The 47,216-nt window shown below is 70.3% G+C and carries 41 protein-coding genes, 1 pseudogene and 5 riboswitches (1 of these 47 only partly in view); of the genes and pseudogenes, 24 read left to right on the plus strand and 18 right to left on the minus strand.

Annotated features, from left to right (window positions below):
- The 5 genes from aceA to folP form a co-directional block, all read left to right on the plus strand.
- Window positions 1-893 carry the 3' portion of an isocitrate lyase gene (aceA, locus tag AB0D74_RS41270; RefSeq protein ID WP_362598978.1) on the plus strand. The gene continues 391 nt to the left of window position 1, outside the view, so 893 of the gene's 1,284 nt are visible here — the last part of the coding sequence; the start codon falls outside the window, past its left edge; the stop codon is at window positions 891-893.
- A 120-nt stretch (window positions 894-1,013) separates the two neighbouring features.
- The gene (gene aceB / locus AB0D74_RS41275; protein ID WP_362598980.1) at window positions 1,014-2,612 is read left to right on the plus strand and encodes a malate synthase A; all 1,599 of its coding nucleotides are present in this window, start codon (window positions 1,014-1,016) and stop codon (window positions 2,610-2,612) included.
- On the plus strand, window positions 2,609-3,478 hold the full coding sequence (locus tag AB0D74_RS41280; protein WP_362598982.1) for a 3-hydroxybutyryl-CoA dehydrogenase: 870 nt from the start codon (window positions 2,609-2,611) through the stop codon (window positions 3,476-3,478). The genes aceB and AB0D74_RS41280 overlap by 4 nt, the downstream gene beginning before the upstream one ends.
- 201 nt (window positions 3,479-3,679) lie before the next feature.
- Window positions 3,680-3,904, plus strand: a riboswitch (cobalamin riboswitch).
- 316 nt (window positions 3,905-4,220) lie between these two features.
- Window positions 4,221-5,135 carry a methylenetetrahydrofolate reductase [NAD(P)H] gene (gene metF, locus AB0D74_RS41285; protein ID WP_362598984.1) on the plus strand — a complete coding sequence of 305 codons (915 nt, stop codon included), beginning with the start codon at window positions 4,221-4,223 and terminating at the stop codon, window positions 5,133-5,135.
- Window positions 5,128-5,979, plus strand: a complete 852-nt coding sequence (gene folP / locus AB0D74_RS41290; protein ID WP_362598985.1) for a dihydropteroate synthase — start codon at window positions 5,128-5,130, stop codon at window positions 5,977-5,979. The genes metF and folP overlap by 8 nt, the downstream gene beginning before the upstream one ends.
- 29 nt (window positions 5,980-6,008) lie before the next feature.
- Here folP and AB0D74_RS41295 read toward each other — a convergent pair whose 3' ends face one another.
- Genes AB0D74_RS41295 through AB0D74_RS41305 form a run of 3 tightly spaced genes read right to left on the minus strand, consistent with a single transcriptional unit; the run spans window position 6,009 to window position 9,615 of the window.
- Window positions 6,009-7,145 carry a bifunctional 2-methylcitrate synthase/citrate synthase gene (locus AB0D74_RS41295; RefSeq protein WP_362598987.1) on the minus strand — a complete coding sequence of 379 codons (1,137 nt, stop codon included), beginning with the start codon at window positions 7,143-7,145 and terminating at the stop codon, window positions 6,009-6,011.
- A 47-nt stretch (window positions 7,146-7,192) separates the two neighbouring features.
- Window positions 7,193-8,101 carry a methylisocitrate lyase gene (gene prpB / locus AB0D74_RS41300; RefSeq protein WP_362598989.1) on the minus strand — a complete coding sequence of 303 codons (909 nt, stop codon included), beginning with the start codon at window positions 8,099-8,101 and terminating at the stop codon, window positions 7,193-7,195.
- Window positions 8,101-9,615 carry an MmgE/PrpD family protein gene (locus AB0D74_RS41305; RefSeq protein ID WP_362598990.1) on the minus strand — a complete coding sequence of 505 codons (1,515 nt, stop codon included), beginning with the start codon at window positions 9,613-9,615 and terminating at the stop codon, window positions 8,101-8,103. The genes prpB and AB0D74_RS41305 overlap by 1 nt, the downstream gene beginning before the upstream one ends.
- Before the next feature lie 193 nt (window positions 9,616-9,808).
- Between AB0D74_RS41305 and AB0D74_RS41310 the strand changes: the two genes are divergently transcribed.
- Window positions 9,809-11,242 (plus strand): short-chain fatty acyl-CoA regulator family protein, encoded by a 1,434-nt coding sequence (locus AB0D74_RS41310; protein ID WP_362598992.1) that lies wholly within the window; start codon window positions 9,809-9,811, stop codon window positions 11,240-11,242.
- 96 nt (window positions 11,243-11,338) lie between these two features.
- Here AB0D74_RS41310 and AB0D74_RS41315 read toward each other — a convergent pair whose 3' ends face one another.
- Window positions 11,339-12,211 (minus strand): CbtA family protein, encoded by an 873-nt coding sequence (locus tag AB0D74_RS41315; RefSeq protein ID WP_362598994.1) that lies wholly within the window; start codon window positions 12,209-12,211, stop codon window positions 11,339-11,341.
- Between the two features lie 26 nt (window positions 12,212-12,237).
- Window positions 12,238-12,453 (minus strand): CbtB-domain containing protein, encoded by a 216-nt coding sequence (locus tag AB0D74_RS41320; RefSeq protein WP_362598995.1) that lies wholly within the window; start codon window positions 12,451-12,453, stop codon window positions 12,238-12,240.
- A gap of 38 nt (window positions 12,454-12,491) precedes the next feature.
- A riboswitch (cobalamin riboswitch) is annotated at window positions 12,492-12,627 on the minus strand.
- Between the two features lie 203 nt (window positions 12,628-12,830).
- Here AB0D74_RS41320 and AB0D74_RS41325 point away from each other — a divergent pair.
- On the plus strand, window positions 12,831-13,235 hold the full coding sequence (locus AB0D74_RS41325) for a hypothetical protein (protein ID WP_362598997.1): 405 nt from the start codon (window positions 12,831-12,833) through the stop codon (window positions 13,233-13,235).
- A 53-nt stretch (window positions 13,236-13,288) separates the two neighbouring features.
- Here the strand turns inward: AB0D74_RS41325 and AB0D74_RS41330 are convergent, their stop codons facing one another.
- From AB0D74_RS41330 to AB0D74_RS41340, 3 genes and pseudogenes are all read right to left on the minus strand, one after another.
- On the minus strand, window positions 13,289-14,068 hold the full coding sequence (locus AB0D74_RS41330) for an enoyl-CoA hydratase (protein WP_362598999.1): 780 nt from the start codon (window positions 14,066-14,068) through the stop codon (window positions 13,289-13,291).
- Entirely contained in the window at window positions 14,065-14,946 is an 882-nt protein-coding gene (gene mmsB, locus AB0D74_RS41335; protein WP_362599001.1) for a 3-hydroxyisobutyrate dehydrogenase, read from the minus strand. The genes AB0D74_RS41330 and mmsB overlap by 4 nt, the downstream gene beginning before the upstream one ends.
- Window positions 14,943-15,260: pseudogene (locus tag AB0D74_RS41340) on the minus strand (enoyl-CoA hydratase/isomerase family protein); the annotation flags it as partial. The gene mmsB and the pseudogene AB0D74_RS41340, both read right to left, overlap by 4 nt.
- On the opposite strand from AB0D74_RS41340, the gene AB0D74_RS41345 reads away from it, so the two are divergent.
- The 4 genes from AB0D74_RS41345 to AB0D74_RS41360 are packed head-to-tail and all read left to right on the plus strand — an operon-like array spanning window position 15,238 to window position 18,347.
- Window positions 15,238-15,714 carry a hypothetical protein gene (locus AB0D74_RS41345; protein WP_362599003.1) on the plus strand — a complete coding sequence of 159 codons (477 nt, stop codon included), beginning with the start codon at window positions 15,238-15,240 and terminating at the stop codon, window positions 15,712-15,714. The pseudogene AB0D74_RS41340 and the gene AB0D74_RS41345 overlap by 23 nt on opposite strands.
- Window positions 15,707-16,909 (plus strand): CoA transferase, encoded by a 1,203-nt coding sequence (locus AB0D74_RS41350; RefSeq protein WP_362599005.1) that lies wholly within the window; start codon window positions 15,707-15,709, stop codon window positions 16,907-16,909. Before AB0D74_RS41345 ends, AB0D74_RS41350 begins: the two co-directional genes overlap by 8 nt.
- Before the next feature lie 33 nt (window positions 16,910-16,942).
- On the plus strand, window positions 16,943-17,875 hold the full coding sequence (locus AB0D74_RS41355) for a CoA ester lyase (protein WP_362599007.1): 933 nt from the start codon (window positions 16,943-16,945) through the stop codon (window positions 17,873-17,875).
- Window positions 17,856-18,347 carry a flavin reductase family protein gene (locus tag AB0D74_RS41360; protein ID WP_362599009.1) on the plus strand — a complete coding sequence of 164 codons (492 nt, stop codon included), beginning with the start codon at window positions 17,856-17,858 and terminating at the stop codon, window positions 18,345-18,347. The genes AB0D74_RS41355 and AB0D74_RS41360 overlap by 20 nt, the downstream gene beginning before the upstream one ends.
- A gap of 2 nt (window positions 18,348-18,349) precedes the next feature.
- On the opposite strand, the gene AB0D74_RS41365 is transcribed toward AB0D74_RS41360, so the two are convergent.
- The 5 genes from AB0D74_RS41365 to AB0D74_RS41385 are packed head-to-tail and all read right to left on the minus strand — an operon-like array spanning window position 18,350 to window position 25,473.
- On the minus strand, window positions 18,350-19,156 hold the full coding sequence (locus AB0D74_RS41365) for an ECF transporter S component (protein ID WP_362599011.1): 807 nt from the start codon (window positions 19,154-19,156) through the stop codon (window positions 18,350-18,352).
- A complete protein-coding gene (locus AB0D74_RS41370; RefSeq protein ID WP_362599013.1) occupies window positions 19,153-20,763 on the minus strand; it encodes an ATP-binding cassette domain-containing protein in 1,611 nt (536 codons plus the stop codon). Before AB0D74_RS41370 ends, AB0D74_RS41365 begins: the two co-directional genes overlap by 4 nt.
- Entirely contained in the window at window positions 20,760-21,902 is a 1,143-nt protein-coding gene (locus AB0D74_RS41375) for an energy-coupling factor transporter transmembrane component T (protein WP_362599015.1), read from the minus strand. Before AB0D74_RS41375 ends, AB0D74_RS41370 begins: the two co-directional genes overlap by 4 nt.
- A 5-nt stretch (window positions 21,903-21,907) precedes the next feature.
- The gene (locus AB0D74_RS41380; protein ID WP_362599017.1) at window positions 21,908-22,795 is read right to left on the minus strand and encodes a hypothetical protein; all 888 of its coding nucleotides are present in this window, start codon (window positions 22,793-22,795) and stop codon (window positions 21,908-21,910) included.
- Between the two features lie 26 nt (window positions 22,796-22,821).
- Window positions 22,822-25,473, minus strand: a complete 2,652-nt coding sequence (locus tag AB0D74_RS41385; RefSeq protein WP_362599019.1) for a prenyltransferase/squalene oxidase repeat-containing protein — start codon at window positions 25,471-25,473, stop codon at window positions 22,822-22,824.
- A gap of 231 nt (window positions 25,474-25,704) precedes the next feature.
- Window positions 25,705-25,836, minus strand: a riboswitch (cobalamin riboswitch).
- 110 nt (window positions 25,837-25,946) lie between these two features.
- Window positions 25,947-26,022: riboswitch (cobalamin riboswitch) on the plus strand.
- 150 nt (window positions 26,023-26,172) lie between these two features.
- Here AB0D74_RS41385 and AB0D74_RS41390 point away from each other — a divergent pair.
- Window positions 26,173-27,570, plus strand: coding sequence for a hypothetical protein (locus tag AB0D74_RS41390; RefSeq protein ID WP_362599021.1), 1,398 nt, complete (start codon window positions 26,173-26,175; stop codon window positions 27,568-27,570).
- Window positions 27,571-27,599: 29 nt separating this feature from the next.
- Window positions 27,600-28,511: a cobalamin-binding protein gene (locus AB0D74_RS41395; protein ID WP_362599023.1), complete on the plus strand. Its 912-nt coding sequence runs from the start codon at window positions 27,600-27,602 to the stop codon at window positions 28,509-28,511.
- A gap of 10 nt (window positions 28,512-28,521) precedes the next feature.
- Here AB0D74_RS41395 and AB0D74_RS41400 read toward each other — a convergent pair whose 3' ends face one another.
- Window positions 28,522-29,019: a DUF4430 domain-containing protein gene (locus AB0D74_RS41400; protein WP_362599025.1), complete on the minus strand. Its 498-nt coding sequence runs from the start codon at window positions 29,017-29,019 to the stop codon at window positions 28,522-28,524.
- A 32-nt stretch (window positions 29,020-29,051) separates the two neighbouring features.
- Window positions 29,052-29,189: riboswitch (cobalamin riboswitch) on the minus strand.
- Window positions 29,190-29,952: 763 nt separating this feature from the next.
- Between AB0D74_RS41400 and AB0D74_RS41405 the strand changes: the two genes are divergently transcribed.
- The 3 genes from AB0D74_RS41405 to AB0D74_RS41415 are packed head-to-tail and all read left to right on the plus strand — an operon-like array spanning window position 29,953 to window position 33,395.
- A complete protein-coding gene (locus AB0D74_RS41405; protein ID WP_362599027.1) occupies window positions 29,953-31,236 on the plus strand; it encodes a DMT family transporter in 1,284 nt (427 codons plus the stop codon).
- Between the two features lie 31 nt (window positions 31,237-31,267).
- Complete coding sequence (locus AB0D74_RS41410) at window positions 31,268-32,893, plus strand: CocE/NonD family hydrolase (RefSeq protein ID WP_362599029.1); 1,626 nt, start codon at window positions 31,268-31,270, stop codon at window positions 32,891-32,893.
- Between the two features lie 46 nt (window positions 32,894-32,939).
- The gene (locus AB0D74_RS41415) at window positions 32,940-33,395 is read left to right on the plus strand and encodes a cupin domain-containing protein (RefSeq protein ID WP_362599054.1); all 456 of its coding nucleotides are present in this window, start codon (window positions 32,940-32,942) and stop codon (window positions 33,393-33,395) included.
- Window positions 33,396-33,495: 100 nt separating this feature from the next.
- Here the strand turns inward: AB0D74_RS41415 and AB0D74_RS41420 are convergent, their stop codons facing one another.
- On the minus strand, window positions 33,496-33,990 hold the full coding sequence (locus AB0D74_RS41420) for a MarR family transcriptional regulator (RefSeq protein ID WP_362599030.1): 495 nt from the start codon (window positions 33,988-33,990) through the stop codon (window positions 33,496-33,498).
- Between the two features lie 89 nt (window positions 33,991-34,079).
- Here AB0D74_RS41420 and AB0D74_RS41425 point away from each other — a divergent pair, with 89 nt between their 5' ends.
- From AB0D74_RS41425 to AB0D74_RS41440, 4 genes are all read left to right on the plus strand, one after another.
- Window positions 34,080-35,015 (plus strand): NADP-dependent oxidoreductase, encoded by a 936-nt coding sequence (locus AB0D74_RS41425; RefSeq protein WP_362599032.1) that lies wholly within the window; start codon window positions 34,080-34,082, stop codon window positions 35,013-35,015.
- Window positions 35,016-35,093: 78 nt separating this feature from the next.
- Window positions 35,094-35,525, plus strand: a complete 432-nt coding sequence (locus AB0D74_RS41430) for a nitroreductase family deazaflavin-dependent oxidoreductase (RefSeq protein WP_362599034.1) — start codon at window positions 35,094-35,096, stop codon at window positions 35,523-35,525.
- Window positions 35,526-35,627: 102 nt separating this feature from the next.
- A complete protein-coding gene (locus AB0D74_RS41435) occupies window positions 35,628-36,521 on the plus strand; it encodes an alpha/beta hydrolase (RefSeq protein ID WP_362599036.1) in 894 nt (297 codons plus the stop codon).
- 592 nt (window positions 36,522-37,113) lie between these two features.
- On the plus strand, window positions 37,114-37,629 hold the full coding sequence (locus AB0D74_RS41440; RefSeq protein WP_362599038.1) for an XRE family transcriptional regulator: 516 nt from the start codon (window positions 37,114-37,116) through the stop codon (window positions 37,627-37,629).
- A 718-nt stretch (window positions 37,630-38,347) separates the two neighbouring features.
- Here the strand turns inward: AB0D74_RS41440 and AB0D74_RS41445 are convergent.
- Window positions 38,348-39,118: a hypothetical protein gene (locus tag AB0D74_RS41445; protein WP_362599040.1), complete on the minus strand. Its 771-nt coding sequence runs from the start codon at window positions 39,116-39,118 to the stop codon at window positions 38,348-38,350.
- Between the two features lie 742 nt (window positions 39,119-39,860).
- Between AB0D74_RS41445 and AB0D74_RS41450 the strand changes: the two genes are divergently transcribed.
- Both AB0D74_RS41450 and AB0D74_RS41455 read left to right on the plus strand, forming a co-directional pair.
- Window positions 39,861-41,144, plus strand: coding sequence for an MFS transporter (locus AB0D74_RS41450; protein WP_362599041.1), 1,284 nt, complete (start codon window positions 39,861-39,863; stop codon window positions 41,142-41,144).
- Window positions 41,141-42,067: a hypothetical protein gene (locus AB0D74_RS41455; RefSeq protein WP_362599043.1), complete on the plus strand. Its 927-nt coding sequence runs from the start codon at window positions 41,141-41,143 to the stop codon at window positions 42,065-42,067. The genes AB0D74_RS41450 and AB0D74_RS41455 overlap by 4 nt, the downstream gene beginning before the upstream one ends.
- A gap of 307 nt (window positions 42,068-42,374) precedes the next feature.
- Here AB0D74_RS41455 and AB0D74_RS41460 read toward each other — a convergent pair whose 3' ends face one another.
- Window positions 42,375-43,394 (minus strand): hypothetical protein, encoded by a 1,020-nt coding sequence (locus AB0D74_RS41460; RefSeq protein WP_362599045.1) that lies wholly within the window; start codon window positions 43,392-43,394, stop codon window positions 42,375-42,377.
- Between the two features lie 920 nt (window positions 43,395-44,314).
- Entirely contained in the window at window positions 44,315-45,145 is an 831-nt protein-coding gene (locus tag AB0D74_RS41465; protein ID WP_362599047.1) for an alpha/beta hydrolase, read from the minus strand.
- A 544-nt stretch (window positions 45,146-45,689) separates the two neighbouring features.
- Between AB0D74_RS41465 and AB0D74_RS41470 the strand changes: the two genes are divergently transcribed.
- Both AB0D74_RS41470 and AB0D74_RS41475 read left to right on the plus strand, forming a co-directional pair.
- Window positions 45,690-46,346 carry a TetR/AcrR family transcriptional regulator gene (locus AB0D74_RS41470; protein ID WP_362599048.1) on the plus strand — a complete coding sequence of 219 codons (657 nt, stop codon included), beginning with the start codon at window positions 45,690-45,692 and terminating at the stop codon, window positions 46,344-46,346.
- Between the two features lie 514 nt (window positions 46,347-46,860).
- Window positions 46,861-47,216: response regulator (locus AB0D74_RS41475; RefSeq protein ID WP_362599050.1), on the plus strand; the 356-nt coding region annotated here is incomplete at its 3' end.

Here is a 47,216-nt window from a genome sequence, read left to right on the forward strand (position 1 = left end):
CCGACCAGATCGCCGTCAGCGAGGGCGACAGGTCCACGGACTGGCTCGCGCCGATCGTCGCCGACGCCGAGGCCGGTTTCGGCGGCCCGCTGAACGCCTTCGAGCTGACCAAGGCGATGATCGCGGCGGGCGCGGCCGGCATCCACTACGAGGACCAGCTGGCCTCCGAGAAGAAGTGCGGCCATCTCGGCGGCAAGGTCCTCGTCCCGACCTCGCAGCACATCCGCACCCTGAACGCGGCCCGGCTCGCCGCGGACATCGCCGACGTGCCGACCGTGATCATCGCCCGCACCGACGCGCTCGCCGCGAACCTGATCACCAGCGACGTCGACGAGCGCGACGCCGAGTTCGTGACCGGCGAGCGGACGGCGGAGGGCTTCTACCGGGTCCGCAACGGCATGGCTCCCGTGATCGCCCGTGGTCTGGCCTACGCGCCGTACGCGGACCTGATCTGGGTGGAGACCGGCACCCCGGACCTGGCGCAGGCCCGCGAGTTCGCCGAGGCGATCCACGCCCGGTACCCGGGCCAGATGCTGGCCTACAACTGCTCGCCGTCCTTCAACTGGAAGGCGGCCCTGGACGACGACCAGATCGCCAAGTTCCAGCGGGAGCTGGGGGCCATGGGCTACCGCTTCCAGTTCATCACCCTGGCCGGGTTCCACTCCCTCAACCACGGCATGTTCGACTTGGCCCGCGGTTACGCCGAGCACGGCATGACCGCGTATGTGGACCTCCAGGAGCGGGAGTTCGCGGCGCAGGCACAGGGGTTCACCGCGGTCAGGCACCAGCGCGAGGTCGGCACGGGGTACTTCGACCTGGTGTCCACCGCCGTCAACCCGACGTCCTCCACGACGGCGTTGGCCGGGTCCACGGAGGAAGAGCAGTTCCACTAGACCGGTTCGTCGGCTGCGGGTGCGTGGGGGCTGGTCGCGCCCACGCGGCGGAGCCGCACATCGATGCGGCCCCGCGCCCGTTTGGGGCGCGTCACCTCGTCCTCTGTCAGGAGAAGCCCGATGTCCACCGAAGTACTGACCCATCATGTCCGCGTCCTCGGCGCTCCGGGCCACCGGCACGACGAGATCCTCACCCCCGCCGCCCTGGACTTCGTCGGCCGACTCGCCGCCGAGTTCGGTGAGCGCCGTGACGGCCTGCTCAAGGAGCGTCGTCGGCAGGCGATCCGGCTCGCGGCCGGATCCCCGCTCGGCTTTCCCATGGTCACCGCCGCCGTCCGCGCCGATCCCGGCTGGCGGGTGGCGCCGCCGGCGCCCGGCCTCACCGATCGGCGCGTGGAGATCACCGGCCCACCGGACCGTCGTACGGCCGTCAACGCCCTCAACTCCGGTGCCGGCGTGTGGATGGCCGACTTCGAGGACGCCACCTCCCCCACCTGGGACAACGTCATCGGCGGCCAGCTCGTCCTGCTCGACGCCATCGAGCGCCGCATCGACTTCACCACCGAGGAGGGCAAGGAGTACCGGCTCCGCCCCGACGACGGGCTCGCCACCGTCGTCGTACGGCCGCGCGGCTGGCACCTCGACGAGGATCACCTGGAGTACGCGGGCCGGCCGGTGCCCGCGGCGCTCGTCGACTTCGGGCTCTACTTCTTCCACTGCGCCCAGCGGCAGATCGACGCCGGGTACGGCCCGTACTTCTACCTCCCCAAGCTGGAGAACAGGTACGAGGCCCGTCTCTGGAACGACATCTTCGTCACCGCCCAGGAGCTGCTCGGCATCCCACGGGGCACGGTCCGTGCGACCGTCCTCATCGAGACCGTCACCGCCGTCTTCGAGATGGAGGAGATCCTCCACGAACTGCGTGAGCACAGCGCGGGGTTGAACGCGGGCCGCTGGGACTACCTCTTCAGCCTCATCAAGACCTTCGGGCACCGCACGGACTTCCTCCTGCCCGACCGCGCCAAGGTCACGATGACCGCCCCGTTCATGCGGGCCTACACCGAACTCCTCGTCCGCACCTGCCACAAGCGCGGCGCCCACGCCATCGGAGGCATGGCCGCCCAGGTGCCCGCCAGGGACCCGGCCGCGAACGAGGCGGTCCTCGCCACCGTGCGGCTGGACAAGGAGCGTGAGGCGGAGGACGGGTTCGACGGCTCCTGGGTCGCCCATCCCGGTCTGGTCCGGGTCTGCCGGGAGGTCTTCGACGACGTCCTCGGCGACCGGCCCCACCAACTGGAGCGCACCCGGGACGACGTCGAGGTCGTCCCCGCCGACCTGCTGTCGGTGCGCCGCGCCGGCGGCCCGCCCACACCGGAGGGCGTCCGCACCAACATCGCGGTGGCGCTGGGCTACTTCGACGCCTGGCTGCGCGGACAGGGCGCGGTCGCCATCGACGGCCTGATGGAGGACGCGGCCACCGCCGAGATCGCCCGGGTGCAGATCTGGCAGTGGCTGCGGCACCGGGTCATCGACCGCGAGACGGTCCTGCGCGTCCTCGACGACGAGGCGGTCGCCCTCGCCGCCGTCCGGCCCTGGGCACCGGTCGACGAGGCCCGCGAGCTGTTCGAACGGACGGCGCTCGCCGCCGAGTTGCCGCTGTTCTTCACCCCGGACGCCTACTCCCGTCACCTCGTGCAGCGGACGGAGGCCCAGGGATGAGCGCGGCCATCGCACGCGTCGGTGTGGTCGGCGGCGGGCAGATGGGCGCGGGGATCGCGGAGGTGTGCGCGCGGGCCGGCCTGGACACCGTGGTCTGCGAGGCCGACGCCACCGCTGCCCGCGCCGCCCGGGAGCGGGTGGCCTCCTCCCTCGAACGCGCCGTCGAGCGCGGCAAGTTGGCACCCACCGTCGCCCAGGACGCCATGGCCCGCCTCGTGTTCACCGGTGAGCTCGACGCGCTGGCCGACCGGCAGCTGGTCATCGAGGCCGTCGTCGAGAACGCCGACGCGAAGACGGAGATCTTCGCCGCCCTCGACAAGATCGTCGAGGACCCGAACGCGATCCTGGCCACCAACACCTCCTCCCTGCCGGTCATGCGGCTCGGCATGGCCACCGGCCGCGCCGACCGGGTCGTGGGCCTGCACTTCTTCAACCCCGTACCGGTCCTGCCGCTCGTGGAGGTCGTGACCTCCCTGCACACCGCCCCCGAGACCGCGACCGGCATCGAGCGCTTCGCCACCGAAACGCTGGGCAAGACGGTCATCCGCTCCCGGGACCGGGCGGGCTTCGTCGTCAACTCCCTCCTCGTCCCCTACCTCCTGTCCGCCGTCCGGATGGCCGAGTCCGGCTTCGCCACCGCCGCGGACATCGACACCGGCATGGAACTGGGCTGCGCCCACCCCATGGGCCCGCTGAAGCTGGCGGACCTGATCGGGCTCGACACCGTCGCCTCGATCGCCGAGTCCCTCTACGACGAGTTCCGTGAACCCCTCTACGCACCTCCGCCGCTGCTCCAGCGGATGGTCGAGGCGGGGCTGCTGGGCCGCAAGACCGGCCGGGGCTTCCACACCTACGTCCAGGACTGAGCACCCTGGCGACGGCGGGCCGAGGGGCCCGGGGCGCGCTGCCGGGTGAGGGTCCGGCAGGCGCGGGTGGGAAAAGGGGGCGGGCGGGAGACGCGTGTGCGGCGTCTCCCGCCCGCCGCCGTATCCACACCGGTCACCCGCGGGTGCCGGCTCTCCATCCGAATGATGGACGTAACCCTCCAGACTCGCCGCCGTCCCCTTACGCTGGCTGGTGCAGCTGGTTCGCCCCGTCCGCCAGGCGGGATGCGTCGTAAGAGGGAACCCGGTGGGAATCCGGGACTGCCCCGCAGCGGTGAGCGGGAACGACCGCCGTCATACGCACTGGACCCGGCGTACAGGGTCTGGGAAGCGACGGCCAGTAGGTGTCCTCCGACGAGGAGGGCGTGCCCGTGAGTCCGAAGACCTGCCGGCTGCCCGTGTGCGGACGACTCCGTACGCGGACATCCCGGTGACCTCGTGGGCGGGTCGGCGTACATACCGAGCGGACGACCGCGCCATGCCGCGCAAGGTCACGCCCGCCCGGTTCCGTCACCCCTTCGCGCTCTCGTCCCGTCGCCGGGATCTCAGGGAATCGTCTCGCGAAGGAGATCTCCGTGACCACCAAGTCCGCAGCCGAGGAAGCGGCCGAGCTGCCGCAGACCGGGCCCAGGGCGATGTCCGCCGCCTGACCGCACGTCCCTTCGGCCGGGGAGGACGCGCCTGCCGCGCTCCCCCGGTCTGGCCTCGGAGAAAGCATCAGCCCATGGCTCTCGGTATGCCCAGCACACGGCCGGACAGCGCGGCGTCCATTCGCGACCTCCTCGAACAGGGGGGCCGCTCCTACTCGTTCGAGTTCATGCCACCACGCAGCGCGGCGGCCGAAGCCGGCCTCTGGACCGCGATCCGTCGGTTGGAGGCCCTGTCGCCCACCTTCGTCTCCGTGACCTACGGTGCCGGCGGCTCGACGCGCGGCCGGACCGTCGGCATCACCGGGCGGATCGCCCAGGAGACCACGCTCACCCCGGTCGCCCACCTCACCGCGGTCGGCCACAGCGTCGCCGAACTGCGCAACATCCTCGGCCACTACGCCGACCAGGGCGTGCGCAACATCCTCGCCCTCCGCGGCGACCCTCCGGGTGATCCCCTCGGCCCCTGGACCCCACATCCGCAAGGGGTGCGCTACGCGGCCGAACTGGTCAGCCTGATCAAGGAGTCCGGGAACTTCTGCGTCGGCGTCGCGGCCTTCCCCGAGATGCACCCGCGCTCCTCCCACCGGGACGCCGACATCCGTCACTTCGTCGACAAGTGCCGGGCCGGGGCCGACTACGCCATCACCCAGATGTTCTTCGACGTCGACGACTACCTGCGCTTCCGCGACCGCGTGGCGGCGGCCGGATGCGAGACACCGGTCATCCCGGAGATCATGCCGGTCACCACCATCCGCTCACTGCGCCGCATTCCCACCCTCTCCACCGCCGCCTTCCCGGCCCGGCTGGCCGAGAACATGCTCGCCGCACAGGACGATCCACAGGCCGTCAGGGCGCTCGGCATCGACCACGCCACCCGGATGTGCCGCCGTCTGCTCGCCGAAGAGGCTCCCGGGCTGCACTTCATGACCATGAACTTCTCGACGGTGACGACGGAGATCTACCAGAAACTCGAACTCCACCATGGCTGAGCACACACCCTACGCGCCCGTGGGAATCCGCCGGCCGTCCCTGGTCGGGATCGTCAACATCACCAGAGACTCGTTCTCGGACGGGAACCGGTTCCTGTCCTCGGAGGCGGCAGTGGCGCACGCGCGCCGACTGCGCTCGGAGGGGGCCGACGTCATCGAACTCGGGCCCGCCGCGAGTCACCCGGGAGCCGAGCAGGTGACGGAGGCCGAGGAGATCGGACGGCTGGCCGACGTGCTCGACCAGCTGGTCGCCGAGGGCGTTCCGGTGTCGGTCGACTCGTACCGGCCCGCGACCCAGTTGTTCGCCGCCGCGCGGGGCGCCGCGTACCTCAACGACATCCAGGGCTTCGACGATCCGGACCGGTACGCGGCACTCGCCGGGACCGGCTGCCGGCTCGTCGTCATGCACTCCGTCCAGCGGCACGGGCCCGCCACGGAGGTGCGGACCGATGCCGGGGAGGTGTGCCGGGGAATCGAGGAGTTCTTCGCCGGTCGCCTGGCCGCACTGGAAGCGGCCGGGGTGGGACGCGACCGGCTGGTCATCGATCCGGGACTCGGCTACTTCCTCGGCAGCGGCCCCGAACCGTCGCTGCGGACCCTGGCCGGGCTCGAACAGCTCAAAGCGCGCTTCGACCTGCCGGTGCTGATCTCGCCGTCCCGGAAGTCGTTCCTGCGGACGCTCACCGGGAGCACCGTCTCCGGGATCGGTCCGGCCACACTGGCGGCCGAGCTCTACGCCGCGCGCAGCGGGGCGGACTACATCCGCACCCACGACGTCGCCGCCCTCCGCGACGCGCTCACCGTGTTCGAGGCACTGGAGGCGGCCAAGGAGGACGGCTGGTGACCCGGCCCTGGGTGGCCCGGTCCTGAGGGTTACGGCGCCGCCGGTACCGGCCGCTGCTCCGGTCCCGCGTAGGAGGCGAGGGGCCGGATCAGCGCGTTGTGGGCGAGCTGTTCGGTGATGTGGGCGGTCCAGCCGGTGACGCGGCTCATCACGAAGACCGGCGTGAAGAGGGGGGTGTCGAAGCCCATCAGGTGGTAGGCGAGCCCGGCCGGGTAGTCCAGGTTGGGGTGGATGCCCTTGCGGGTGATCATCGCGTGGCGCAGGGCCGCGTGCAGGGTGGCCTTGCGGGTGACCTCGGGGTCGGCGGCGCGGGCGACCAGGCGGTCGAGGGCGTCCTGCATGAGGGGGACGCGGGAGTCGCCGTGCTTGTAGACGCGGTGGCCGAAGCCCATGATCTTCCGCTGGGCGGCGAGGGCTTCGTCCAGCCACTCCTCGGCGCGCCGCGGGTCGCCGATCTCGTCCAGCATGTGCATCACGGCTTCGTTGGCGCCGCCGTGCAGCGGGCCCTTCAGCGCGCCGATCGCCGCGGTGACCGCGCTGTAGAGGTCGGAGAGGGTGGAGGTGACCACGCGGGCGGTGAACGTCGAGGCGTTGAAGCTGTGTTCGGCGTACAGCGTGAGTGAGATCTCGAAGCAGCGGACCACCGCGGACGCCGGTATCGCGCCGAAGCACATGTGGAAGAAGTTCTCGGCGTACCCGAGGTCCGGGTTCGGGGGGAGCGGGTCCAGGCCCCGGCGACGGCGCTGGTCGGCGGCGACCACGGTCGGCAGCTTCGCGAACAGGGTCAGGGACTTGGCGCGGTTGGCGGTGAGGCTGCCGTCGTCCTCGGTGGGATCCTCGGCGCCGAAGAAGCTGACGGCGGTGCGCAGGACGTCCATCGGATGGCAGGTCTCGGGCAGGCGGGCCAACAGCTCGGCGGTGGTGCGGTCGAGCGGGCGCAGGGCGCGCTCGCGGGCCTGGAACTCGGCCAGTTGACGCGCGTCGGGGAGCTCGCCGTACCAGAGCAGGTACGCGACCTCCTCGAAGGAGCGGCGGGCGGCCAGGTCCTGGACCGGATAGCCGCGGTAGGTGAGGGAGTTGGTCTCCTGGATGACGGTGGAGATCTCGGTGGTGTCGACGACGACACCGGCGAGGCCGCGGTGGATCCCGGGTGCGGTGGTGGACATGGGTGCCTGCCTTCGGTGGTCAGGTGCCGGGCACAGGGCTTCGTGCGTCAGGTGCCGGGCGGAAGGGTGAAGTCGAAGACGGCCGAGTCGAAGGCCGCGTACTCCTCGTAGCCGAGGAGTTCGTAGAGGCGGGAGCGGGTCTGCATGCGGGGCAGCAGGGACTCCTGGGTGCCCTCGGCCGCGATCGTGCGCAGGCCGTCCTCGACGGCGCCCATGGCGATCCGCAGGAGCGTGACCGGGTAGAGCGCGATGTTGTAGCCGAGGTTCTCCAGGGTGCGGGTGCTCAGCAGCGGGGTCTTGCCGAACTCGGTGAGGTTGGCGAGCAGGGGTACGTCGACCGCCTTGCGGAAGGCCTCGTACTCGGCCTCGTCGGCCAGCGCCTCGGGGAAGACGGCGTCGGCGCCGGCGTCGACGTACGCCTTGGCCCGCTCGATCGCCGCGTCCAGCCCTTCGACCGACCGGGCGTCGGTGCGGGCCATCAGCAGGAAGTCCGGGTCGCGGCGGGCATCCACGGCGCCCCGGAGCCGGCGGACCATCTCCTCACGGGGCGTCACGGACTTGCCGTCGAGGTGGCCGCAGCGCTTGGGGTTGACCTGGTCCTCCAGGTGGAGCCCGGCCAGGCCCGCGTCCTCCAGCAACTGGACCGTGCGGGCCGCGTTCATCGGCTCGCCGAACCCGGTGTCCGCGTCGATCAGCACGGGCAGGTCGGTGACCCTGGTGGTCTGCTGGGCACGGGCCGCGATCTCGGTGACCGTGGTGAGGCCGATGTCGGGCAGGCCCAGATCGGCGGCGAGGACCGCACCCGAGAGGTAGACGGCGTCGAAGCCGGTGTCCTGGATGAGGCGGGCGGAGAGCGGGTTGATGGCGCCGGGCATGCGCAACAGCCGTCCGGAGGCGAGCTGTTCGCGGAAGGCGCGGCGGCGTTCGGCGGGGGTGGTGCGGGTGTGGAGCAGCATCAGAACAGGCCCTTCGGGAGCCGTGCGTCGTACGCGGCGACGGCCTCGGTGTCGACGGCCGGGAACAGACCGCCCAGGTCCGCCGCGCCCAGCTCGGCGAGGTTCTCGGCCGCCGCCAGGAAGCGGTCCTGGCCGGCGACGGGGACGATCCCTTCGGCAAGGGTGCGGAACTTGCCGACGTAGCCGGGCCGGTCGAAGGGACGGGCCCCGGCCGGGTGGGCGTCCGCCACGGCCAGCTCGTCCTCGATCACCGTCCCGTCGTCCAGGGTGATCACCGCCCGCCCGCCGAAGGCGCGGCGGTCCGGGTCGGGGTCGTGGTAGCGGCGGGTCCATTCCGGTTCCTCGACCGTGGTGATCTTCCGCCACAGCTCGACGGTCTCGGGTCGGCGGGCCCGCTCCGGGGCGTACGACCGCTCGTGGTGCCAGGCCCCGTCCTCCAGAGCGACGGCGAAGATGTACGGCACCGAGTGGTCGAGGGTCTCCCTGCTGGCCGTGGGGTCGTACTTCTGCGGGTCGTTCGCACCGGAGCCGATCACGCGGTGGGTGTGGTGGCTGGTGTGCAGCACCACCGAGCGCACCTTCTCCAGCGGTCCGGTCTTCTCGCGCAGCCGCCGGGCCAGGTCGATGATCGCCTGGGCCTGGTACTCGGCGGAGTGCTCCTTGGTGTACGTGTCGAGGATCGCCCGGCGCGGCTCTCCGGGCTCCGGGAGCAGGACGGTGTAGTCGGAGTCCGGGCCGTCGAGCATCCAGGCCAGGAAGCCGTCCTCGCCCTCGTAGATCGGCGACGGGGAGGTCTCGCCGCGCATCGCCCGGTCGACGGCCTCGATGGCGGCCTTGCCGGCGAAGGCGGGGGCGTACGCCTTCCAGCTGGAGATCTCGCCCTTGCGGGACTGCCGGGTCGCGGTCGTGGTGTGCACCGCCTGCTGGACCGCCTGGTAGACCGTCTCGGTCGGCAGCCGCAGCAGCGCGCCGAGGCCGCAGGCGGTGGCGGCGCTGAGGTGGGCGACGTGGTCGATGCGGTGCGCGTGCAGGCAGATGCCCTTCACGAGCGCCACGTGGATCTCGTACGCCGCGACGATCCCGCGCAGCAGGTCGGCGCCGGTCCTGCCGGTGTGCTGGGCGACGGCGAGGAGCGGCGGGATGTTGTCGCCGGGGTGGGAGTAGTCGGCAGCGAGGTAGGTGTCGTGGAAGTCCAGCTCGCGTACGGCGGTGCCGTTGGCCCAGGCGGCCCACTCCGGGGAGACCCGGACGGGGGAACCGAAGACGGAGGCGCCAGGGGCGGTCGCGCGGTGGGCGGTGGCCTGGGCGCGGGCCACGGCGACCGGACGGCGCAGCAGGGAGGCGACGGCCACCGAGGCGTTGTCGATCACGCGGTTGACGGCCATGGTGACGGAGTCGGCGTCCAGTTTCTCGGTGCCGGTGTCGGTGGCGACGGCGGCGAGTTTCCAGGCGAGCTGGTCCTCACGGGGCAGCCGGTCGGCGCTGGGGTGAACACGGACGTGGTGCTCGATCACGGGGCTCCTCGCGGTGCGGGACGGTGACGCTGCTGTGATCGAGACTGCCCCGCCGGAGGGTGGCGGACCACTGGTCCAATCTGCGGAATCCCTCCAGCGAAAGCCTGCGAATCTGCGGATTCCTGCGAATTCGGCGGATGCTATGTTCGCAAGAATGCGGGGGTGGTGACCGGGTTTCCCGAGGAGGTGGCTCATGTCCCGACGGCCGGCCGAAGGCAAGGTCTACGCCCATGCCAAGCTGCGTCGGCTGCGCCGCGAGCACGGTATGAACCAGGTCGACATGGCCCGCGCCCTCTCCATCTCCACCAGCTACGCGAACCAGCTCGAACAGAGCCAGCGACCGCTCACGGCGTCCGTGCTGCTGCGGATCGCCGAGGTGTTCGGCGTCGACGCGGAGTTCTTCTCCGAGGCGGCGGAGGACCGGCTCACCGCCGACCTGCGGGCCGCGCTCGCCGACGAGGCGTGCGGCGTGGAGCCGCCCGCGGCCGAGGAGATCGCGGAGGCCGCCCGCGACCACCCCGAGGTGGCCCGCGCCCTGGTCGCCCTGCACCGCCGGTACCGGGAGGCGGCGGAACAGATCGCCGCCCTGTCGTCGGAGGGCGCTCTCCCGGTGCTGGGGGAACCGCACGACGAGGTACGGGACTTCTTCTACGCCCACCACAACCACTTCGAGCCGCTGGACACCGCGGCGGAACGGATGGCGGAGGAGCTGGGGCTGCGCCCCGGCCGCTGTGCCGACCCGCTGGCCGCGCGGCTCGCCGAGCGGCACGGTGTGCGCGTGGTGCGGGCCGCCACGGGCGGCACCGTCGACGCCCGCCGCTACGACCCCGACAGCGGGCTGCTGTTCCTCTCCCCCTGGCTCAGCGACGGCCAGCGCGCCTTCCAACTCGCCACCCAGCTCGCCCTGCTGGAACACGCCCCGCTCCTGGACCAGCTCGCCGGCAGCGCTACGGAACTCACCTCCCCCGAGTCCCCGGCCCTCGCCCGCATCGGCCTGGCCAACTACTTCGCGGGCGCCGCCCTCATGCCGTACACGCTCTTCCACACCACGGCCGAGGAGGTGCGCTACGACGTCGAGCTGCTCTCCGCCCGCTTCGGCGTGGGCTTCGAGACCGTCTGCCACCGCCTGAGCACGCTCCAGCGCACCGGACGGCGCGGAGTGCCCTTCTCCTTCCTGCGGGTGGACCGGGCGGGGAACATCTCCAAGCGGCAGTCCGCGAGCGACTTCCACTTCTCCCGGCTCGGCGGGACCTGCCCGCTGTGGACGGTGTACGAGGCGTTCTCCGCGCCCGGCCGGATACTGACGCAGGTCGCCGAAATGCCCGACGGCAAGCGGTACTTCTGGATCGCGCGGACCATCACGCGCGGCGGCTTCGGGCATCACGCGCCGCGCGCCGAGTTCGCCGTCGCCCTCGGCTGCGAACTGCGCCATGCCCAGCGGCTCGTGTACGCCGAGGGCATCGCCCTGGACGACCCCCGTGCCGCGACCCCGATCGGCCTTGGCTGCCGGATCTGCGAGCGCCGCGACTGCGCGCAGCGGGCCCGGCCCCCGGCGGGCGGACGGCTCGCCGTGGACCCGGACCGGCGCGCCTATGTGCCCTACCCCGTCGAAACCCACGTCTCCTGACGTCGGCGGGACCTGACGACGACAGAGCGCCGTGGAGACGTATCCCGTACGTCTCCACGGCGCTCCGCGACTGCGCGGGTACGGCGCCCTGAGCGGTCAGGCGGCGCCGACCGGCTCCGGCTGGGTGGGCGCCGGCTTGGCCGCCGCCCGGATGGCCGGGTCGAGGAGCCGTTCGGCCATGGGGCCGAAGACCAGGCCCACGGTCGCCCAGAGGAGAGCCTGGGCAGCGATGGAGTAGAAGCGGAAGGAGAACAGGACGTCCGCCGGGAAGCCCGGGTAGACGATGGTGCCCTTGGAGTTCTTCAGGGGCAGCGGGGTCTCGGTGGCCTGGTGGCCGTACTCCGCGACGTTGGTGGACAGTTCGCCGAGCTGGGGCAGCAGGGCCATCACGATGCCGATCGCGACGACATAGGCGCCGGCGGCGAGCAGAGTGGCGTTCCAGTTGCCGAAGCGGGCCTGGAGCCGCTTGCCGAGCCAGACCGCGCCGATGAGGAAGACCACCGAGCACAGGACCATGACGAGGTAGAGGTTGCCGCGGTCCTTGATGGTCTCCGGGTGCCCGATCGAGGGCGGGTTGGCCGGGTACTTCACGAACGGCACGAGGTACATGCCGAGGAAGCCGCCCAGGGCGACCAGCAGGGCCAGGTTGCGGGGGCGCAGGTTGCCGACCCGGCCGAGGCAGACGGTGTAGGCGACGGCGAAGAGGGCGCCCATGGCGATGCCGAAGAACACCATGCCGACACCGATGCCGACGTTGGCCTGGATGGTCCGGCTGAAGATGTCCGGGCCCGCGGCCTCGGGGGCGATTCCGGCGGCCTTGTCGAGGGCCGCCTGGGCGGCGTCACGGCCGCTCTCGTAGTCGATGGCCTTGGCGATCTGGGGCTCGGCGAAGATCCGCGCGAAGACGAACGCGAGCAGCCCGGCGACTGCGCCGGCGATGACGCCGCGCAGGATGAGTCTCTTCTCCATGTTCAGCTGTCCCGTGCTCGTGTCGGTCAGTGGCAGGGGAAGCCGAGGAAGTGACGGGCGTCGTGCACGAACTCGTGGACGTGCATGTCCTTGCCGAACACCGAGTAGGCGCCCTGGTCGACACCGATGAAGTAGTAGATGGCCAGCGCGATCAGCGCGGTTCCGACCAGCCAGAGAACGGCCTTCGTGGCCGGCAGGACGACCGGGGTGGGCAGCGCGGCGGGCGCGGACATGCTGCTCATGGGTGGAGCCTCCTTCAGGGATCGTGCGTCCCTCGGTTCGGTGGAGCGCCGCGATGGCCCAGTGTCTGACTTCAGCCCCCTAGCGGAGGCTGATCACAGTGGCGCGACCGTGCCGGAGTCTCACCGGCTTCCTGAGGCCATCACTACATCCGGAGCGTACGAATACCCGAGATAAGCGGTCAATCAAGGAATGCCCAAGGGAGGGTATTCCTGTCCCCTTGCCGGCCCGCACCGGGACGGTGCGGGTGCCCCGGGCCCGATCCGATGGGTTCAGGACAACGGAGAACCGAGCGGAACCATCGGCAACCGCACCGCGTTTCCCTGGACACCGGCAGGATCGGATCACGGATCATCCAGGCGAAGAGCGGAGGAACCCAGTGGCCAGACGTCTCAACCCGCGCCGGGTCACCCTCGGCGGCGACGAGGCAGTCGCCCTCACTCCCAAGGAATACGAGCAACTCGTCGCCGCGCGGCGCCAGATCGGCGGGCAGAGCGCGCGGGTCCGCGTTCTGGCCCAGGAGGTGAAGCGGACCGAGCAGCTGCTCCAGGACCTGGAGGCGCTGGTCGAGGCGCCCGGCGGTGAGTGCCCGCACCAGGCCGGAGAGCAGTGCCCGGCGGCGGAGTTCGAGGGCGCGACGGTGGGGTTCGAGGGCGCGACGGTGGGGTTCGAGGGCGTGGCGGTGGGGTTCGAGGGCGCGACGGTGGAGCGGGACGCCGACGGCGGCTGCCTGCGCTGCTCGATCGCGGCACTGTTGCGCCGCCACCGGGGCCAGGCCGCCTGAACGGCAGGACGACGGCCCGCCCCGTCACGCCGCGGGGATCAGCGCCCCGCCGGTCAGCGGTGCCGGAACTCGGGTGGCCGCTTCTCGACGAACGCCGCCATGCCCTCCTTCTGATCGGCCGTGGCGAACACCGCGTGGAAGAGCCGCCGTTCGAAGCGGACACCTTCGGTGAGGGTGGTCTCGAAGGCCCTGGCGACCGCCTCCTTCGCCATCATCGCCACCGGCAACGACATCCCCGCCACGGTCTCGGCGACCGCGAGAGCCTCGCCGAGCAGTTCGTCGGCGGGCAGGACCCGGGAGACGAGTCCGGCGCGCTCGGCCTCGGCCGCGTCCATGGTGCGTCCGGTCAGGCACATCTCCATGGCCTTGGCCTTGCCGACCGCCCGGGTCAGCCGCTGGGAACCGCCGATCCCGGGGATCACCCCGAGTTTGATCTCGGGCTGGCCGAAGACCGCGGTGTCGGCGGCCAGTGCGATGTCACACAGCATCGCCAGCTCGCATCCGCCACCGAGCGCATACCCTGCCACCGCCGCCACGGTCGGGGTTCGCAGCTGCCCGAGCCGGTCCCAGGCCGTGAACCAGTCGGTCAGATACATGTCGAGGTAGCCCTGCGGCTGCATCTCCTTGATGTCGGCTCCGGCCGCGAACGCCTTCGCCGACCCGGTGATGACGATGCATCCGCACTCCGGGTCCCGGTCGAGGGCCTCGGTCGCGGCGACGACCTCGTTCATGACCTGGAGGTTGAGGGCGTTCAGAGCCTTGGGGCGGTCGAGGGTGAGCAGGGCGACCCGGCCCTTGCGCTCGACGCGGATGGTCTCGTACGTCTCGGTCATGCCGGTTCCCCGCTTCCGTCACGGATGGTGCGTACGATGCCGGAGAAGTCCTCTGTCGCACCGACGCGTTCGGCGTAGGCCGCGTACAACTCGGCTGCCCGTAGCCCGAGTTCAGCGTTCACGCCACCCGCGTGGACGGCGTTCGCGGCCAGTCCCAGGTCCTTCGCCATCAGGGCGGCGGCGAAGCCCGGCCGGTAGTCGCGGTTGGCGGGGCTGGCCGGAACCGGCCCGGGAACAGGGCAGTTGACGCTGAGCGCCCAGCACTGCCCGGAGGCGGTGGAAGCGACGTCGTACAGGGCCTGGTGGGACAGGCCGAGGCTCTCGCCGAGGACGAACGCCTCGCTGACGGCGATCATCGAGACGCCGAGGATCATGTTGTTGCAGATCTTCGCGGCCTGCCCGGCGCCCGCGCCTCCGCAGTGGACGGCCTTCTTGCCCATGGCCTCCAACAGAGGCCGGCCCTCGGCGAACTCGGCCTCTCCCCCGCCGGCCATGAAGGTCAGCGTGGCGGCCTCGGCGCCCACGACCCCGCCGGAGACCGGGGCGTCCAGCGCCCTCATGCCCGCCGCGACGGCACGCTCGTGGACGGTACGGGCGTCGGCCACGTCGATGGTCGAGCAGTCGAGGAAGAGGGTGCCGGGGCGGGCGGCGGGCAGGATCTCGTCGTAGACGCCGAGTACGTGCCGTCCGGCGGGCAGCATGGTGATCACCGCCTCCGCGTCGCGGACGGCTTCCGCGGCGGAGGCGGCGGGCTCCAGGCCGGGCCCCGGGGTGACCACCAGGTCGTAGGCACGCACGCGATATCCGGCCTTGGCCAGGTTGACGGCCATGGGGCCGCCCATGTGTCCGAGTCCGATGAACGCGACGGTACGGCTCACCAGGGCACCTCCTCGGTGATGTCGGGGTCGGCGAGCCCGAGTTCGCGCTCGCCGAGCGGGGCGAAGAAGCGTGCGACGTCGGCGTCGGTGACCTCGGCAAGGGTGGCCGGGGACCAACGGGGGTTACGGTCCTTGTCGATGACCTGGGCGCGGATGCCCTCCACCAGGTCGGGTGCGGTCAGGGCACGGCAGGAGACGCGGTACTCCTGGTCCAGGACGCCTTCCAGCGGACCGAGGCGGCGGGCGCGGCGCAGGGCCGCCAAAGTCACCTTGAGAGCGGTGGGCGACTTGGTGAGCAGGGTCTCCGCCGTCTCCACGGCGTCACTGACCCTGCTGTCCGAGCTGATGAACTACGACTTCTCGGTCCATGACCTCGACGAACCGGTCACCGACGAGCTCGTGGAGAAGTCGACCGGAATCCGTGGCCTGGTGCAGAACATGCGGGCCCACATCGGCGGCACCGTCCGCATCCGCGACCTCGCCGGGCACCGGGCGACCCTGCTCCAGGGGCCGCGCTTCGTCGGCACCGCGACCCAGGTCGCGGACCAGATGGAGGAGTGGTTCACGACCGACGCCTGCGACGGGTTCGTGCTCGCGGCGACCCATCTGCCCGGTGCCTTCGAGGACTTCGTCCGCCTGGTGGTACCGGAACTGCAGCGCCGGGGCCTGCACCGCAAGCAGTACGCCGGCACGACACTCCGGGAGCACCTGGGACTCGCCCGTCCCCCGACCGCGCCTCGGCTGCCGACGGGTCCCGCCCATGTCTGAACGGCCCTCCGCGCTGGGCGGCATCCGGGTCGTGGACGCCGCCACCCTCGTCGCCGGCCCCATGGTCGCCACCCACCTCGGCGAACTGGGCGCCGAGGTCATCAAGGTCGAACAGCCCGGCAGCGGCGACCCGTTGCGCACCTGGGGCGATCTCAAGGACGGCTGGGGCCTGGTCTGGAAGAGCGTGAGCCGCAACAAGAAGTGCGTCACGCTCAACCTCCGCACACCGGACGGGCAGGAGCTGCTGCACCGGCTCCTCGACCACGCCGACGTGCTCGTCCTCGGCAGCCGCCCCAGCGCACTGACCCGCTGGGGCCTGAGCCCGGCCGACGTCGTGGCCCGCCATCCCCGGCTGGTGGTCCTCCACGTCTCCGGGTACGGCGCCGGCGGCCCGCACAGCGACCGGCCCGGCTACGGCACCCTCGCCGAGGCCATGAGCGGTTTCGCGCACCTGGTGGGCGAACCCGGCGGCACTCCCTCCCTGCCCCCGTTCATGCTGGCCGACGGGGTCGCCTCGCTGGCGGCCACCCACGCCGTACTCGCCGCGCTCTACCACCGTGACGTCCACGGCGGCACCGGCCAGGTCGTCGACGTCAACCTCATCGAGCCCCTGGCCCGGCTGATCGAGTCCGCGACCCTGGCGTACGACCAGCTGGGCACCTCGCCCGTGCGCTCCGGCAGCCGCTTCGACGCGAGCGCACCACGCAACTGCTACCGCTCCGAGGACGGCGGATGGCTCGCCCTCTCCTCGGCCTCACCGCGCATGGCACAGCGCGTCTTCACCGTCGTGGGACGCCCCGACCTGGCCGCCGACCCCGACTACTACGAGCCCGCGGGCCGCGCCGCCCACGGCGACGAGATCGACAAGGTGGTGGCCGACTGGGTCGCCGGGCAGACGCTGGCCGACGCCCTTGCCGCCTTCGAGGCCGGCGGCTGTGCAGTGGCCCGCGTCTACGACGCCGAGGCACTGCTCGACGACCCGCACCTCACCGCCCGCGGCACCTTCACCGCCGTCGACGACCCCGACCTGGGACCGATCCGCGTCCAGGCCCCGACCGCCCGCCTGAGCGCAACTCCCGCCACCGTACGGGGCCTCGGCCGGGCCCTGGGCGCCGACAACGACGACGTGTACGGCGACCTCCTCGGCCTCGACGCCACCCGCCGCGCCGCGCTGCGCGCCGACGGAACCATCTGAGCCATCCGAACCATCCGACCAGGAGCCCATCTGATGACCAGCCGTGACCTCCGAGTCCGCCGCTCGGAACTGGCCACCCCCGCCAGCAGCGAGAAAATGCTGGCCAAGGCACCGGGCACCGGCGCCGACCTCGTCTTCATGGACCTGGAGGACGCCTGCGCGCCGAGCGCGAAGATCCAGGGCCGGGCGAACATCGTCAAGGCCCTCAACGAGTACGACTGGGGCGACACCGTCCGGGCGGTCCGGGTCAACGGCCTGGACACGGTCTGGTGCCACGACGACGTCATCGACGTTGTCACAGGCGCCGGGCACAACCTCGACGTGATCATCGTCCCCAAGGCCCGTTCCGCCAGGGACGTGTGGTGGTTCGACGTCCTGCTCGGCCAGTTGGAGGCCAAGCTCGGCCTCCCCCACCGCATCGGACTCGAAGTCCTCGTCGAGGAGGCCGAGGGACTCGGCAACGCCTTCGAGATCGCCAAGGCCAGCCCCCGCCTACAGGCGATCATCCTCGGCGCGGGCGACCTGTCAGCCTCTCTGCGCGCCCGCGTCGACACCAACTTCCGGCCGGTACGGCCCTATCCCGGCGACTTCTGGCACTACGCGCGGTCGACCGTCGTCGCCGCCGCCCGCGCGGCAGGCATCGACGCCATCGACTACCCGTTCCCCGACTTCCGGGACGCGGAGGCGTACCGGCGCGACTGCGACACCGCCTCGATGCTCGGCTTCGACGGCAAGTGGTGCATCCATCCCAGTCAAGTCCCCCTCTCCAACGCGGTCTTCAGCCCTACCTCGGAGGAGATCGAGTGGGCGACCACGACCCGGGACGCGTATCGCGCCGCGGAGTCCGCGGGCACCGGGGCGATCGCCGTCGACGGCATGCTGGTGGACGCCGCCCACATGCGCCACGTCGACACGATCCTCAGCCGGGCGCAGCGGAGGGACCACGATGCCCACGGTCACCAGTGACGAGTACCGGGACCTCATCGGCCGCTTCGCATCCGGTGTCACCGTGGTCACGACCCTCTGCGAGGGCATCCCCTACGGCACCACGGCCAGCTCCCTGACCTCCGTCTCCCTCACCCCTCCCCTCCTGCTGGTCTGCATGAACAGGTCCTCCGCCACGGGACGGGCGATCGCCGCGAGCCGTCACTTCGCGGTGAACGTACTCGCGGAGCACCAGGCGGAACTCTCGCACCACTTCGCCCGCCAGGGCTCCACGTTCGACGGGCACCCCTTTCGCCCCGGGGACCGTGGCGCCCCCGTCCTTCCCGACGCACTGGCGACCTTCGAGTGCCGGGTCACCGACGAGGTCGTCGCGGGGACCCATGTCGTGATCGTCGGGGAGGTCGAACGGGCGGGAGGACGTGCCGGCCTGCCACTGGCCTACTTCCGGGGGCGCTTCGGCCGACTGTCCGTCAGCAACATCAGCACCGACTGAGTTCAGGACGATCCACGGGGCGCCCCGAAGCGCACCGGGGCGCGGAAGCGGGCCTTGCGGGCGGCACGCCGGAAGGTGGTGAGCACCGCCGGTCCCGCCAGCAGGACGCAGACGAAGTTGGTGACCGCCCGGCCCGTGTCCCAGCCGAGCGAGGTGGCCAGGTCGAAGGCGACGTACCGGTGCCACTGCTCGGTGAAGGGCAGGCCGGGCAGGTAGGCGATGGAACTGTTCGGGTCGAGGGAGAAGGGCCAGAAGGAGAGGTTGAGGAGGAAGCCGAAGAGGTAGCCGGAGAGCGAGCCGTAGACAGCGAGCATCAGCACCTCCCGGCGCCCGCTCGCGCGCGGCAGGAACCCGGCGAGCATGCCGACGAACGCGCAGCCGAACATCTGGTACGGCATCCACGGCCCGACCCCGCCTGTGATGAGCGCGGAGGCGAACAGCGAGGTGCAGCCGAGAGTGAAGCCGAAGCCGGGTCCGTAGACACGTCCGGCGAGGACCAGGATGAAGAAGACGGTCTCGATGCCTGCGGTTCCGGCGCCGAGCGGACGCAGGGCCGCGTTGACGGCGGACAGTACGCCGAGCATGGCGAGCGCCTTGGAGTCGATGCCGCCCTCGGCGATCTCCGACAGCACCACGCACAGGACGAGGACGAGAAGCACGCCGAAGATCAGCGGGGGTGCGTAGTTCGAGCCGAACGTGCCGGGTGCGACAACGAACGGCCAGAAGAACGCGACCAGTCCGAGGAAGGCAGCGAGTGTCATGACGATGCCGGCGCGCGGGGTCAGTCGGATGGCAGCAGGGGTGGTCATGCCAGGGACGCCTCGATCTGGCCGACCGTCAGATACGGCAGCGGGGCGAGGATCTTCGCGGTTTGCGGTGCGAACACGGGTGACGCGACGATGACTTCGGCAGTCGGACCGTCCGCTACGACGTCTCCCTCGGCCATGACGACCACGCGGTCGGCGGCCCGTGCGACGAACTCGACGTCGTGGGTGGAGATGACGACCGATCTGCCCTCGGCGGCGAGGGAGTCGACGATGCCGATCAGCGCCGACTTCGCCCGGTAGTCCAGGCCGCGGGTCGGCTCGTCGAGCAGGACGATCTGGGGCGCGGCGGAGAGCTGGACGGCGAGGACGAGGGCGAGCTTCTGGCCTTCGGAGAGATCGCGGGGGTGGGTGGCGTCGTCGATGCCGGGGGCGAGCCGGTCCAGGACAGCGCGGGCCGGTACGCCGGTGCCGGATTCGGCGTCCGCCTGGTCGAGTTCCTGTTTGACGCTCTCCAGGTAGAGCAGGTCGGCCGGGGTCTGCGGGACCAGGCCGACCAGACGGCGGGCCTGCGCGGCGGGCACGTCGTGCGGATCGGGTCCGCCTCCCGCCGTCCTCACGGTTCCGGCGCGGCGGGGGCCGGAGCCCTGGAGGGCCCAGAGGAGGGAGGACTTGCCGGAGCCGTTGCGGCCCATGAGGGCGGTCACCTCGTCGGCGCGCAGGTCGAGGTCGACTTCGCGCACGGCGGGGACCCCGCGGTAGGTGACGGTGATGCCGCGGGCGGTGAGCAGCGGGGCGGCCTTCCGGGCGGGGCTCGGACGGGCCGGGCTCGGGGGGCGGTCGGCCAGGCGTGCGCGCAGGGGTGCGGCGGCGCGGCGGGCGTCGCGAATGGACAGCGGGAGGGGCGACCAGCCCGCCACGCGGCCCAGCTCAACGATCGGCGGGGCGATCGTTGACGTGCGCAGGATGTCGGCGGGTGGTCCGATCCGGGCGTGGCCGTCGCCGGGAAGGTGCAGGACGCGGTCGGCGTACTGGACGACGCGTTCCAGGCGGTGTTCGGCCATGAGGACGGTGACACCGAGATCGTGGACGAGGCGGGTGACGGCGGCGAGGACTTCCTCGGCGGCGGTCGGGTCCAGGGCGGAGGTGGGTTCGTCGAGGACCAGGACGCGGGGGTGGGCGGTGAGCACGGAGCCGATGGCGACGCGCTGCTGCTGGCCGCCGGAGAGTTCGTGCAGGGCGCGATGGCGCAGGTCGGCGAGGCTCAGCAGGTCGAGGGTCTCCTCGACGCGTTTGCGCATGGTGGCCGGAGGGATCGCCAACTGTTCCATGGCGTAGGCGAGTTCCTCCTCGACGGTGTCGGTGACGAAGCCGTCCACCGGGTCCTGGCCCACCACGCCCACCACGTCGGCGAGTTCGCGGGGCTGGTGGTGGGCGGTGTCGCGCCCGTCGACCGTGACGCGGCCGTACAGGGTGCCGCCGGTGAAGTGCGGGACCAATCCGTTGACCGCGCCGAGGAGGGTGGACTTGCCCACGCCCGTGTGCCCGACGACGAGGCAGAGTTCGCCTTCCTCGATGGTGAAGTCGGCGTCCCGCAGGGCGGGTTCGGGGGCGTCGTCGTACTGGATGGTGACCTGGTCGAAGGTGATCACGGCGCTCCGGGCGGGGGCGAGAGGAAACCGGCGGTGCCGGCGAGGAGGATCGCGACGGTGGGAATCAGGGGCAGCTCGGGCCAGGTGAGGGGGTAGAAGGTGGGGTTGAGCTGGGCGGGGTCGTAGCCGAGGTCGCTCAGCAGCAGGACGGCGGAGAGCACACCGCTGCCCGCGACGGCCCACTCGGGCAGCCGCCAGGGGTCGGGGCGGTAGGTGGTGCGGGTGACGCGACGGCCGCCCAGGCGCAGGCCCGCCAGGCAGAGCACGGCGCCCAGGCCCATCGCGGGGAGGCCGAGAAAGGCGGGCGCGGTCGCGTCCAGCAGGCCGTACGCCCCCGCGCACAGACCGCACATGCCCAGCAGCATCAGCGCGCCCGTGATGCGGCGCGAGCGGCGGGTCGCGGTGCCCGCGCGGCCGTACCCCCGGGAGTCCATGGCGGCGGCGAGCCGCAGCGAGCGTTCCAGGGCGTCTTCGAGGACCGGGATCACGATCCCGCGCAGTGCGCGCATGCCCTGGGTGCGTCCCGCCCTCAACTTCCGTGCCCGGGACACGCGTTGCACGCTCTGTACGAGCTGCGGGGCCACGCTGATCGCGACGGTGACGGCGACCCCGAGTTCGTACAGGGCGCCGGGCAGCACTCGCAGCGCGCGCTTGGGGTTGGCGAGGGTGTTCGCGGCGCCGATGCAGCACAGCATGCAGGCCAGGCGCAGTCCGTCGGTCGCCGCCGAGAGGAGCGCCTCCAGGGAGACCGGGCCGCCGATCTTGATGCCCGCGTACCAGTCGGGGGTGGGGATGCGCGGGAGGGAGAAGAGGAAGTGGTCGCGCGGGGTGATGCCGGTGGCGAACACGGCGCGGAAGACGACCCGGATCGCGACGACCGTGAGGGCCAGGTAGAGGTAGTACTTGAAGCCGCGCGCCCAGGGAGCTTCGGTGCGGCGGGCGGTGACGACGTAGCCGAGGACAGCGAGCACGAGGAACAGCAGCAGCGGGTTGTCGGTGCGGCTGACGGCGGTGGCGAGGGAGAGGGCCCACACCCACCAGGCGACCGGGTGCAGGACGCGCGGAAGCCGACGTCCGCCCCGGTCCGGCCGCTCGGGGCCGGAGGGGACGGCCGCCGTCCCGACGGTCGTACGGGCCATCCCGGTCACTCGGTACGACGGCGGCGGCGCGCCACGTACAGCGCCGCGCCGCCGATCACCGCGACGAGCGAGACGCCGGTGAGTACCGGGACGACCGAGCCGGAGTGGTGCGGGGCGTCGGCGGCAGGTGCCGCGTCGACCACCCGGGTGCCCGGGCTCGACGGTGGTGCCGTGGCCGAGGGGCTCGGAGTGCCGGTCTTGGTGGGTGTCGGGGTGGCGCTGCGGGCGGACGTCGTCGGCTTCGGGCTCGGCTTGGCCTTCGGTGTCGCCGTGGGGGGCTTGGTCTGCTGCTGTTCGGGCGCGGGGCCGGTGTCCACGTCCGGTGGCAGCGCGGGCGCCTTGGACGTGGAGGCCGGGCGGCCGGTGTCGCCCTGCGGGCGGGTGTTGTGGGCGCGCAATTGGTCCGGGGTGACCTTCGGGCGGCCCTCGGTGCCCTGGATGTTCGTGGCGCCGAAGATCCAGAGGTCCACGCTGCCGGGCTTCGGCTTGTAGAGCATCGCGCCGAGCTGGCTGTAGGACCAGTCGCGGGCGCCGGGGTCGGCGTGCCAGTACGACCAGTAGGCGTCCGCGGGCGGTGTGAGCACGCAGTCGTCCTGGGCGGCGGTCGGGTACTGCTTGCCGTGCTGGTAACCGCTGTAGCCGATACGGCAGATGAAGGCCGGGCCGTCGTGCTGGGTACCCGTGGTGGCCCAGCCGCCCTGGTTGAGAAGGTCGTAGCCGGTGGTCGGGGTCGTGCCGCAGGAGCGGAGGATCGGACCGCCCCAGTGGCTGAAGTCGACGGCGAGCACCACTCCGGAGGTGGTGGTGCAGCGGCCCATCGGCTGCGGGGCTGCGGAGGCCGGGGCGGCAGTCACGCCGAAGCCGACTGCCGTGAGGGCAAGGGCCGTCAGCATGCGGGACACGGCCCGCCGGAGGGCGCTCACCGGTCATGCCCCGCTTCCGCACGCCGTCGCGCCGTCACCGTCGTACGCCATCCGGCGAGCACGAGCAGCGCGGCGATCGCGGCCAGCACCCCGACCTGGACGCCGGTGGAGGCCAGCGCCCCGCTGCCGCCGCGGGTCCCGCCGTCACCGCCCGGGGTGACGATCTCCGGAGCGCTGCCGCTCGGGTTCGGGCTCGGGGTGGAGGACGGGGTCGGCTGGGGTGAGGTGCCGGCGAGGCTGCGCTCCAGGGTTCCGAAGGAGATGCCGGTCGCGCCGCCCACCGCCTGCGTGGAGGCCCTCAGGTCGGAGCCGCGCTGGCCCTCCTTGGCCACGTTGAACCCGCCGTCGGTGTTCTGCTGGGCGGCGAGGCACTTCTGGGCGTCGGTGATCTCGTCGGCGTACTTCTGTGCGTCCAGGGAGAGCCCCTGCACCGCGAGGGCCGCCGAGTTGACCGAGTTTCCGGCCGCACCGGGGAAGCCGCCGTCGGGCAACTGCTTCGACGCGATCCAGGTGAGCGCCTTGTCGACGGCTGCCTCGGCCTTGTCACCGCCGGCCAGGTCCAGGGCCATGGCGGCGATCGCGGTGGAGTCGACGTCGGTGTCGCCCGTCGCGGGGATCAGGCTCGGCCAGGCGCCGCTGTCCTGCTGGAGGCTCTCCAGGTAGGCGATCGGCTTCTCCGGCCGTTCTCCGGCGCGGAGTTGGGCCATGACGGCGAGGGACTGAGCGAACACCGAGGGCGCGTAGGTGTAGGCGCCCTCGGCGGCGCAGGAGCGGTCGGGGGCGGTGCTCGGCTTCGCGCAGACGGCTTTGTCGAGCGCGGCGATCAGGTCGTGCCCGGCGAAGTCGCGCGGGTCCCGGCCGACCGCTTCGGCGAGCAGGGCGGTCTTGCCGAGGGAGCCGCCGGCGGCGTAGGCAGTGCCGATGCCCGTCCAGTCGTCGACGGTCCGGCCCTCGCCGTCCTTGCCGCCGAGGTCGAGGAAGTCGACGATGCCGCGCAGCTTGGCGTTGTTCAGGCCGGTGGCGGCGAGGGCGTAGGCGCCGTCGATGGTGAGGCCGAAGTCGGCGCGGGTGGTGCCGGGCCCGGCGGTGTAGTACTGGCCTTGTTTGAGGTTGGCGGCGCTGGTGAGATATGCGACGCCCTTCTTCAGGTCGGGGCCGATGCCGGGAGCGGGCGTGGTCGGGGTCGGGGAGCCCGAAGGCGAGGTGGGCGGGTCGGGCTGCTTCGTGGTGAGGGTGACCAGGCTGGTGCCGGCACCGGCGAGGACGGCCGGCGGGGTCGGGTAGACGGCCGGGTCGGTGGCACCTTCGTCGAACCCGAAGCCGCCGCCCGCGAGTTGCTGCCGGGAGAGCCAGCCGACGGCCGCGTCCGCACGGTCGCCGTCCCCGAGGGCGCGCAGCGCCTGGGCGGCGTACGCGGTCGCGTAGACGCTGCCGGTGGGGGAACCGGTGTAGCCCGGGAAGGCGCCGTCCGCGCGCTGTGCCTTGGTCAGATAGGTGCGGGCCTTGGCGACCGCGTCGTCGTGTCCGCCCGCCTTCCGCAGGACCAGGGCGACGAGGCCGGTGGTGGCGGGATCGCCGTCGCAGTACTCGCCGGGGCCGATGAGGATGCTGGTGATCCCGCCGTCCGCGCACTGGAGTTGGGTGAGCCGGTCGACGGTGGCGGCCGGGGGCGTCACGCCGGCCCGCAGCAGGGCGAGGACGGACAGGGCCTGGCCCTCGGCGTAGGTCGCGTTGCGGAAGTCGCCCTTGGCCGTGCAGCCGGGGGTCGGCTGACCGGACTCGGGACCGGCCGCGCAGACGTTGGCGGTGAGGTCGGCGATCAGGTCGTGGCCGCCGACGGCGTGCGGGTCGCCCTCGGTGGCCTCGGCTAGCAGGGCCAGGCGGGCGGCGGCGGTGGCATCGGGGGCCTGGTCGGCGCCGGACGGGTAGGCGTAGTCGGCGGTGTGGGCGGTGAGGAAGGCCGTGACCTTGTCGAGGGTGGCGCTCTTGCCGTCCGCTGCGGCGAGGGCGTAGGCGGTCTCGGTGGTCAGGAGGTAGTTCGGGGTGCCGGCGCCGTCGTCGACGACGCGTTCGCCGTCGGTGAGGCCGCTCTTCAGCCACCGGGCGGCCCCGGCCACGTCGATCCTGCCCGTACCGCCGGTGGGTGTGGTGCTCGGATCGGGCGTCCCGCCGCCGTTACCCGCGCGTACGTCGTCGGGCGTGAAGGCCGGCCTGCCCGTCGTACCGCCGACGTCCGTGCCGCCGTACACCCAGGCGTCGACGTCGCCGTCCTTCACCTTGCGGTCCATCGCGCCGTACTGGCTGTACGACCAGTCGTCCTGGCCTGGCGAGGCGGTCCAGTAGGACCAGTACGCGGTGGCGGGCGGGGTCAGGACGCAGGACTCCTTGTCCGGAGTCGGGTACTGCGTACCGGAGTTGAACGAGCCGTAGCCGATGCGGCAGATGAAGGCGGGGCCGTCGTGCTGGGTGCCGGTGGTGGTGAAACCGGCGTCGTGGAGGAGGTCGTAGCCGGTGGTCGGGGTGGTGTCGCAGCCGCGCTCGGCGGTGCCGCCGAAGGCCCCGAAGTCGACGGCGACCACGGCGCCCTTGGTGGCGGTGCAGTCGCCGACCCCGTCGGCCGCGGCGGAAGTCGTCGTGAGGAACGTCACGAAGCTCGCGAGCAGAGCGAGCAGGGCCGCGCCGACTGCCGCCGTACGTACGTCTCTTCGTCTCCCCGTCCGTACGCCTTCTCGTCTCCCCGTTCCGGTTCTCACCGCGGTCCCCCTCGCCGGCTGTCCGGCGCGGACGGAGACGTGGCAGGGGGCCTTCGCCGCCCGGAGTCACTGCCCCGGCGCACGAAAGCTGCTCGCACCACGCCGTAGTCCACGACGGCGTCTGTTGCTGTTGAACACGCTCCAGGCAGTCCGGCTCGCCCGGCACTGCTGCCGGGCCTACGGTTGCGGGTCAGCGCCGGGATTCGACCGGCTTCCCCTGGAACTCGTTGCGTATCAGCCGGATTTGAACATGGTTCACAGGGAGCGTCAAGGCGGTGCACAGGCGCGCCCCGGTGGGCTCGGGTGCGCTCCCGGGACGGCCCTGGCGGACCCGGTGGTCCTCGGGTACCGTCCCGGACTGCCGAGTGGGGGAACCCGGTGGGAGTCCGGGGCTGACGCGCAGCGGTGTGGGACGGCAGGGGGCCGACCCGAGCCCGAATGCCCGCGCGGCGAAGCACCGTTGACAGCCGAGTCCACGCGTCCCGGACGGCGGCCACACCCGCCGCGCCGCTGTGGACCGGCGGGACCGGTCGGCGTCCTCCACCCAAGGAGCAGGCCATGTCCCGTCGTACCGCCGTGTCGCCTAGTACCGCCATGCCGCGTCGTACCGCCGTGTCCGTCCTCGCCGTGCTGGGTGCCTTCGCGCTCACCACGCTGCCCGCCGCCGCGACCACCACCCCCGCCCAGATCGCCACGTCGAAGACGAACGGCGTGACCTATCTCAAGTCCCTTCAGGCGGCGGACGGTTCGTACGCGGGGTCGGGGCTGTCCAACGAGTGGGCGTTCAGCGCGTTCGCCGCGGCGGGCACCGCCGCCGTGGACGTGACGCCCGGCGGCGACGCGACCAAGAACGCGAGAACCGTCTACCGCAACCTGCTCGCCACCAGCGGCTGGCCGTCCTCCTCCCCCGTCGTCACCGACTACGAACGGGCCACGCTCAACTCGTACGCCGCCGGCATCGACCCGTCCCGGGTCTCCGACGCCCGCAACCTGATCGCCGACATCTACGGCTACTGGCAGACGTCGGAGGCCGGTTACTTCGGTCCGTCGGCCAACTTCAACGGCACCGTCTTCGCGGCCCTCGCCCTGAACGGGGCAAAGACGACGGCCGGTCAGGTCCGCGTCCCGCAGGCGCTGCGCGATTCGATCGTCACCCGCATCCGCGCCAACCAGCACAACGACGGCGGCTGGAACTACAGCAAGGCCGAGGGCAACGCGACCCAGCTGGCGGCGGCGAGCGACATCGACATGACCGGCGCCGCGATGGCCGCCCTGTGCGTGTCGGGGGTCCCCAACACGGACACCGACATCGTGCAGGCGAAGGCGTTCCTGAAGAGCAAGCTGGTCGCGAGCAGCGGCGCCTTCAGCGCGCTGTTCGGGGTCAACACCGACTCCAACGGCTGGGCGGTGTCGGGTCTCAACGCCTGCGGCATCAACCCGCAGACCGGCGACTTCCTCACCTCCCAGGGCAAGACGCCGGTCGACTTCCTGATCGCCCAGCAGTTCAACCCCGGCGGCGGCTTCAAGTACCTGCCCAGCGACACCAGCCCGTCCGCCTACGCCTCCATCGACGGCCTGCGCGCGGTCGCCGGAGCCGGGTTCACCGCCACCCCGCCCGTCCCCACCACGACCGGCGCCCCGCAGTGGGTCGGGCAGACGTCCCTCACCTCCGGTACGGCCACGAAGCTGGCGCTGACCGTGGACGACGGCGCCGGGAACCTGAAGGTGTGCTCGGTGGCACTGACCCCGACCGGCTCGACGACCACGCTCGGCGCGGTGCTCGACGCCGCCGTGAGCGCGGCCACCCCGTCCGGCTGCGTCACCGCCGTGACCCCGTCCTCCGGCACCGGCACGATCACCTCACTCAACGGCACGGCCAACAGCGGCTCGAACACCTGGAAGGTCAGCGTCGACGGCGGGGCGTTCGCCACCGCGGCCAGGGAGACGACCGTGGGCGTCGGCGACACGATCGCGGTGCGCTGGGGAGCGTGAGGAGTTGTAAGCGGTCATAGGCTCGCGGGATGCGCATCGTCTCCCTGCTGCCCGCCGCGACCGACATCGTCGCCGAACTCGGACTGTCCGCGCGGCTGGTCGGCCGTACCCACGAGTGCGACTGGCCGCCGGACGAGATCGCGTCGGTACCGGTGGTGACCGGGGCCGACCTCGATCAGGACCGGCTCACCAGCCGGGAGATCTCCGACGCGGTCGGCGGCTCGGCGCACTCCGGGTCGTCTCTGTACACCCTGGACACCGAGGCGCTGGCTGCCCTGCGCCCCGATGTGATCCTCACCCAGGACCTGTGCGACGTGTGCGCGGTCTCGTACGAGAAGGTCAGCCGGACCGTCCGCCTGCTCGACGCGGACACCCGCGTCCTGAGCCTGGAACCGCGCACGCTCGACGACGTCCTGGACTGCCTGGTCACGGTGGGCGAACTGCTCGGCGTGCGGGAGCGGGCGGAGCGGCGCAGAGCCGAACTGCGCGCACGACTCGACCGCGTCCGCGCGTCCGTCGCCGACCGGGACCGACCCCGGGTGGTGGCGATCGAGTGGCTCGACCCGCTGTGGCCGGCCGGCCACTGGGTGCCGGAGCAGCTCACGGCCGCCGGCGGGATCCCGCTCCTCGCCGCCCCCGGCGAGCACACGAAACCCATGACCTGGGAGGCGGTGCGGGCCGCCCGGCCGGATGCCGTCCTGATCCTGCCGTGCGGCTTCCCGCCCGAACGGACTCTGCGGGAAGCCGAGTTGCTGACCGCCCTGCCAGGGTGGGACGACCTGCCGGCCGTACGGTCCGGCCGGGTCTGGGTGCTGGACGGGCCGTCCTACTTCAACCGCCCGGGGCCACGGGTGGTGCGTGGGGCCGAGGTGCTGGCCCACGTCCTGCACGGGGTGCGGGCCGGGGAGCCGGTCACGGCGTCCGAGGCCCGCCCCTTGTGAGTCGCTGCGCTCAGAACGCGGTCCAGGTGAACGCCACCTTGTCACCGGCGTTCAGCTTGAACTGGCAGCCGCCGACGGGGGTCGAGGTGCCGTTGACGGAGATGTTCCAGTAGGCGGTCCCGCCACCGTTGACGCCCTTGATGGTGTCGACGGAGTAGTCGTCGAACGACGCGTACCAGGTCCCGTCCCAGGTGAAGTGCCGTTTGTGGGCGGCGTCGTCGAGGGCGGCCGTCGGCGTCGGCACGGCCGAGGGATTGGCGGCGCCGTTGGTGCCGTCGCAGTGGTGCGTGCCGCCGGTGGCGGTGGTGACGTCGTGCCCGCGGGTTCTGATCTTCCCCTTGAAGAGAAGCCCGTCCGGGCCCTGCACGGTGAGCGTCACTCTGACGGGAGCGTTCGTGTCCAGCGCGCTCTGGGCCTGCGCGACCGCCGGAGCGGACGCGGCGAGCGCGAGACCGAGGACGGTCGCGGTGACCAGGGTGCGGGTGCGGGGTGCGGATGTGCGGCGCAAGGCTGAGCCCTCCTGTAGACCATGACAGCGAGAAGCGGATCGCTGCACACGCCGGGCATCCCGACTCACGGCCGCTCATGGGCCGTACACGGTTGCAGGTCAGCGCCGGACTCCCACCGGCTTCCCCCCGGACGTGCGCATATGCACGAAGTGCCCGCATCCTAGGGGCTGTTGGGGACGGAACACCAGACCTTCACCCGGGCGCCGGTCCTGCCGGACTCGGAGCCTGTCTCCCCGTTCCGCCAGGCCGGCTCGGCAGTGCGTAATAGCCGTACCGCCGACACAAGCAGCTCCAGCAATTGCTTCCCCGGGTCAGAACCGGTCGGTTCCTCCCGAGCGAACCAGCTGTCCCCCTGTCAATGTCCTCCGCTTCTGGCGAGAAACCTCAGGTTTTGACGGGCAAAGATGGTTGTCCAGCCGAACCACCTCTGCGGCTGACGCTTGCCCCATTCCGGTACCGGCCGATGCACTGGGCTTGCGCTGCACGACCTCGTGGAACGTGAACATGGTGTGGCTGCGCCCCTGTGTCGCCGACCGGCCCCGGCATCGCTGCCGATCCGTCGGGGCTCTGAGCTGCCCCACTCCCCACAGCACAGAAACCGCGTACCCAGTGATCAATACGGGACATACACCCGGCTGTTCCTTGGCCTTGTTCAGCAGGACCGATCCCATCCCGGCCCATACCTGCGCATGCTGCCCTTCAGCTCCCGGACGCCGGTCGGCGGGTTCCGCGGGTGTGCCGATGCGCACGACCGCGACGCAATGCGCGCATGTGTGTGACGAGGCACGACCTGACCTACGTGGCCAGACGGAGAGGAAGGGAACGCGGGACCGACACGCGAACGGCCCCGTCCCGCCTGTGTGTTTCACACGGGACGACATCGAGGGCCGTCCGTCCTTCGTCCCGCACAACGCGGACGGCGGGACGCACGCGTGAAGTCCAGGCTCGATCCGCTGTCCATGGCCGCCATGGCGGTCACCGTGGTCGCCGTCTCAGCCACCGCCCCGCTCACCGCCGCCGCCTCCGCCTCACCTCTCGCCATGGCCTTCTGGCGCAACTGCCTCGGCTTCGCCGTGCTCGGACCGTTCCTCCTTGTACTGCGCCGCCGGGAAGTGGTGCGCGTCACGCGGGGCGAGCGCGGCCTCCTGCGCCGGGAGCAGTGGTGGCCGCTGGTCTTCGGTTTCCTCGCCGCCACCACGCTCGCCCTCCACTTCGCGGCCTTCATGACCAGCACCCGGTTGACTTCCGTCGCCATGTCCACAGCGCTCGTCGCCACCCAGCCGCTATGGCAGGCTCTCATCGCCGCGGCGCAGGGTGCCTGGCTGCCCCGCCGAGCGTGGATGGGTCTCGCACTGTCCGTGGCGGGAGCGGCTGCGGCCGGCGGCCTCGACATCAGGTCCGGTGGTACAGCGCTACTGGGCGACCTGCTCGCCCTCGTCGGAGCCGTTGCCCAGGCCGGGTACACCGCGCTGAGCGAGCGGTCGCGCGCGGATGTGAGCACACCCCTCTATTCGACCTTCACCTCGCTGGTGTGCGGCATGGAACTCCTCGTCGTCTGCCTGCTGGCCCACATCCCGTTGACGGGCTTCGACAGATCCACCCAGCTGTCGCTGCTGGGGCTACTCGTCCTTCCACAGATCCTGGGTCTCGGCTCGCTGAACTTCGCCCTCGGCAGGACCTCGGCGACGGTCATGAGCGTCCTGCTCCTGCTGGAGACCCCCGTGGCCGCGCTCGCGGCGTGGTGGTTCATGGGGCAGGGCATCAAGCCCGCGACCCTGCCCGGGCTCGTGCTGATCATCGTCGGCGTCACGGTGGTGGTGACGAACGGTGTACAGCAGACCACGGAACAGCGCGGCAGGCACCGCCGTACGCGAGTGTCTGCCCCGGCAACCGTCCCGTACACGCCCCAGGCCATGCCCGCGCCGCGGCGGTCGGCGTTTCCCGACTTCACCGAACGGGACCCGAGAGTGGAATGGGCGGCGCACACCGTGGACACGAGCCCGACGGTAACGCTCACCTACCACGGTTCGGGGGCGTTCGACACCCTGCTCCTGCGCAGACCGCAGGTGGGAGAAGGCGAGCCAGGCCTCGATGGTCCCGCTGGGCCACCTGTCCACCTCCTGCCGGTCCGTCAGGTCCGCTGCCCGGCCCTGGTCCCGGAACAAGTCCGGCACGCCGATGGCGGCAGTTCCGTGCACCGGTCCACCGAGTACTGATCCACAGTCATCAAGAACGGATGGAGCCCCTATGGTCGACGTCAATGTGACGCCCTTCGAAGTCGAGGTCCGGAGCCGCACCGGAAACCTGCTGCGGGCCGATGTGTACCTCCCCTCGTCCGGCGACGGCCGCTACCCGATCGTGCTGGGGGCCTCTCCGTACCAGAAGGCGCTGCGCCACCTCCCGCCCAACCCCGTCTTTCCGTTCATTGAATACGGTCCGATCCAGCTGTACCTCGACAACGGCTATGCCTATGTCGCGATGGACCTGCCCGGCACCGGCCGCTCCGAGGGAACCTGGGACCCGGTCTCACGCGGTGAGGGTGAGGCCATCCACGACATGATCGAGCACGTTGCCGTCCAGCCGTGGAGCACAGGCTCGGTCGGCATGATCGGTATGTCGCACTACTGCTGGAGCCAGTGGAACGCGGCGCGCACCCGTCCGCCGCACCTGAAGACGATCGTGGCCTACGACGGCGCGACGGACATGTACCGCGACTGGATGTACCACGGCGGAATCCCGATCCAGGGGTTCCTCAACACCTGGCTGTTCGGATCGGTGCTCTACCAGCACGAGCTCAGAGGCATCGACTTCCACGTCGGCGACAAACACGAGTACATCTACGACGTCCTCTCGCACCCACTCGACGACGAGTGGCAACGCCGCAGGTCGCCGTTCTGGGAGCTGCCGTCCGTCGACATCCCGGTGTTCTCCATCGGTGTGTGGGGCAAGGCGGCGTTGCATCTGCGCGGCAACTTCTACGGCTTCGAGCGGGTCCGGGGACCGAAGAAGCTCCTGGTCGCTCATCCGTCCAGCTTCGCCGAAGCGCAGATGTACTACTTCGACGAGCAGTTCCACCGCGACGAGCTGCTCCCCTGGTACGACCATCACCTCAAGGGCATCGAGAACGACGTGATGAAGCAGCCGGCAGCGCGCTTCTACGTCAACGGCGAGAACACGTACAGGTCAGCCGCATCCTGGCCGCCACCGGACGCCACGCCGACGACCTTCCACCTCACCGGGACACACAGCGACGCCGTCACCTCGCTCAACAACGGGTCGCTGACCGAGGCCGAACCGGACTCCGAGCAGGACTCGACGTCGTGGTCGTACCCGGATCCCCAGTGGATGGCCGGTGTCACCGTCTTCGACAAGCACGGCGTGCCCGACCACGTCGCGCGCGTCAACACGTTCACCTCGCCGCCGATGGACCGGGACCGGGAGTTCACCGGCCACGGTGTGCTGACGCTGTACGCCTCTAGCGACCAGACGGACATCGATGTCTTCGTCAAGGTCTCGCTGGTGTCCGCCGAGCCCGACGCCGGGCTGCCCGTCAAGGTCTCCCAGGGATGGCTGCGCGCGTCGCACCGCGCGGAGAATCCCGAACTGACTTCCGACATGCGCCCGTTCCATCAGCACACGTCGGTGGAGCCGCTGGTGCCCGGCGAAATCTACGAGCTACGGGTGGAGCTCCTGCCGATGTCCTTCCTCGCCCGCGCGGGCGACCGGATCCGGCTCGAACTGACCAACCAGGACTCCCTGATCACCGACGCGCCGATGACCCACTTCTACGGAACGAAGGTCGGCACCGACACCTACCACCACGATCGCGGGCACCCTTCGACACTTCGCCTGCACGAACGTCCCCGCACCTGATTCCCCTGACCCGATTTCCCTCACCTGAAAGGAGTCTCCCGTGAGCATGGTCTATCTCGCGCAGCCCGAACAGCAGCAGCAACTCGAATGGCTCGACGGCGGCACACTGGCGATGCTGCTCGACGGCCAGGCCACCGACGGCCAGCTCATGATCGGCCGATTCGACGTCGCCGAGGGAGAAGCGCCGCCGTATCACAAGCACACTCGCGAGGACGAGGTCTTCCTGCTGCTCAAGGGCACGGCCCTGGTGTGGTGCGACGACCAGGAGTACGAGCTCGCCGAGGGGGGTGTGGTCTTCCTGCCCAAGCAGGTCCCGCACGGATACCGCATCACGTCCAGGAAAGCCGACCTGCTGATGATCAACACCCCGGCCGGCATCGAAGGGATGTTCCGGGAGACCGGCCGCGACAAGTCCACGCCTCGTCCGCCCGGCTTCGAGGTCAGGCCCGACCCCGGCGTCGCCGACAAGTACGGCAACGTCATCATGGGCCCGCCACGCTGACCGGGCCGCTCCGCACGCGAACCACGGGCCTCGGCCGGCTCGCTCGGCCCTGCGGGCGCGGGCCCCGGTCGGCCACGGCCCGCCACCTCCAGCGGAGCGTTCAGGGCCGCCTGCGGCGCGATGCCGCGGAGCGGGGCGGAACGGTGCGCATGTGCCGGCGGACACTGTCGAGGACTTCACCGAGTCTGGTGACGTCGTCGTCGGTCAAAGGCTCCAGCAGATGCCGGCGCACGACCTGGACGTGACCGGTCATGACCCGGTCGAGCAGAGCGCGGCCCGCCGGAGTGAGGGAGACGATGACGCTGCGCTCGTCCTCCGGCGAAGGCGCCTTGACCACCAGTTCCGCGTCAGCCAACTGGCCCACCTGGTAGGTCAGTCCGCTGCGGCTGTGCACGAGCCGGTCGGCGATGTCGGTCATCCGTTCTCGCCCCTCGGCGCTCTCTCCGAGCACGGCGAGGATCTGGAACTGGGTGTAGCTCAGTCCGCCCTCCTCTCGAAGCTGCTGGTCCACGGCGTGCTGGAGCAGGCTGCCGACTTCCATCAGAGCGAAGTAGGCGGCCAGCTGCTGGGGTTCGAGAGGGGCGGCGTCCGGCATGCCGATCAGTCTACTTGCTGCGAATTCGAAGCAGACGTACGATGGCGGCATGCTTCGAATTCGAAGCACAACCAGAGTGGAGGTTACCGATGAAGGCGATTCGATTCCACGAGTACGGCGACCCGGGCGCACTGCGCTACGAGGACGCCGAACGGCCCGAGCCGGCCGAGGGCGAGGTACTCGTCGAGGTGGCGGCGACCTCGTTCAACCCGGTCGACGCCGCCATCCGCGCGGGCTACCTGCAGCAGATCTTCCCGGTGTCCCTGCCGCACATCCCGGGCATCGACGTGGCCGGGACCGTAGCGGCTCTCGGTGCGGGCGTGACGCGCTGGTCGGTCGGCGAGAAGGTGATCGGGTTCCTGCCGATGGTCCCCGACGGAGCCGCCGCTGAGTTCGTCACCGTCGCGTCCGAGATCCTCGCCCCGGCGCCCACGACCACCCCGCTCACGCACGCGGCCGCACTGCCCGCCGCGGCCCAGACGGCATGGCAGGCGCTAATGGAGCACGCCGACCTGCGCGCCGGGCAGCGGGTGCTGATCAACGGTGCGGGCGGCGGCGTCGGGGGATTCGCGGTGCAGTTGGCCAAACGGGCCGGGGCGTTCGTCATCGCGACCGCCGCCCCGCGCAGCGCCGGCACCGTCCGCGCCCAGGGCGCCGACCAGATCATCGACTACACGTCGGCCGGCCCGGCCGACGCACTCACCGAGCCCGTCGAGGCGGTGCTCAATCTGGCGATGGTGACCGAATCCGAGATGGCCGCCCTGACCGGGCTCGTCCGGGACGGTGGAGTGGTCGTCACGACGGCGACACCCGCCGTGGGCGACGCGGACCGCGGGGTACGAGCCGTCGGCATGCAGTTGCGGACCGATGCCGGGCAGCTCGAGAAGCTGGCCAAGATGGTCGACGCCGGGGAGCTCAGCATCGACGTCAGCGCCAGTTACCCCCTCTCGGCGGCGGAGTCGGTGCACGAACTCAGTGCCGCCGGACGGATCCGCGGCAAGGTCCTGCTCATTCCGGCGCGCTGAGCCGGTCGGCCGATTCCCACCGCCGTATCGATCGGCCACGGCTCCCCGCACCACCCCCACACATCCGAAACGGAGTGAATGATGGTCGACACGAGTTCGTTCAACGCACGCATCATCGCGGAGTTCCGCGCCCGTCACGGGCAGGTCGGCGGAGGCTTCGACGGGGCGCCGCTGCTCCTGCTGCACACGGTGGGCGCCCGGTCCGGCACCCCCCGTATCAATCCGATGATGTACCTGCCGGACCAGGGACGCTACCTCGTCTTCGCCTCCAAGGCCGGGTCCGACCGAAACCCCGACTGGTACTACAACCTGCTCGCCCACCCCGATGTCCAGATCGAGGTGGGAGACGCGATCCGTTCCGTGCACGCCGTCGTGCTGCAGGGAGACGAGCGCGACGAAGCCTTCGCCGAGCAGGCACGCCGCTACCCCGGCTTCGCCGGCTACCAGAGCAAGACCGAACGGATCATCCCGGTGGTCGCGCTGACACCCACTGACGGATCCGTCGCATAGGTCACGCCTCGTGACGCCTGCCCCCGGGACCGTTCCACCGGTTCGGTCCATCAACTCCTCAGCTCCTCACCAAGATCTGCCCGAAGCCGGAAAGGCACCGTCATGACCCAGCAGCAGCGTCAGGCCCTGGACGAGCTCCTGCGCCACGCACCGCTCGACGTCGGCGGCGAGATAATCGAGCAGCGCAAGATCTTCCACGAGATGATCTCCTCCGTACCCCTGCCCGACGACGTATCGGCACAGCGGGGCGAGCTCGGTGGGGTACCCGTGGTGACCGTGGAGACCCCGGGTCTCGACCCGTCGGCCGCAGTCCTCTACTTCCACGGCGGGGCGTACGCCCTCGGATCGGCGCTCGACTCGGCGGGCCTGGCCGCCGACGTGTCCCGGCGGGTCGGGGCCCGGGCCATCTCGGTCGACTACCGGCTGGCCCCCGAGCACCCGTTCCCCACGGCCATCGACGACGCGGTGTCCGCCTATCGCGCGCTGCTCGCCGAGGGCGTACCCAGCGGGCGGATCGCGTTCGTGGGCGAGTCGGCCGGCGGCGGCCTCGTCGCCGCGACCCTCGTCGCACTCAAGGACACCGACCTGCCCCAGCCCGCCGGGGCCGCGGTCTTCTCACCCTGGGTGGATCTGACCGTGTCCGGCGCCAGCGCGACCGGAAAGGCCGAGCTCGATCCGGCGCTCACCGCCGAGGCACTGCGCATCAGGGCCCGTGACTACCTCGGGGATCACGACCACGCCCTGCCGCTGGCGAGTCCGATCTTCGCCGACCTCAGCGGTCTGCCCCCGCTGCTCGTCCAGGTCGGCTCGCACGAGATCCTGCTCGACGACGCCATACGGCTCGCCGGCCGCGCCGCCGGCCACGACGTACCCGTCCAGCTCCAGGTGTGGCCTCAGGTGCCACACGTCTTCCAGGGCTTCGCCGCTCTCCTTGACGAGGCCGGTCAAGCCCTGGATGCCGCGGCCGAGTTCATCAAGCAGAACTGGGCCGACTGAGGAGCGTGACGCCTCCCCCACGACAACGAACCAGTTCCGCAACGTCACAGCGCTGAAGAAGTCGCAAGAGGCACCATCGATGAATCTGACACGTTACAGCCAAGAACAGAAGATCAAGCACCTTCTGCATTGGGCAAGCACCTGGAGGGATAATTCGGTCGGAGAAAGCATGTGGTCCTACTCGCAGCGGCTTGGAGGCTCGCACGCCCTTTTGAACGGCTGGTCGAAGAACATCAGGATAAGAAGTTCACTCACCCCGGACGAGAACAGGCGGCTGGACTCCGCACTCACCAGGTCGACGGTCGCCCGACGCAGGGCGGCCCCGCACTCCCGAAAGGTGAGGTGAGGCGACCGAACGGATGGGACAAGACCTTGCCTTTCCATCCCATCAACGGTAGTCGATCAGAAAGGTTCGCAAGAGATGACCTATTCTTATTTATTGAGACATCCTTGAGCCATCCCCCGTGTTCTTGGGTGTCCCAGCCGCCACAACGTAGCTACTGCATGAGGCGAACAACCAGTGAACTCACCTCCATATTCGACGGCTTTCGCGTCGGCCGCACGTCTGCGCCTCGGCTTGTCACACGCCCAGGTGGCACAACATCTGGGCCTGCTCGGGACAGCAGTTCACTCGGAGCTCGTCGAGGCCTGGGAGATGGGTATTCTGCGGCCCACCGAAATTCAGCTCTTCGCTCTGGCAGATGTGCTGTGGTGTCGAACCGCCGAATTGATGGGATTCTACGAACCACACAGTCTGGCCGAACTGCGTCTGTCTCGTCAGTTCACCGCGGAGAGATTAGCCGCGCTTATCGAGATGGAAGCCACGGCCTACCAGCAGACCGAGCGACGGAACCGGTGGCGGGGAACGTGCCAGCAGACTCTCGCCCTACTCAACGTGATGAACCTCTCCCTGCCACAACTGCTTGCCGTGACCGGTCAGGCCGATGTTGATTTCTCTATTCGATGCCGTGAGCGCACGGTTTCACCGGCGCAGAACCGAGAGCGTCTGCTCCAAAAGCTCGTAACACAACCTCGCGGAAGCATCCCGGTCGAGCGCGACCTGAATGGCCATTCGGTCGCTCGGGAGAACGTGGGTACTCGGCTGTAAGTGGTGGGCGACGGTGCGTGGATGGCGGTCACGCCGAGTTGGGTGGCGGCGCTGCTGCACGAGGCGGCCACCGCGCTGATCGCGGCACACGACCCGGGAGACGGCCTGTCGACCCGTGAACTGATCTCCAACGTGGTCTCCCTGCCGCCGTGGTCTCCCTGCCGCCGGCCGGTTTCGAAACCGCCGCCAACCTCAGCGGACAGCCCGAGGGTTTGGGCTGGTCATTCTTGATCGACGGCAGGTTGTGGGCGTGGCGTTGTTCGACGCGGCTGCCGTCGGCGCGGCGGCCCGATGCGCACGCCGTTGTTCCCGCTCACGGACACCGTCCGGTGCCGTGGCGCGAGGAGATGAGGGCGTCAGGGCCGTCAGTCGGGCACAGTCGGCCTGGATGAGCGCGGCGGCTTCCACCTTGCCGAAAACGTCCTGCAAGGTCCGCTCGCCGGGAGCCGCGAAGCGGCCGGTGAACGGATCGCAGGGACAGCCGAGGACACGAGCGTCCCTGTCGGCGAGGGGAGCAAGGGCGCCGTGTCCGGGGCGAAGGGCGTGGGCGATGACGAAACAGCGAGCACGGCAACCTTGCAGATCGTGGAGCGTAGAGAACCCCGTGATCGCAAAGGGCCGTACTCGCCTTGCGCCCATGGCTGACACGGCGTCACCTACTCAACCGGGCACGCGTGACTCTCCCCGGGACCCTGCAGTTGACCTGCGACGATCGAGGCTAGAAGGCGGCAGCAGCCACCGCCTCGGCTTCCGGCAGCAGGTCCTTGCTCTCCTGGATCACCCTCTCGTAGGTGCGCTCATGGTCACCGCTTTCGAGAGCGAACCGCAGGAGCGAGGCGGACCAGTTGTCGAAGAGCGAGAACGTGCGGTCCACAACCCGCTTGGCTTCCTCGCGCTGTGCGTCGTCGAGGGACGGCAGGCTTTTCTCTTCCACCTCGGGCGACTTTATGCTGTGCGACGCCTCCGCCATGTAGTGCTTGGTGCCGAAAAACTCACACTCACGACCGTCCCGCAGGGCGATTCCCCGACAGTGGGTGAAGATCGTGAGCGAGACGGCCTCGATGGACTCGACCATCGCGAAAACGGCGTACGTGGGGGCGCCCGCGGCGAGCGCGGCCAGTTCCAGGCAGAGACGTCGAGAGTGGCTGAAGTCCGCGCTCCACAGGACCCGCGTGGCGTCCGACAGAGGCATGCTGCTGTCGGCCCCCAGCTTCTCCAGGTCGGTCAGCATCCACTGCCAGTGGAAGTCCTCTTCGTACGTGTGCGCGTTCAGAAGGGTCTGCAGCTGATCGGGCCGGGCATTGCCTTCGTCTTTGCGAAAGACGTACTTGTTCAGGTCGGAGTAGCCCATGATGAAGGGAACCACGCTGGGCCCCCACGCCAGACGCCTTTCTCCGGGGAGCGACTCGTCGGCGAGCAGGCGAGTGAAAAATTCATGGCTCTCGTACGTTTTCCGATGTTCTTCGATGTAGTCGATGACCTTCTGCATGGAAAACTCCGTTTACGACGTGTCGACATCTCCGCAGCAACAGGCGGACAAGGCATCGTCGCACAGGTCTCTTCAACTCATCATGCTTTCATGAAGCATTGACGTGATTCTGCCCTTCCTTCCTGTCAGGATTGCCCTTCTTTCCGGAGCGCGCAGCCGCACCGCGACCGCCTCACGCACGACGGTCTCCGTATGCCACCGTGACCTGCATTCTTTCAAAGCTGCGCCCTGATTTGTGGAATCACCCCGAGGAACCAGAGCCCGTGATACACACGGACGGTTCTGCCTGCCCAAAAGTGCAAGCCTGACTGAATCACTCCGATGTCGCCCACGTGGTCATTACTTTTCCAGAGTGCCGCGTCTCACGGGTGTGGTGCGCCAAGAAAGGAATCATGTGGAAAGTCGGGCAGATATTCCGATAACGGTGTCCGCCGCCTCGGCGCTGGCGGTCGTCCGCGCACTCCGTACCACCCGGTTGCGTTCTGTCCCCATCGGGTTGAACGAGGACGGACGCCGGAGACTGCTTCCGGCCCACACGGTCGAGAAGGCCGTGGTGGCGAGGCCGGAGGGGGCGCCGTGGGAGGAGTTCCAGTCGGCTGTCGAGCCGGCCGCGGCGGTGCCGCTCGCCGGCGCGACATCAGGATCCGCACCGCCATCAGGCCGTCACGTGCGCGGAGCTGATGGTCCGCGGCAGACGAAGAGTTGTGCCCTCTAAGCCAAAACACGTTCTCCGGAGTGCCCGGTGTCCTCGACGTCTCCTGCCTCACTTTCGGGACGGGCCGCTTTCACCTCGCTCAGTGTGCCCAACTACCGTCTCTTCGCCGTGGGCGGGTTGATCTCCAACTCGGGCACCTGGATGTCTCGCATCGCCCAAGACTGGCTGGTGTTGAACATCACCGGCTCGTCCTTCGCGGTCGGTGTCACCACCGCCCTCCAGTTTCTGGCGATGGCAGCACTCGGGCTGTACGGCGGTCTCATCGCCGACCGCTACCCGAAGCGCCGGATACTGCTCTGCACCCAGACGGCCACGGCCGTACTGGCCCTGACCCTGGCGGCGCTGACGCTCAGCGGTCACGTCCGGCTCTGGCACGTGTACGTGATCGCCTTCCTGCTCGGAGTGGCCACCGTGGTCGACAACCCGGCCCGGCAGGCGTTTGTCGTCGAAATGGTCGGTCGGGACCACATCCGTAACGCGGTCTCCCTCAACTCCGCCTCCTTCCAGGTCGCCCGCCTGGTCGGACCGGTCCTGGCCGGTGCCCTGATCGGCGCCTTCGGTGAAGGCTGGGCCTTCCTCTGCAACGGCCTGTCCTTTCTCGCACCGCTTGCGGGACTGCTGCTGATGCGCACCCGCGACCTTCATCCGATCGAACTCGCGCCACGGCGCAAGGGCCAGCTCCGGGAGGGCCTGAGCTATGTCGCCGCGCGTCCGGATCTGCGGTGGTCACTGGTACTCGTCGGTTTCATCGGAACGTTCGGCCTCAACCTGCCGATCTGGCTGTCCGCCTTCGCTCACGACGTGTTCCATGGCGACGCGAGTGCATACGGCCTGTTCAACACCTCGACGGCGGTCGGCTCGGTAACCGGCGCCCTGCTCGCCGCACGCCGGAGTACAACCGGACGGCGCCTGCTGATCGGCTCGGCGACCGGCTTCGGGCTGCTGGAGGCGGCAGCCGCCCTGTCACCCTCCCGTGGAGTGTTCCTCGTGCTGCTGGCGCCGGTGGGCCTGTTCGCTCTTACCTTCAACACCACGGTGAACGTGCGCCTCCACATCGCCACCGACCCGGCGATGCGGGGCCGGGTCATGAGCATGCTCATGATCGTCTTCGTCTGCGGCACCCCGATCGGCGGCCCGGCGGCAGGCTGGATCACCGACACCTACGGCGCCCGCTTCGGCCTCCTGTGCGGTGGTCTGGTCACCGCCGGCACAGCGATCGGCATCGGTGCGGTCCTGGCCAGGACAGCCGGCCTGCGGCTGCGCCCCGGCCTGCCGCGCGAACGCACACAAAGGACCGACAGCACAGCATGAATCGCGTCGCTTTCGTCATTCCCTATTTCAACCCGGTCGGCTACCACAGCCACCTCGGCAAGCTGGCGCTGTCCCTGCAGGCGTTCCGGCGAGCCGGAATCATCGAACAGGTGTTCCTGGCTGGAGCCGGAGGTCCGGCGCCATCAGGTCCTCGCGTCCTCTTCTGGGACGACACATGCCCGTTCATCTGGCACAAGGAGCGGTTGATCAATCTGTCGGCCGGCCTCCTCCCGCCGGACTACACGCACATAGTGTGGGTCGACAGCGACGTCCTGGTACCGGACGACTGGGGTGCGCTCGTCCTGAACGCCTTTGAACGAGCCCGACTCATTCAGTGCTTCCAGTTCGCCCGCTATCGTCTGCCCGACGGTGGAACATCGCGCACCCGCGTCGGCTGGCTGCACAGCGACGGCAGGGGCGGAAGTTCCCCGGGGCTGGCCTGGGGCGCACACCGCGACTTTTTCAGCGGCGGACCCGGGCTGTTCGAACTGGCGCTGGCGGGCGGCGCAGACACCCTGCTGGCCCGGACCGCTGCGCGCAGCGGTCCGGACGTGTCGACGATTTCCTGGGTCAGTGCCTGGTCACCCGAGATCCGGTCCCGTTTCCACGCGTGGGTACGCGCGGTGCGTGTGTGGCTTGCGGCATCGGACCGTCCGGGCCCGGTGGCGACCGAGGCGACCATCGAAGTCGTGGAACACGGCCCACTTCACGCGCGTGCTTATGTGAACCGGCAGAGCCTGCTGGCGGATGTGTCGCCCGACCGGCATCTCCACGCCCGAGCAGGTCGGGTTCTCCGATGGACTCCTCTGGGACAAACCTCTGTCGAGCCACGCTTTCGCACGTACTTCCACGAACGCCGGGAGGACGATGCCATGACGTTCGACGTCCCTGGAGTCCCGCCCTCCTCGGCTCCGCTGCCCTGAGCTCCGGTGTACGTCTGACGGCGGCCCACGAGGGCGGCGAGCGGACCCTCCTCCCGTCGGTGACGCCGTTCGGGGTGAGCTCGGCGTAGGGGCAACAACGTTGCGCGTAGCGTTCCAAGGTCACCGTGTGGTCGCTGAGTGCCAGTGAGGTGCCGCGGCCGGAGAGCAGGGCAGATGGATCCGGCTGCCCGAATCGAGACCGGCACCGACTCCTTCCGCGAGCCACCCGGACGGATCGTGGCGGTGAAGTGGCCCGAGTCCGACAAGACCGTTGCCGGACGCCTTTTCGAGAGTCACTCGTCTACGCTCACGTGAGAAGACTCGTCGCCCGCGCACGACGCGCGGCCGTCGTTGTACCGGTCCGCCGGATGCTCCAACCACGTACGGTGGCAGTGGCGCTGTCGAGGTGGAGCAGCTCTCCGTCGCCGCGACCGCGGTGAGTGGGACGGAAACCGGGGATCACGGCGATTCGGGCACCTCGCTGAGGGTCCCAGACATCCGTGCCGGCATGTCCAACGGAGCAGAGCAGCCCGTCCACCACGAAGAAGCGACCTCGCGGTCCGGCGAACGACGTCATCTCCGGCTGCTGCGCGTCCGTCCGGGAAAACCGGTAGACGGTTGCGCCGTCCACCATGGTCTGCCTACTGCCGCCTATGCCGCCGACAATGAGGCTGTCCTCGTCCAGCCACACGAGCGGCCGGTTCCAGAGGTCGCGGCCACCGGCCACCTGGGAGAAGCCGACGGCCGCGGGCCAGGCGGCATCGCCCTTGCCGAGCCACGTTTCCAGGTTCCAAACCAGAACGCTTCCGAAACCCGGCCAGTGCCATGCGTCCGAGACGATGCGCGACCCTCCGGGGCTCGCCAGCGCGGCTCCGTGAAAGACAGACACCCATGGAGCGCCCTCGTCGTCCGTCGGCATCTGGGTCAAGGACCGCCCGGTCGCCGCCTCGCACGCACGAAGCCTGTTCCACCGGTCCCGGTACACCACTACGCAACGCTGCTCGTGGAGAGTGAAGGTGCAGGAGAAGGGAACCGTGGTGCTGCAGTAGCCGTCGTTGCGGAGTGGGAGCGTGACGCGCCCCGTGGTCAGGTCGATGACTTCGCCGTACCGGCCGTGATCGATCACCACAGCGGCGAACAGTCCGTCCTCCGAGGCGTGCAGTCGGAAGGTCTCATCTCCTTGTCGGGGCGCGTGTCCGTGCGCAACCGGGGCGATGGTGGTACGACCGACTTCGGTGCCGCTCCGCTCCCCCGGAGTCCACCGCAGGATACGACCGCCCTCAGTCAGCAGAAGCACTCCCCGCGCCGTCACGGCCATGTCGGTCACACGGCCCGCACTCACCGGAAGTGACCATCTGTTCACCGTCGTGTCCAGCGGCATCGGTTGCTGGAGAATCTCCGGGGCCCCGCACACTCCCCGGAGGCCGCCGAGGAGCGCGCTCGCGCATTCCTCGCAGACGCGCTCTTGGGCCGTGGCCGTGGTACCGCTGCAGTCCTCACAGACATACATGGTCTGCAGACCGGCCCCGGTGTAACGCAAGTACTGATCGCCACCCGTGACGCGAAGGTGCCGGCACACAGGAAGCCGGTACGGTTGTGCGTCGTGACCGCACGCAAGGTCCATCGGGAACGCTCCTTCGCACCGAGGCCACGGTGCTCCCCCTGCCGGTCCACACCGCTGCTGGCATACAAACAGCCCGATCACCACACCGGACCGGGGCGGTGGCCCTTGCAGGCCGACAAGGCAGCGTTCTCTGCCCATCGGTACAGGCCGACCGCACCGTGAGAGTGCCGCAGCGGCCCCGGTCCACCTGCGGACTCATCGCGCCGACCGGCAGCGAGCGCTGGACGGCGCCCAGAGCGCCAGGCGCCACCGGGACGGGTTGTGCGCGGTCGTGCTTGCCGTCAGCGCCGCGTCGGCGAGGAGCGTGGCGACGGGCACACCGCTGCCCCGTCTTCCGCTCCTCATGGCCGGCTCGGGCCCGTCCCGGACAGCCCAGGACGACCGCACAGACCGGTACAGGCGTCGGAGTCCGCCACCGGCTCACCCATGGTGAAGCCGCCCTGGAGGCGTAGGTGTTGAGGGTCTGTTCAGAAGGATGTCTCGTAGGCCGGTGAGGACGCGGTGCTTCGTCCTCGGCGACGCCGGTCCGCGCGGCGGTCGGCTGCCCATCGGTGACCGTACTCTTCAGGAGCGCTGCGAGCGGCTCCCGCATGATCAGGCGGGTGCCCCGTACTGACCGGGGGTCAGTCGGCCAGGTCCGGCTTGACGACGGTGTCGACGAAGTCCCCGATGGCATCGAGGGTCGCTCCGAGCTGTTCGATCTGCGGAAAGTGCCCGGCGTCGGGAATGGGCACGAAACGGCCGTCGGGGAAGGACTCGGCGTAGCCGCGGCCGTAGACGGGGTTGGCGATGCCGTCCTCCTCGCCCCAGGCCACCAGGACCGGGAGGGTGATGCGGTGCAGCCGGCCGCGGAGCTTGGGGTCGTAGGTGAAGCCGGGGCCGCCGTAGACGGCGAGGGTCTGCTGGTTGGCCGCCGCAGCGGCGCGCTGCTCGTCGGTGAAGGTGGAGAAGTCGGGACGGAAGGCCGCGTTGGCGAAGGAGAGCTTGGTGACCGCCTGGGGCGGCAGGGTGCGCGGGTCGATGACCTGGTTCACCTGCATGTTGGCGTGGATGCCGACGGCGTTGAGGAGGGTGAGGGCGCCGATGCGGCCCTTGGTGTCGCGCAGGGCCATCTCGGCGGCGATCCACCCGCCGATCGAGTTGCCGATCACCATCACCTCGGTCAGGTCCAGGCTGTCCAGCAGATCGAGGTAGGCCACCGCCAGGTCCGCGACGGAGTCGCACCAGGCGGGGCGGGGTGTGCCGTCGAAGCCGGGGTGGGTCGGGGTGACGGCGTAGACGTGTTCCGACAGGGCCGCGGCCAGGCCGGTCATCGTGCGAGGGCCGGCCCCGCCGTGCAGGAGCAGGACGCCGGTGCCTTCGGTGTTGGCACCGTACTCGTCGATCGTGACGGACAGGCCGTCGGCGAGATCGACGGTGCGCGTGGTGGAGGTGGTGGTGGTACGAGCGTTCACAGCGTTGATCCCCATTCGTGAGAGTTGACTCGCACAAACATAGACAGCCTTCCGGCTTCATGCAAGTTAACTCTCATTAAGAGAGTGGACTATCGTCAAATGGTAACCTCGGGATCGGTGCCGCGAGTCGCGGTACCGCCGAGGGTGCTCAGCTGAAGTCGTCGACCGGGGGAGCATGTCCCGCAGATCCCGGAAGTACTGCACACAGAAGGTGTTGAGCGTGACCAAGGCACAGGCCAGGGCGTCATGGACCGTATCCTCTTCGGTGAACACGGCCGTACCGGACACGACATGGAAACCCTGGTCATGCTCGGCGTGCCGACCCTGCGGCGCCCCCAGGATGCAGTGCGCCGTCGTCGCGCCGCCCTCCAGGATGCGGATGCGGGCCGGACCCAGGTCGACGACGGATACCTTGTTCGCGGGAGGCTCCATCGTGAGAGTATGCCCTCACGAAGGAGTGGTGCTCTCCTCAAGGGCTCTGCACGGCTTCTCTCCTCATGGGAGTCCAACCGTCCGAACCGCGCGGACGACGAGAGGTGGACCGATGGGAACACAGAGCACGGCGGGCCGTGCCAACCAGAAACTGCGCACCCGCACCGCGATCGTGCAGGCAGCGGCCGAGCTCAGCCGCACCGGCCGCGAAGTGACCATGCCCGAGGTGGCCAAGGCGGCCCTGGTCTCCGAGGCCACCGCCTACCGCCACTTCCCCGACCTGCTCAGCCTGCTGCGCGAGGCCGTCACCGGGCAGCTGCCCACAGTCGCCGAGGCGCTGCGGCCGGTCGCCGGCTCCACCGACCCGGTGGAGCGCGTGGCCGCCGCGACCGAGTCCCTGCTGCGCCACATACTGAGCCGCCAGGGCGTGGTCCGCGCGATGATCGCGGCCACCATCGTGCGGCCCGCGGAAGCCTCCGCCCGCCCGGGGCTGCGCTTCGGACTGATCGACCACGCGCTGGCCCCCGCCGCCGAAAGCGGCGCCGTCGCCCCCGCCGTGCTGGACCAGCTCAAGCGTGACCTCTCGGTCGTCGTCAACGCCGAGGCGCTCTTCAGCCTGACCGACCTGAACGGGCTGGCCCCCGAGCAGGCCATCACCAGCCTCGTCCGGACCGCGACGACCCTCACCCGCGCCGCGCTGCGAGACAACCGGCGGGTCGGAGGCGGTACGGAGGACGACGCGACAGCCTCGCCCGGAAAGACCGTCTGAGGGGCGCCGGCATGACCGGGTGACGAGACCGTCGCGGGGATACGGCCGCCGGGCCCCGCACAACGCCCGTCGCTCCTGCCCCGTTGTCCGGTCGAGTGCAGCAGCTGCCCGAACCGGAAGACGAACCCGAAGCGGGTACGGCGCACTTCGCTGCGGTCCGACTCGCCGCAGTTGGTCGATGCGCTCGACGTTCAGCAGCACCTGACCGCCATCGGGACGCACGGTGATGTCGATGCCATCGAGCGCGCGGGTAGACCCGAAGGACTTGGACAGCCCGATGCCGGTCAGCGCGGCCGGTGCGGACGAGGTGTGGTTCATGTGCTCCAACCTCCCCCTCCTGCGGGGCCCGTGGCCTCGGCCGTACGAACGGTTCACGGCCGCCGCGTCGTCCTTTCGGCCGAGGCCGTCCGGCGGGCGTCGCCCTCACCCCGCTCGCGGTGCTCATGGCGCTGTTGGGGGGGAGAGACGTGGCCTGCGTCGCCGCCACCCCCGGACTCGAAGGGGACGGCGGGTGGTGGAGGCTGGCCCCGGCATGGGCGGGCGCGGCGGCCGCGGCCTCATCGGGCCGGCCGAACGCGCCGAGGCCGTCGGCGGCACGCTCCACGCGAGCCGGGCCGAGGACGGCGGCTGGAGCCTGATAGCCGACGACCAGGAAATGGTCCGCACGGGCTTCCGGTTGATCCTCCAGGCACAGCCCGGCATCGAGGTCGTGGGCGAGGCGGCCGACGGCGCGGAGTGCGTGGACCTGGCCAGGAGGCTGCGCCCCGACGTGTGTCTGGTCGACATCCGCATGCCGAAACTCGACGGGCTGGAAGTGACCCGGCTCCTCGCGAACCCGAAGGCCGCCGATCCGCTGCGCGTGGTGGTCGT

It is taken from the genome of Streptomyces sp. NPDC048278 (genome assembly GCF_040652195.1).
Lineage (GTDB): Bacteria > Actinomycetota > Actinomycetes > Streptomycetales > Streptomycetaceae > Streptomyces.

Coding starts and splice junctions, on each gene's coding strand:
- AB0D74_RS41320 (WP_362598995.1), bottom strand. CDS start 12,453: ATGAGCAGCATGTCCGCGCCCGCCGCGCTGCCCACCCCGGTCGTCCTG.
- AB0D74_RS41350 (WP_362599005.1), top strand. CDS start 15,707: ATGTCTGAACGGCCCTCCGCGCTGGGCGGCATCCGGGTCGTGGACGCC.
- AB0D74_RS41310 (WP_362598992.1), top strand. CDS start 9,809: ATGTCCCGACGGCCGGCCGAAGGCAAGGTCTACGCCCATGCCAAGCTG.
- AB0D74_RS41330 (WP_362598999.1), bottom strand. CDS start 14,068: ATGACCGAGACGTACGAGACCATCCGCGTCGAGCGCAAGGGCCGGGTC.
- aceB (WP_362598980.1), top strand. CDS start 1,014: ATGTCCACCGAAGTACTGACCCATCATGTCCGCGTCCTCGGCGCTCCG.
- AB0D74_RS41435 (WP_362599036.1), top strand. CDS start 35,628: ATGACCCAGCAGCAGCGTCAGGCCCTGGACGAGCTCCTGCGCCACGCA.
- AB0D74_RS41295 (WP_362598987.1), bottom strand. CDS start 7,145: ATGTCCACCACCGCACCCGGGATCCACCGCGGCCTCGCCGGTGTCGTC.
- AB0D74_RS41415 (WP_362599054.1), top strand. CDS start 32,940: ATGGTCTATCTCGCGCAGCCCGAACAGCAGCAGCAACTCGAATGGCTC.
- metF (WP_362598984.1), top strand. CDS start 4,221: ATGGCTCTCGGTATGCCCAGCACACGGCCGGACAGCGCGGCGTCCATT.
- AB0D74_RS41315 (WP_362598994.1), bottom strand. CDS start 12,211: ATGGAGAAGAGACTCATCCTGCGCGGCGTCATCGCCGGCGCAGTCGCC.
- folP (WP_362598985.1), top strand. CDS start 5,128: ATGGCTGAGCACACACCCTACGCGCCCGTGGGAATCCGCCGGCCGTCC.
- AB0D74_RS41455 (WP_362599043.1), top strand. CDS start 41,141: ATGAATCGCGTCGCTTTCGTCATTCCCTATTTCAACCCGGTCGGCTAC.
- AB0D74_RS41410 (WP_362599029.1), top strand. CDS start 31,268: ATGGTCGACGTCAATGTGACGCCCTTCGAAGTCGAGGTCCGGAGCCGC.
- AB0D74_RS41470 (WP_362599048.1), top strand. CDS start 45,690: ATGGGAACACAGAGCACGGCGGGCCGTGCCAACCAGAAACTGCGCACC.
- AB0D74_RS41425 (WP_362599032.1), top strand. CDS start 34,080: ATGAAGGCGATTCGATTCCACGAGTACGGCGACCCGGGCGCACTGCGC.
- AB0D74_RS41420 (WP_362599030.1), bottom strand. CDS start 33,990: ATGCCGGACGCCGCCCCTCTCGAACCCCAGCAGCTGGCCGCCTACTTC.
- AB0D74_RS41395 (WP_362599023.1), top strand. CDS start 27,600: ATGCGCATCGTCTCCCTGCTGCCCGCCGCGACCGACATCGTCGCCGAA.
- AB0D74_RS41445 (WP_362599040.1), bottom strand. CDS start 39,118: ATGCAGAAGGTCATCGACTACATCGAAGAACATCGGAAAACGTACGAG.
- AB0D74_RS41355 (WP_362599007.1), top strand. CDS start 16,943: ATGACCAGCCGTGACCTCCGAGTCCGCCGCTCGGAACTGGCCACCCCC.
- AB0D74_RS41390 (WP_362599021.1), top strand. CDS start 26,173: ATGCCGCGTCGTACCGCCGTGTCCGTCCTCGCCGTGCTGGGTGCCTTC.
- prpB (WP_362598989.1), bottom strand. CDS start 8,101: ATGCTGCTCCACACCCGCACCACCCCCGCCGAACGCCGCCGCGCCTTC.
- AB0D74_RS41365 (WP_362599011.1), bottom strand. CDS start 19,156: ATGACCACCCCTGCTGCCATCCGACTGACCCCGCGCGCCGGCATCGTC.
- AB0D74_RS41380 (WP_362599017.1), bottom strand. CDS start 22,795: ATGCTGACGGCCCTTGCCCTCACGGCAGTCGGCTTCGGCGTGACTGCC.
- AB0D74_RS41280 (WP_362598982.1), top strand. CDS start 2,609: ATGAGCGCGGCCATCGCACGCGTCGGTGTGGTCGGCGGCGGGCAGATG.
- AB0D74_RS41430 (WP_362599034.1), top strand. CDS start 35,094: ATGATGGTCGACACGAGTTCGTTCAACGCACGCATCATCGCGGAGTTC.
- AB0D74_RS41360 (WP_362599009.1), top strand. CDS start 17,856: ATGCCCACGGTCACCAGTGACGAGTACCGGGACCTCATCGGCCGCTTC.
- AB0D74_RS41375 (WP_362599015.1), bottom strand. CDS start 21,902: ATGGCCCGTACGACCGTCGGGACGGCGGCCGTCCCCTCCGGCCCCGAG.